49 protein-coding genes and 1 pseudogene (2 of these 50 running past the window's edge) are annotated in these 57,671 nt (G+C 36.3%); 11 read left to right on the top strand and 39 right to left on the bottom strand.

The window, feature by feature from the left end:
• Positions 1-833, top strand: the end of a protein-coding gene (locus RBQ61_RS07620; protein ID WP_308139890.1) for an S-layer homology domain-containing protein. It extends 2,668 nt beyond the left edge of the window; only the last 833 of its 3,501 coding nucleotides appear in the window; the start codon falls outside the window, past its left edge; its stop codon occupies positions 831-833.
• 148 nt (positions 834-981) lie between these two features.
• Here RBQ61_RS07620 and RBQ61_RS07615 read toward each other — a convergent pair whose 3' ends face one another.
• The 6 genes from RBQ61_RS07615 to RBQ61_RS07590 all read right to left on the bottom strand — a co-directional run bounded on the left by RBQ61_RS07615 (position 982) and on the right by RBQ61_RS07590 (position 10,717).
• Positions 982-1,614: an HAD family hydrolase gene (locus RBQ61_RS07615; RefSeq protein WP_308139889.1), complete on the bottom strand. Its 633-nt coding sequence runs from the start codon at positions 1,612-1,614 to the stop codon at positions 982-984.
• 8 nt (positions 1,615-1,622) lie between these two features.
• A complete protein-coding gene (locus RBQ61_RS07610) occupies positions 1,623-3,908 on the bottom strand; it encodes a Tex family protein (protein ID WP_308139888.1) in 2,286 nt (761 codons plus the stop codon).
• Positions 3,909-3,981: 73 nt separating this feature from the next.
• Positions 3,982-5,092, bottom strand: a protein-coding gene (prfB, locus tag RBQ61_RS07605) for a peptide chain release factor 2 (protein ID WP_308139887.1) whose coding sequence is annotated in 2 segments (ribosomal slippage) — positions 3,982-5,016 and positions 5,018-5,092 — 1,110 coding nt in all. Because the reading frame shifts where the segments join, the coding sequence is not laid out codon by codon here.
• 15 nt (positions 5,093-5,107) lie between these two features.
• Positions 5,108-7,870 (bottom strand): preprotein translocase subunit SecA, encoded by a 2,763-nt coding sequence (gene secA, locus RBQ61_RS07600; RefSeq protein ID WP_308139886.1) that lies wholly within the window; start codon positions 7,868-7,870, stop codon positions 5,108-5,110.
• Positions 7,871-7,884: 14 nt separating this feature from the next.
• Positions 7,885-9,111, bottom strand: coding sequence for an NAD(P)/FAD-dependent oxidoreductase (locus RBQ61_RS07595; protein WP_308139885.1), 1,227 nt, complete (start codon positions 9,109-9,111; stop codon positions 7,885-7,887).
• A 10-nt stretch (positions 9,112-9,121) separates the two neighbouring features.
• On the bottom strand, positions 9,122-10,717 hold the full coding sequence (locus RBQ61_RS07590) for an NAD(P)/FAD-dependent oxidoreductase (RefSeq protein WP_308139884.1): 1,596 nt from the start codon (positions 10,715-10,717) through the stop codon (positions 9,122-9,124).
• Positions 10,718-11,115: 398 nt separating this feature from the next.
• On the opposite strand from RBQ61_RS07590, the gene RBQ61_RS07585 reads away from it, so the two are divergent.
• The 3 genes from RBQ61_RS07585 to RBQ61_RS07575 all read left to right on the top strand — a co-directional run bounded on the left by RBQ61_RS07585 (position 11,116) and on the right by RBQ61_RS07575 (position 12,972).
• Complete coding sequence (locus RBQ61_RS07585; RefSeq protein WP_308139883.1) at positions 11,116-11,316, top strand: cold-shock protein; 201 nt, start codon at positions 11,116-11,118, stop codon at positions 11,314-11,316.
• 223 nt (positions 11,317-11,539) lie between these two features.
• A complete protein-coding gene (locus RBQ61_RS07580) occupies positions 11,540-11,983 on the top strand; it encodes a hypothetical protein (protein WP_308139882.1) in 444 nt (147 codons plus the stop codon).
• Between the two features lie 134 nt (positions 11,984-12,117).
• Positions 12,118-12,972 (top strand): DMT family transporter, encoded by an 855-nt coding sequence (locus tag RBQ61_RS07575; protein WP_308139881.1) that lies wholly within the window; start codon positions 12,118-12,120, stop codon positions 12,970-12,972.
• On the opposite strand, the gene RBQ61_RS07570 is transcribed toward RBQ61_RS07575, so the two are convergent.
• Positions 12,969-13,394, bottom strand: a complete 426-nt coding sequence (locus tag RBQ61_RS07570) for an Lrp/AsnC family transcriptional regulator (protein WP_213925317.1) — start codon at positions 13,392-13,394, stop codon at positions 12,969-12,971. The two genes, RBQ61_RS07575 and RBQ61_RS07570, sit on opposite strands and share 4 nt — an antisense overlap.
• Before the next feature lie 356 nt (positions 13,395-13,750).
• On the opposite strand from RBQ61_RS07570, the gene RBQ61_RS07565 reads away from it, so the two are divergent.
• On the top strand, positions 13,751-15,124 hold the full coding sequence (locus tag RBQ61_RS07565) for an oxaloacetate decarboxylase subunit alpha (protein WP_308139880.1): 1,374 nt from the start codon (positions 13,751-13,753) through the stop codon (positions 15,122-15,124).
• Positions 15,125-15,339: 215 nt separating this feature from the next.
• On the opposite strand, the gene RBQ61_RS07560 is transcribed toward RBQ61_RS07565, so the two are convergent.
• The 11 genes from RBQ61_RS07560 to radA all read right to left on the bottom strand — a co-directional run bounded on the left by RBQ61_RS07560 (position 15,340) and on the right by radA (position 30,533).
• The gene (locus RBQ61_RS07560; protein WP_308139879.1) at positions 15,340-15,612 is read right to left on the bottom strand and encodes a hypothetical protein; all 273 of its coding nucleotides are present in this window, start codon (positions 15,610-15,612) and stop codon (positions 15,340-15,342) included.
• A gap of 1 nt (position 15,613) precedes the next feature.
• Positions 15,614-15,901 carry a NifU family protein gene (locus RBQ61_RS07555; protein ID WP_308139878.1) on the bottom strand — a complete coding sequence of 96 codons (288 nt, stop codon included), beginning with the start codon at positions 15,899-15,901 and terminating at the stop codon, positions 15,614-15,616.
• Between the two features lie 123 nt (positions 15,902-16,024).
• On the bottom strand, positions 16,025-17,188 hold the full coding sequence (locus RBQ61_RS07550; protein ID WP_308139877.1) for an iron-containing alcohol dehydrogenase: 1,164 nt from the start codon (positions 17,186-17,188) through the stop codon (positions 16,025-16,027).
• Between the two features lie 151 nt (positions 17,189-17,339).
• Positions 17,340-18,497 carry a pyridoxal phosphate-dependent aminotransferase gene (locus tag RBQ61_RS07545; protein ID WP_308139876.1) on the bottom strand — a complete coding sequence of 386 codons (1,158 nt, stop codon included), beginning with the start codon at positions 18,495-18,497 and terminating at the stop codon, positions 17,340-17,342.
• Between the two features lie 40 nt (positions 18,498-18,537).
• The gene (gene nifJ, locus RBQ61_RS07540; protein WP_308139875.1) at positions 18,538-22,071 is read right to left on the bottom strand and encodes a pyruvate:ferredoxin (flavodoxin) oxidoreductase; all 3,534 of its coding nucleotides are present in this window, start codon (positions 22,069-22,071) and stop codon (positions 18,538-18,540) included.
• A gap of 30 nt (positions 22,072-22,101) precedes the next feature.
• Positions 22,102-23,553 (bottom strand): 4-hydroxyphenylacetate 3-hydroxylase family protein, encoded by a 1,452-nt coding sequence (locus tag RBQ61_RS07535; RefSeq protein WP_308139874.1) that lies wholly within the window; start codon positions 23,551-23,553, stop codon positions 22,102-22,104.
• A gap of 255 nt (positions 23,554-23,808) precedes the next feature.
• A complete protein-coding gene (locus RBQ61_RS07530) occupies positions 23,809-25,203 on the bottom strand; it encodes a sigma-54-dependent Fis family transcriptional regulator (RefSeq protein ID WP_308139873.1) in 1,395 nt (464 codons plus the stop codon).
• 48 nt (positions 25,204-25,251) lie between these two features.
• Positions 25,252-27,021 carry a hypothetical protein gene (locus tag RBQ61_RS07525; protein ID WP_308139872.1) on the bottom strand — a complete coding sequence of 590 codons (1,770 nt, stop codon included), beginning with the start codon at positions 27,019-27,021 and terminating at the stop codon, positions 25,252-25,254.
• Positions 27,002-27,919: an AAA family ATPase gene (locus RBQ61_RS07520; protein ID WP_308139871.1), complete on the bottom strand. Its 918-nt coding sequence runs from the start codon at positions 27,917-27,919 to the stop codon at positions 27,002-27,004. Before RBQ61_RS07520 ends, RBQ61_RS07525 begins: the two co-directional genes overlap by 20 nt.
• Positions 27,916-29,157, bottom strand: coding sequence for a mechanosensitive ion channel family protein (locus RBQ61_RS07515; protein ID WP_308139870.1), 1,242 nt, complete (start codon positions 29,155-29,157; stop codon positions 27,916-27,918). The genes RBQ61_RS07520 and RBQ61_RS07515 overlap by 4 nt, the downstream gene beginning before the upstream one ends.
• Positions 29,158-29,177: 20 nt before the next feature.
• Complete coding sequence (gene radA / locus RBQ61_RS07510; RefSeq protein ID WP_213925328.1) at positions 29,178-30,533, bottom strand: DNA repair protein RadA; 1,356 nt, start codon at positions 30,531-30,533, stop codon at positions 29,178-29,180.
• A gap of 277 nt (positions 30,534-30,810) precedes the next feature.
• On the opposite strand from radA, the gene RBQ61_RS07505 reads away from it, so the two are divergent.
• The 5 genes from RBQ61_RS07505 to RBQ61_RS07485 are packed head-to-tail and all read left to right on the top strand — an operon-like array spanning position 30,811 to position 35,084.
• Positions 30,811-31,347: a helix-turn-helix domain-containing protein gene (locus tag RBQ61_RS07505; RefSeq protein ID WP_308139869.1), complete on the top strand. Its 537-nt coding sequence runs from the start codon at positions 30,811-30,813 to the stop codon at positions 31,345-31,347.
• Positions 31,348-31,361: 14 nt separating this feature from the next.
• Entirely contained in the window at positions 31,362-32,402 is a 1,041-nt protein-coding gene (potA, locus tag RBQ61_RS07500) for a spermidine/putrescine ABC transporter ATP-binding protein (protein WP_308139868.1), read from the top strand.
• A 1-nt stretch (position 32,403) separates the two neighbouring features.
• A complete protein-coding gene (locus RBQ61_RS07495) occupies positions 32,404-33,246 on the top strand; it encodes an ABC transporter permease (protein ID WP_308139867.1) in 843 nt (280 codons plus the stop codon).
• Positions 33,240-34,046 carry an ABC transporter permease gene (locus RBQ61_RS07490; protein ID WP_308139866.1) on the top strand — a complete coding sequence of 269 codons (807 nt, stop codon included), beginning with the start codon at positions 33,240-33,242 and terminating at the stop codon, positions 34,044-34,046. Before RBQ61_RS07495 ends, RBQ61_RS07490 begins: the two co-directional genes overlap by 7 nt.
• The gene (locus tag RBQ61_RS07485; RefSeq protein WP_308139865.1) at positions 34,047-35,084 is read left to right on the top strand and encodes a PotD/PotF family extracellular solute-binding protein; all 1,038 of its coding nucleotides are present in this window, start codon (positions 34,047-34,049) and stop codon (positions 35,082-35,084) included. It begins immediately after the preceding gene.
• Between the two features lie 233 nt (positions 35,085-35,317).
• Here the strand turns inward: RBQ61_RS07485 and RBQ61_RS07480 are convergent, their stop codons facing one another.
• The 15 genes and pseudogenes from RBQ61_RS07480 to RBQ61_RS07410 all read right to left on the bottom strand — a co-directional run bounded on the left by RBQ61_RS07480 (position 35,318) and on the right by RBQ61_RS07410 (position 50,465).
• Positions 35,318-36,079 carry a transposase gene (locus tag RBQ61_RS07480; RefSeq protein WP_308139864.1) on the bottom strand — a complete coding sequence of 254 codons (762 nt, stop codon included), beginning with the start codon at positions 36,077-36,079 and terminating at the stop codon, positions 35,318-35,320.
• A 650-nt stretch (positions 36,080-36,729) separates the two neighbouring features.
• Positions 36,730-37,569: a sporulation protein YtxC gene (gene ytxC / locus RBQ61_RS07475; protein WP_308139863.1), complete on the bottom strand. Its 840-nt coding sequence runs from the start codon at positions 37,567-37,569 to the stop codon at positions 36,730-36,732.
• A 26-nt stretch (positions 37,570-37,595) separates the two neighbouring features.
• On the bottom strand, positions 37,596-38,330 hold the full coding sequence (locus tag RBQ61_RS07470; protein WP_308139862.1) for a DUF6873 family GME fold protein: 735 nt from the start codon (positions 38,328-38,330) through the stop codon (positions 37,596-37,598).
• Between the two features lie 633 nt (positions 38,331-38,963).
• The gene (locus RBQ61_RS07465) at positions 38,964-40,934 is read right to left on the bottom strand and encodes a TRAP transporter permease (RefSeq protein ID WP_308139861.1); all 1,971 of its coding nucleotides are present in this window, start codon (positions 40,932-40,934) and stop codon (positions 38,964-38,966) included.
• Between the two features lie 16 nt (positions 40,935-40,950).
• Positions 40,951-41,472, bottom strand: coding sequence for a DUF1850 domain-containing protein (locus tag RBQ61_RS07460; protein ID WP_308139860.1), 522 nt, complete (start codon positions 41,470-41,472; stop codon positions 40,951-40,953).
• A 23-nt stretch (positions 41,473-41,495) separates the two neighbouring features.
• Complete coding sequence (locus tag RBQ61_RS07455; protein WP_308139859.1) at positions 41,496-42,497, bottom strand: TAXI family TRAP transporter solute-binding subunit; 1,002 nt, start codon at positions 42,495-42,497, stop codon at positions 41,496-41,498.
• A 111-nt stretch (positions 42,498-42,608) separates the two neighbouring features.
• Positions 42,609-43,439 (bottom strand): DNA-binding domain-containing protein, encoded by an 831-nt coding sequence (locus tag RBQ61_RS07450; protein ID WP_308139858.1) that lies wholly within the window; start codon positions 43,437-43,439, stop codon positions 42,609-42,611.
• Positions 43,420-44,700 carry a HAMP domain-containing sensor histidine kinase gene (locus RBQ61_RS07445; protein WP_308139857.1) on the bottom strand — a complete coding sequence of 427 codons (1,281 nt, stop codon included), beginning with the start codon at positions 44,698-44,700 and terminating at the stop codon, positions 43,420-43,422. Before RBQ61_RS07445 ends, RBQ61_RS07450 begins: the two co-directional genes overlap by 20 nt.
• Before the next feature lie 218 nt (positions 44,701-44,918).
• Positions 44,919-46,094: an NADP-dependent malic enzyme gene (locus RBQ61_RS07440; RefSeq protein ID WP_308139856.1), complete on the bottom strand. Its 1,176-nt coding sequence runs from the start codon at positions 46,092-46,094 to the stop codon at positions 44,919-44,921.
• 15 nt (positions 46,095-46,109) lie between these two features.
• The gene (locus RBQ61_RS07435) at positions 46,110-46,661 is read right to left on the bottom strand and encodes a Fe-S-containing hydro-lyase (RefSeq protein ID WP_308139855.1); all 552 of its coding nucleotides are present in this window, start codon (positions 46,659-46,661) and stop codon (positions 46,110-46,112) included.
• Positions 46,662-46,671: 10 nt separating this feature from the next.
• Entirely contained in the window at positions 46,672-47,517 is an 846-nt protein-coding gene (locus RBQ61_RS07430; RefSeq protein ID WP_213925346.1) for a fumarate hydratase, read from the bottom strand.
• A gap of 126 nt (positions 47,518-47,643) precedes the next feature.
• Positions 47,644-48,684, bottom strand: a pseudogene (locus RBQ61_RS07425) (S66 peptidase family protein).
• Between the two features lie 297 nt (positions 48,685-48,981).
• Positions 48,982-49,464: a flavodoxin domain-containing protein gene (locus RBQ61_RS07420; protein WP_308139854.1), complete on the bottom strand. Its 483-nt coding sequence runs from the start codon at positions 49,462-49,464 to the stop codon at positions 48,982-48,984.
• Between the two features lie 10 nt (positions 49,465-49,474).
• Positions 49,475-49,858, bottom strand: a complete 384-nt coding sequence (locus RBQ61_RS07415; RefSeq protein WP_308139853.1) for an FMN-binding protein — start codon at positions 49,856-49,858, stop codon at positions 49,475-49,477.
• A 13-nt stretch (positions 49,859-49,871) separates the two neighbouring features.
• Positions 49,872-50,465, bottom strand: coding sequence for a TetR/AcrR family transcriptional regulator (locus RBQ61_RS07410; RefSeq protein WP_308139852.1), 594 nt, complete (start codon positions 50,463-50,465; stop codon positions 49,872-49,874).
• Positions 50,466-50,636: 171 nt separating this feature from the next.
• On the opposite strand from RBQ61_RS07410, the gene RBQ61_RS07405 reads away from it, so the two are divergent.
• Positions 50,637-51,398, top strand: coding sequence for a S9 family peptidase (locus RBQ61_RS07405; protein WP_308139851.1), 762 nt, complete (start codon positions 50,637-50,639; stop codon positions 51,396-51,398).
• A gap of 30 nt (positions 51,399-51,428) precedes the next feature.
• On the opposite strand, the gene RBQ61_RS07400 is transcribed toward RBQ61_RS07405, so the two are convergent.
• The 6 genes in view from RBQ61_RS07400 to RBQ61_RS07375 are tightly spaced (at most 11 nt apart) and all read right to left on the bottom strand, a layout consistent with a single transcriptional unit that may run on beyond the window.
• Positions 51,429-52,985: an aldehyde ferredoxin oxidoreductase N-terminal domain-containing protein gene (locus tag RBQ61_RS07400; RefSeq protein WP_308139850.1), complete on the bottom strand. Its 1,557-nt coding sequence runs from the start codon at positions 52,983-52,985 to the stop codon at positions 51,429-51,431.
• An 11-nt stretch (positions 52,986-52,996) separates the two neighbouring features.
• Positions 52,997-53,758 carry an ABC transporter ATP-binding protein gene (locus tag RBQ61_RS07395; RefSeq protein ID WP_308139849.1) on the bottom strand — a complete coding sequence of 254 codons (762 nt, stop codon included), beginning with the start codon at positions 53,756-53,758 and terminating at the stop codon, positions 52,997-52,999.
• Positions 53,755-54,381: an ATP-binding cassette domain-containing protein gene (locus RBQ61_RS07390; protein WP_308139848.1), complete on the bottom strand. Its 627-nt coding sequence runs from the start codon at positions 54,379-54,381 to the stop codon at positions 53,755-53,757. Before RBQ61_RS07390 ends, RBQ61_RS07395 begins: the two co-directional genes overlap by 4 nt.
• A gap of 10 nt (positions 54,382-54,391) precedes the next feature.
• Entirely contained in the window at positions 54,392-55,183 is a 792-nt protein-coding gene (locus RBQ61_RS07385) for an ABC transporter permease (protein ID WP_308139847.1), read from the bottom strand.
• Positions 55,184-55,188: 5 nt separating this feature from the next.
• Positions 55,189-56,145, bottom strand: coding sequence for an ABC transporter permease (locus RBQ61_RS07380; protein ID WP_308139846.1), 957 nt, complete (start codon positions 56,143-56,145; stop codon positions 55,189-55,191).
• On the bottom strand, positions 56,145-57,671 hold the 3' portion of the coding sequence (locus tag RBQ61_RS07375) for an ABC transporter substrate-binding protein (protein ID WP_308139845.1). It continues 132 nt past the right edge of the window; 1,527 of the gene's 1,659 nt are visible here — the last part of the coding sequence; its start codon lies off the right edge, out of view; its stop codon occupies positions 56,145-56,147. Before RBQ61_RS07375 ends, RBQ61_RS07380 begins: the two co-directional genes overlap by 1 nt.

The raw sequence follows: 57,671 nt of genomic DNA, 5'->3' as shown, positions 1-57,671 counted from the left end.
TCTCTGATGATGTGAAAGCCGCCATCGGCAACAGACCCCTCGTCCGGCTTACGTTGTCCATCGACGGCAGACAGACCGACTGGTCTAATCCAACTGCGCCTGTAACGGTGAGCATACCTTATACACCGACCGAAGCGGAGCTTGACAATACGGAGAACATCGTCGTATGGTACATCGACAACAGCGGTAATCCGCAATGCATTACAAACGGTCGATACGACCTTGAAACCGGCATGGTTACCTTTGATGCGACCCATTTTAGCAACTACGCCGTAGCATATAACAATGTAAGCTTCAATGATGTGGCTGAGAGTGCGTGGTATAACAATGCGGTGAGCTTCATTGCAGCAAGAGAAATTACCGGAGGTACAGGAGACGGAAATTACAGCCCCGAAGCAAGATTAACCCGCGGTGAATTCATGGTCATGATGATGAAAACCTACGGCATATCACCTGACGAGAATACCACCCACAACTTTGCAGATGCCGGCGATACCTATTACACCGGCTATCTGGCAGCAGCAAAAAGACTGGGTATCTCCGCAGGCGTAGGAAACAATATGTATGCTCCGGACAAGGAAATCACCCGTCAGGAAATGGTCGCTTTGCTGTACAATGCCCTAAAGGTCATCGATCAAATCCCCACCGGCAATTCCGGCAGAACTCTCTCTGATTTCGCCGATGCTGGACAGATTAATCCTTGGGCGCTGGACGCCATGACGCTGTTGGTTAATACCGGCACTATAGGAGGCAGCGGCGGCAATATATATCCTGCAAGCACAACCACCAGAGCAGAAATGGCGCAGGTATTGTATAATCTGCTGGGTAAATAATCTAAGAATCTAAGATAAACTATAAAAACAGAAAGTCAGTCACAAAAATTGTGGCTGACCTTCTGCTTTTCACGTTACCCCATGCCTATTACTCTCGATTAATTTATTATATCTGTGTGACACTTAAAGTTCAGAATTTTCAAATAATTTATAACATTTCTGTCAAATCCCACATTTTTTTCAGCACATGCTTAATGTTATATATTTTAGCCAATTCATCTGCTCCATGCTGCCAGCCTGCCAAAACAGGAGTCACTCCGGCATTTATTGCGCATTCCATATCAAATCTGGAATCCCCCACATACAATGTTGTCTCTGGAGAACTTCCAAGCTCTTTTATCGCCTTTATTAGAGGTTCTTTGTCCGGTTTGTGCTTCTTCACATCATCCGCAGAAACAACAGAACTGAAGTATCCGTCGATGTTGAAATTTTCCAACGCCTGTGTAGTAGAATTTTTAAGCCTTGATGTAGCGATGCCCAGTTTTATATTTTTATTTTTCAAATATTCCAAAGTTTCCTCAACTGTTTCATAAAGTGTAACCTCTTCGTTAAATCTTTCCTTTTGATAATCTCTGTAGGAAGCAATTACATCTTCAAAATTAAATTGTCCGAAATCTCTTGATAAAGTTAATGCCAGCGGCTCTCCGAATGTACTCATAACATATTCTTCGCTTAACTCTTTTTTATGAAATACCGAGTATATATGCCTAAATGAATTTAAGATCATTTGATTTGTATTGGCAAGTGTTCCGTCAAAGTCAAATATTACAGTATCTATCATGTTTTCTCCTAATTCCTTTTTGTCTTCATGCTCAAGCCTATTCTTTGTCTTTCCTTGTCAATGCTAATTATACTAACATTTACCGTATCGCCAACCTGCACTGCTTCCATTGGATTCTTAATATATTTATCGCTCATTTCAGATATGTGGACAAGTCCGTCCTGTTTTACACCTATATCTACAAAAGCTCCAAAATCCACTACGTTTCTTACGGTTCCTGTAAGCTTCATTCCAACTTCCATGTCTTCGAATTTCATTACATCGCTTCTAAAAATTACCTTAGGCATTTCATCCCTAGGGTCTCTTCCAGGTTTCCTGATTTCTTCGATTATATCGGTTAATGTTGGAACTCCTATATTCAGCTCTTCAGACAGAATTTTTATTCTTTCTTTAATTTTTTCTCTGGCCGGTTTTTTCTCTTCTTTAAATTTTATCTGAGAAAGAGCCGCCAATCCCTTCAACCTAGTGTTCTTCGAGGACATTTGAACTTTGTTGTCCTCTTTTACCTTTATTTTCATAATTCTTTCATTGATATCTCTAAGATTTCCGCTTCTCACGTCATCAACATTATATCCAAGCTTATCCAACAGATTTAATGCTATTTCATATGATTCAGGGTGCACCGCAGTTTTATCAAGGGGGTTGTCTCCGTCTGAAATTCTTAAAAACCCAGCGCATTGTTCAAATGCCTTTTCCCCCAGCATTTTAACCTTCATCAGCTCTTGCCTGTCTGTAAACTTTCCGTTTTCTTCTCTATATTTAACAACATTTTTTGCAATTGTTTTAGATACTCCCGAAACATATTGCAGCAGAGCAGTTGAAGCAGTGTTCAAATCAACTCCGACGCTGTTAACACAATCTTCTACCACTCCATCTAGTTCCTGGCCAAGCTTTGTCTGGTTAACATCATGCTGGTACTGGCCTACTCCTATACTCTTTGGATCTATTTTTACAAGTTCGGCAAGTGGATCTTGAAGCCTTCTACCTATTGAAATCGCACCTCTTATTGTAACATCAAGGTCTGGATATTCTTCCTGAGCCTGCTTTGAAGCAGAGTATACTGAAGCGCCTGCTTCACTTACTATTGTGTATGTAGTATTTTTATCAAGATTTGGAATCATATCTGCAACAACCTGTTCTGTTTCTCTTGATGCAGTTCCATTTCCTATTGTTATTACATCTACATCGTATTTATTGATAAATTCAGTCATAATTTTCTGAGATTTTTTAACCTCATTTTTCGGCTCGCTTGGATAAATAACACCCTGGTCCATAAACTTTCCTGTTCCATCAAGCACAGCCAGCTTACAGCCGGTTCTGTATCCGGGGTCTATTGCAAGTATTCTTACATCTTTAACCGGAGGCACCATAAGCAGATTTTTTGTATTTTTTCCAAACACCTTAATGGCTTCTGCTTCTGCTCTTTCCGTAAGCATATTTCTTACTTCTCTTTCAATAGAAGGAGAAATAAGTCTTTTGTATCCGTCAGAAATTGCAGACAAATAATAATCAGCCGTAATTGCCGATTCATTTTTTATTTCTTTTGATATTAAATAATTTACCGCTTTATCATCAGGAGTTTTTAATTTGACTTTCAGTTTATTTTCTTTCTCGCCTCTGTTAATGGCAAGTATTCTATGATTTGCAACTTTGTTGACTGCTTCTTCAAATTTGTAGTACATTTCATATACTGTTTTTTCTTCTTCATTTGCTGCCTCAGAAGTAATTATACCGTCTGATATATACATTTCTCTTATATGCTTTCTGTAATCCGCGTTGTCCGAAACCATTTCTGCAATTATGTCACACGCTCCACCAAATGCTTCCTTGACATTCTTAACTCCCTTTTCTGCATCTATGTAAGGTTTAGCAATTTCTTCAAGATCACCTTCCATTAAATTCTGTGCAAGTATAATCTTTGATAAAGGTTCAAGCCCTTTTTCTCTTGCCTTTGATGCACGAGTTGATTTTTTCTGCTTGTATGGTCTATATAAATCCTCTACGCGCTGCATTACATCAGCCTTTGATATTTCATTCTTTAATTCTTCAGTAAGTTTTCCCTGTTCTTCAATAAGGCGAATAACTTCTTCCTTGCGGGCTTCCAGATTTCTCAAGTAAACCAGCCTGTCATACAGGTCTCTCAAAACGACATCGTCCAGAGATCCTGTCTGCTCTTTACGGTAACGAGCTATAAACGGAATTGTATTCCCCTCATCAATTAGTTTTACAGTGTTCTCAACCTGAAAAGGCTTGATGTTAAATTCATCGCATAAAATTTTGTTAATATCTATCATACTCTCTCCCTTTAACAACAGGCGAACCATGTTCAGCTGTCTTACGCCTGCCCATATGTCCACCTATGTTTTTTTATTGTTCCAATGATTTCATTTTAAGGTATTCATTCATAAACATATCCAGATTTCCGTCCATTACCGACTGTACATTTGCTGTCTCGGCATTCGTTCGGTGATCCTTGACCATGCTGTAGGGGTGAAATACATATGATCGTATCTGACTCCCCCATGCGATTTGATTGTATTTCCCCTGAATATCCTCTATTTTTTCCTTGTTTTCCAGCTGTTTGATTTCCAAAAGCTTTGATATAAGCATTTTCATTGCCGTTTCTTTGTTGCTGTGCTGTGACCTTTGATTCTGACATGAAACCACTATGCCTGTTGGTATATGTGTTATACGTATTGCAGAATCAGTAGTATTTACATGCTGCCCGCCCGCTCCGCTTGAGCGGTAGGTATCAACACGAATATCTGATTCATTTATTTCAACGTCATTATCATCGTCCATCTCAGGCGTTACATCCACAGAAGCAAAGGACGTGTGTCGTTTCTTGGCAGTATCAAACGGAGAAATCCTCACTAAGCGGTGCACACCTTTCTCTGATTTCAGATAGCCGTACGCGTTTTCCCCTTCAACCAGAAGAGTTACGCTCTTGATGCCGGCCTCCGTATCAGGCAGTATATCCAGTACCGTAGCTGCATACCCATGTGCTTCAATCCATCTGGAATACATCCTGTAAAGCATGTCGGCCCAGTCCTGTGCCTCTGTTCCTCCGGCTCCGGCGTGAATGGAAATAATTGCGTTATTCTTATCGAATTCGCCGCTTAAAAGCGCAACAATTCTTGCATCATCCAGCATCTTTCCGACTTTTTCAATTGTTTCCTCCAGCTCCGGCAGATGAGATTCATCATCTTCCTCCCGAATCATTTCGGTCATAATCTCAAGATCCTCAACCTGCTGCTTTAAATTCAAAAAATGCTCTATTTTTGATGTGTTGTGCTTTAGCTTCTGTGATACTTTCTGAGCTTTTTCCTGGTCATTCCAAAATTCCGGCTCCTGCATTTCAGATTCAAGCAATATATTTTCTTCCTTTAACTTTTCAAAGTCAAAGTGAACCACCAACCTCTGCTAATATAGAGTTAAATTTTTTTAAACTCTCATTAATTTCATAAAAATCTATCAATTTATCAACTCCTTCTTATTCTTCATTCGCTCCGCAGCATTTCTTGTATTTCTTTCCGCTTCCGCAAGGACACGGATCATTCCTGCCTATTTTTTTCTCTCTTTTTACCACAGGCTGAGGCTTGCCTGTTCCTCCGGTATTTCCGCCGCTGGTACCTGTAATCTTGGCAACCTCTTTACGCTGCATTTTTTCCTGAGGTCTCACTCTCATAAGCATTTTAACTGTATCTTCTTGAATTGATGACGTCATTTCCTCAAACATGTCGAACCCTTCTACCTGGTATGCTCTCACAGGATCCTCGTTTCCTATTGCACGGAGGCCTATTCCCTGTCTCAGCTGATCCATAGCATCAATGTGATCCATCCATTTCATATCAACATTTTTCAAAAGTACAATTCTCTCTATTTCTCTGAAGATTTCCTCTCCGAATTCCGATTCCTGCCTTGCATAATGCCTGTCAATGGCACTCTTTGCCCTTTCTCTCATCATATCTTTTGTAATGTCTTCTTTTTTCTCGCCGTCAAAACTGATTAATAATGAAAAAGTATCTTGTATATATTTTGAATATTCTGCAATATTCCAATTATCGGAGTATCTTTCTTCGGTCGTATACATCCTGATTCCCTTATCAATAAGGTCATTAATCATATTTGAGATGTAGTCCTTTAAATTCTCTCCCATAAGAACTCTTCTTCTTTCGGTATAAATAACCTCTCTCTGCTTATTCATTACATTGTCATATTGAAGCACATGCTTTCTTATGTCAAAATTTCTGCCTTCAACTCTTGATTGCGCCGTTTCAATAGTCCTTGTCAGCATTCCTGCCTCCAGCGGCTCATCCTCGGGCATCTTAAGGGTTTCAATTATTGATTTTACCTTGTCTCCGGCAAAAAGCCTCATAAGGTCGTCTTCAAGAGAGATATAAAAACGCGTGGAACCTGGGTCTCCCTGTCTTCCGGCACGCCCTCTAAGCTGATTATCTATACGTCTGGATTCATGACGTTCAGTACCGATAATATGAAGCCCGCCTGCTTCTCTTACCTTTTCCTGCTCATCTCTGAGTTCATCTCTTGACTGCGCCAGAAGTTCTTTGTATACTCTTCTTGCCTCAGTTACTTCAGGGTCCTCTGTATCGTTAAATCCGTCTGCCTGTGCTATCAGCTCATCAGAAAATCCATTTTTTTTCATCTTGTGCTTAGCAAGGTATTCGGGATTTCCTCCCAGAACAATGTCCGTACCTCTACCGGCCATATTTGTGGCAATGGTAACAGCACCGAGACGTCCTGCCTGAGCAACAATTTCAGCTTCCTTATCATGCTGTTTTGCATTTAGTACTTCATGTTTAATGCCCTGTTTTTTTAGTATTTTGCTCAATAATTCCGATTTCTCAATAGAAATTGTACCTACTAGTACAGGCTGACCATTTTTGTTTCTTTCTATTATTTCATTTATAACTGCTTTGAATTTTCCTACTTCTCCCTTATATACAACATCTTCAAAGTCTTTTCTTGCTATCGGTTTATTTGTAGGTATTTCAATAACATCAACACCGTAAATTTCCCTGAATTCTTCTTCCTCTGTCTTAGCTGTACCCGTCATACCTGATAATTTCTTGTACATTCTGAAATAGTTTTGAAATGTAATGGTTGCAAGTGTTTTTGATTCTTTTCTGACTTCGATTCTTTCTTTTGCTTCTATTGCCTGGTGCAGACCGTTTGAATACCTTCTGCCGTACATAATACGTCCGGTAAATTCATCTACAATCAGAACTTCCCCATCTTTTACGATGTAGTCAATATCCCTTTTCATGGTGTTGTGTGCCTTCAAAGCCTGATTAATATGATGAGAAATTTCCATATTTTCCTGATCTGCAAGATTTTCAATATTGAAGAATTTCTCGGCTTTGGTTAAACCTCTGGCAGTCAGCGTAACATTCTTGCCTTTTTCATCAACTATATAATCAACGGTATCATCTTCGTCGATATCGCCCATTATATAATCCATTTTAGATTTTTTGTCTTCGGGTAATTGTACTTTTCCCTTCAAGGTTATAACAAAACTATTTGCCATTTCATAAAGACTGGTAGATTTGTCTCCTTCTCCGGATATAATCAGCGGAGTTCTGGCTTCATCTATCAGTATTGAGTCCACTTCGTCTATGATACAGTAGTTCAAATCTCTTTGAACCATCTCTTCTTTTCTTATAACCATGTTGTCTCTCAGGTAGTCAAAACCGAATTCATTATTTGTACCGTAAGTTATATCATATCTGTACGCTTTCATTCTGTCAGCTTTGGTTATTCCATGGACAATACATCCTACACTGAGTCCTAAAAAATTATGAACCTTGCCCATCCATTCACAGTCACGTTTTGCCAGATAATCATTGACTGTTATAACATGTACGCCTTTTCCTTCCAGTGCATTCAAATAAACCGGCAAAGTTGAAACCAGTGTCTTACCTTCACCTGTTCTCATTTCGGCTATACGCCCCTGATGAAGCACAATGCCTCCTATGAGCTGAACTCGGTAATGTTTTTGACCCAAAACTCTCCAAGCAGCTTCTCTGACAACTGCGAATGCCTCGGGCAGAATATCATCCTTCGTTTCTCCTTTAGCAAGTCTTTCCTTAAATTCCTGAGTTTTTGCTTTAAGCTGTGCATCGCTTAGATTTGTCATTTCACTTTCTAACGACAAAATTTTGCTCACAGTTGGCTCTAATCTTTTAACTTCTTTTTCACTATACGAACCGAAAATTTTCTCTAAAAATTTTTTCATATTGCATCCTTTCTCTATACTAAGGTTGAACTGAAATGCCCGGCTGCATATCCGGAACTCCATGCCCACTGAAGATTAAATCCTCCGCAATCGCCGTCAACATCAAGTATCTCTCCCGCTAAAAATAATCCTTTTACTTTCAATGATTCAAGAGTATTAGAATTCACTTCGGACATATCCACCCCACCGGCAGTTGCCTGAGCCTGCTGCCATGAATTGTGATCTGTCACCTCAAATTTCCAATCCTTTAATATATCTATTATTTTATATATTTCCTTCTTATTCAGCTTTCCGCACTTTTTATCGAATTTCTCAAATCCAGCCTCCGTCAAAATTACAGGTATTAACTTTTTGTTAATAAATCCTATCAATCCATCTCCGATGCTTTTGTATCCAATTTTATTAAATCTGGTATTTAATATATCATAAAGATCAAATTTCGATATTTGCGGAAACATATCAACAGAAATATAGACTCTGTGATTCTTATTCAGCTCTTCAACAATCATTCTGCTTATCTGCAGTATAGGAGGTCCCGAAATTCCGTATTCGGTAAACAGTATTTCTCCATCCTCCTCACGTATGACTTTTTTGTCTGTGAATCCTTTAACCACTCCGTCAAACCTTATTCCTGCTATTCTTTTAAAAAATTTCCCATTAAGCTTAAGTTGTACTAATGCCGGAAATGGGTTTATTATTCTATGTCCCAACGATGATGCAATTTCAAACCCTTTGCCGTCAGATCCCAACTGGGGGCTGGCTTTTCCTCCGGTGGCCAAAATTACTTTATCTGCATAATGGACACTATCCCTACCAATAATACTGAATTTGTCTTTATTTTTTCTTAATTCCAAAACTTCAAATTCTGTAACCTCTCCAACATTAAGTCTCTCGACTTCATACCTGAGCACATCCAGTACGCTTGACGCCTGCAGTGAACCCGGGTACACTTTGCCTTGATCTCCTATATAGGGATTTATCCCCAGATCCTCAAAAAAGTTTAATGTTTTCTTTAAATCAAAAAATTCTAATATATTTTCAGCTAGCTTTGTGTTTTTCCCGTGGTATTTGTCAATTGACAAATTCATATTAGTATAGTTGCACCTGCCATTACCGGTTGCCAGTATTTTCTTCCCGACTTTATTTAATTTTTCATATATTGCAACTTCGGAACCATTTCTTGCCGCAGCTATTGCCGCTGTCAGCCCGGAGGCTCCTCCGCCGATAACAGCTATTTTCATAATATCATCCTTATTTTTTCATAGGTTTATATGTTTTAATAATTTGTTCAGCAATCTTAAGCCCGTCTATTGATGCGGACATAATTCCTCCCGCATAACCTGAGCCTTCTCCGCATGGATAAATTCCCTTTATGCTGCTTTGCAAATCGTCATCTCTTGTTATTCTTAAGGGTGATGACGTCCTTGTTTCAACTCCCGTTAACAAAGCATCATCTCTGTCAAAATTATCAAGCCACTTTCCAAAAGCAGTTATTCCCTCTGCAAGGCTTTCACATACATAGTCCGGAAGGCATTCCCATAAATTTGCAAAACTTGCTCCAGGCCTGTATGTTGGATATATTTCTCCATATGATGTGGAAACTTTTTTTTCTTTAAAATCCTTGAACAATTGAACCGGAGCATGGTAATTTCCTCCCGCAATCTCAAATGCCTTCTGCTCAAATTTTCTTTGAAAATCAATTCCTGCAATTGGATTTTCCTTTCCACCGAAATCTTCCGGATCAATTGAAACCACAACCGCTGCATTAGCATTTTCCAAATCTCTGTCATGAAAGCTCATACCGTTTGTAACTACTCCTCCTTTTTCAGAAGAAGATGCCGTAACTACTCCTCCGGGACACATGCAAAACGTATAACAGCTTCTCCCGTTTTTGCACTTGTGCACAAACTTATAGTCTGCCGGACCCAGCTTTGGATTTCCTGCCATGCTGCCGTACTGAGCTTCGCTTATCATTTGCTGAGGGTGCTCTATCCTTACTCCCATAGCAAAAGGCTTCGCCTTTAGTTCAAGCTTACCATTAAGCATCTCAAATGTGTCTCTGGCACTGTGTCCTATTGCAAGCACCAGAGCATCTGTTTCAATTATATCACTTTCAGTAACTATTCTGTATATATTACCATTTTTAACATTAATATCCGTTAGGCATTCCTCAAAACGAAACGTTCCTCCCAGCTCTATGATTTTTTTTCTTATATTTACAAGACATCCTCTCAGTAAATCTGTTCCTATGTGCGGCTTATTTATATACGTGATTTCAGACGGAGCTCCTGCTTCCACAAATTCTTCCAGAACTTTTTTACCTCTTTTTGACCTGTCCTTGATGAGCGTATTAAGTTTTCCGTCAGAAAAAGTTCCCGCACCGCCTTCACCGAACTGAATGTTTGACCTTAAGTCCAAAGCACCGTCTCTCCAAAACTTATCAATGTCCTTAACCCGTTCTTTTACCTTTTTTCCTCTTTCAAGGATTATTGGGTCATATCCCTTTTCAGCCAGCAAAAGAGCGCAAAACAGCCCAGCAGGTCCGCATCCTACTATCACGGGCCTGCTATTAAGCGGCTTTTCACCTGTTGCTTCAACCTCATAAACAAACGGCTTCACAACAGAAATATTATTATTACGTTTAGGAATTTTTATTTCACGGTCAAGCTCAACATCTAAAGCATATATAAAAAGAATTTCTTCTTTCTTTCTGGCGTCTATAGATTTTCTGAATACTGACAATGATTTTATTTCTTCTTTTTTTACTTTAAGCGCTTCTGCCGCTTTTATATATAAATCCTCTTCATTGTGATCAATGGAAAGTTTAACCTGCTGTATCCTTATCATGTTACACCTCTTACGTTTTTATACTAGCATTAAAATCACCATATTTCATAGCTTTACCATTATACCATACATTTAAAAATATTCTATGTGTTTTTTTTAATTTATCAAAGTCTTGGCATGGCAAGCCTTCTTTTTTATTGCTGATATATTGATAATAAAATATAAAATCGAATAAAATGATAGTACAATGGCACCTGATAAGCATACAGCTGTGATTATTTATTAAAAAATGTTGACACATATAAATATATGTGTTATCATAAATAAGTATTGCAGATGTATTTATAGATATCACATATTTTTAGAGATCATATAACTATTTGTGTATATGGTTTGTAAAAATGTGTGATTTTTTTTAACTTACAATTGGGATATAAATAAAAAATAGGAGGTACCTAATGAATAAAGGTACGGTAAAATGGTTTAACGCAGATAAAGGATTTGGATTTATTACATCTGAAGGCGGAGATGATGTGTTTGTTCACTTTTCATCTATCCAAGAAGAAGGATTTAAATCCTTAGACGAAGGTCAGGCAGTTAGCTTTGACATTACTCAGGGAAACAGAGGAATGCAAGCTGCTAATGTAAAAAGAATATAATTAAATATTTTATTACAAGAGCATTAAAAACCGGAAATTAATTTTTTCGGTTTTTTTAATTTCAATAATATTATATGTTTCAGCAAATATTGATAAAACCTACATTTTTTGGTTTGTCCCTTTATTCACTTAAATGTATTCATAAAAAATTAACCACCTTTCTAATCATGCATACATTGAGTATTACAAGAAATCATTTAAATATTCGGAGGTTGAAAATCTTATGAATGCTAAACATTTTAATTTACACAAACCTTATAAGGTACATAATCTGTTAAATTTAATACCGATAACCGAGACAGGGTTTATTAAAGTAAAAGTAATAACAGAATTTGAAAATATCCCTTTAGAAAATTCGATCATAACAATTTATGCATCCTTGGATGAATTAATACCGATTGAAACCGTAACAACAGATGGTAATGGAGATGCCCCAGTAATAGAAATACCTGTAGCATATAATCCCAACATTGCTGAAATGAGCCCTGAATATCCTTATACAGATTACAATATAAGAGTAATGCATGAAAATTATTACCCCGTATTGATATACGACATTCAAGTATTCCCAAATATTACTACAAATTTTATTGTGCACATGAACCGCATACCAACTAATGCGCCTTATCCGCGTAAAGAAAGAACAACAATAATTCCCAGGATATAGATAAAATTCACAAAATCCAATAAAACATTCTTTGTATTTTTTGATTCTTCAGCAATCATAATAATAATATTGATTTTGAGTATATTAATTACAAATCAAAAATTTCGACTTAAAAGACTGATAAAGGTGATATAATGAATAAAAAAAATAAGTCCATACTGCTGATGTTATTTTCTGCATTTACCTTTTCATCTATGCAGATAATTGTTAAGCTCCTTCCTGACATACCTCTTATGGAGAAGGTGTTTTTCAGAAATTTTATAAGCCTGATTATATCATTTATAATTATCAAGAAAAATAATTTGAGCTGCTTTGGAAGCAAAGAGAACAGAAAATATTTGTTTTTTCGATACATATTCGGTTTCACAGGCATTATACTTTTTTTTTATGCAACTACACAAATGCTGGCAGCAGATGCTGCCATACTCAATAAACTCTCTCCGGTATTTGTAATAATACTGGCCCGTTGTTTTCTGAAAGAAAAAATTAATAAAACAAAAATAACTGTGCTGATAATATCCCTGGCAGGTGCAATGATGGTCATAAAACCGCAATTTAATTCATCGCTAATCCCTGCAGCTGCAGGCTTTATATCAGCGATTCTTTCCGGAGCTGCCTATATATTCATCACAATTATAGGAAACAGGGAAAGCATTTACACCACAGTATTCTGTTTTTCCTTATTATCATCAGCCAGCTGCCTTCCGTTTTTTGCATTCAGCTTTGCCATGCCCAACCTGTTCGAGCTTTTCCTGCTTACATTGCTGGGAGTTCTGGCAGCATCAGGACAAATAGCATTAACCTCTGCATACAAAGGGTGTGAAGCATCAGAGGTTTCGATTTATGATTATTCAAATATTATCTTTTCATCAATACTCGGATATATATTCCTGTCAGAAATACCTGATATGCTAAGCATACTGGGAGGTTTCACAATATTGTCAGCCTCCCTAATCTTATACATTAGTGCTAAAAAGGAAAAGACCTAAATTTCTTTGCCTTCTATGGGGCTTGACATAATAATATAGGTTTCAGTATTTCCGTAAAACTGTATTTTACCCACAAGCTCCTCTAAATGTGTCATTTCACGAAGATATGCCTTCATAATCATGCTGTGGGGACCTGTTACGTGGTAGCACTCAATAATTTCCTCTGCCTTTTTTGCAAATTCAAGAAAACTTTCCTGCTTTTCGGGTTTTATCGATGCGTTAATTAATACACATATAGGTTTACCAACCTTCTCGTTATTAATAACAGCCTTGTATCTTTCAATTACACCGTCATCTTCCAGTCTTTTTACCCTCTCAGCCACAGCCGGCGGACTTAAAGACACTTCTTTTCCCAATTCCTTCATGGAAATTCTTCCATCTTCCTGCAAAATGCTGATAATCTTCAAATCTGTCTGATCCATAATAATACCACCTTGTTTTATTAGCTATATTTTAAAAACATCTTTTTATATAACTGCGTTTTTAAAAAAACTCTTTTTAAAATTATGTACAAATGTACTTTTTCATGTTATTATACTATTAAAAGCCGGCCTATGCAAGACATATTATAAATAATTTCACAAAATTGTTTTATAATCAAAATATTTATAATTCAAATTATTATATACAAAAATTATTTCTTATGATATTATAGCATACATATTAAATTAGGTTCAAGATGAAGCTTAATTCAATAATAGAAGCATGTATATAGTAACAGAGAATATTTGACTTTTTAGTGACAATAATAATTAATATCTATTTGATTGGAGGAAATATGTCTAAACTAAAAATTACCGAAACATCTTTGAGAGATGGTCATCAGTCATTAATTGCAACAAGGTTAACTACTGACGAAATACTACCGATTTTAAAGAAAATGGATGACGCGGGTTTTCACTCAATGGAAGTCTGGGGCGGAGCTACATTTGACACATGCCTGAGATATCTGAATGAAGATCCATGGGAAAGACTTAGAAAGATTAGAGCCAATGTAAAAAACACAAAGCTTCAAATGCTTTCCAGAGGACAAAACATATTAGGATACAAAAATTATCCTGATGATATTGTAGAGAAATTTTTGAAAAATGCAATTTACGAAGGGATTGATATTGTAAGAATATTTGATGCTTTAAATGACATCCGTAATCTGCAAAAATCAATAAGTGTAATAAAAAAAGAAGGCGCACACTGCCAATGTGCAATATGCTACACCATAAGTCCAGTACACACCATTGAATATTATTTGAAATTAATCAAAGAATTTGAAAATGAAGGGGCAGATTCAATCTGCATAAAGGATATGTCGGGCATCCTTCTGCCGTATGAAGCTTATAATTTAGTAAAATCTATAAAGGAAACAACCAAGCTTCCAGTGGAATTTCACACTCACTGCACAAGCGGCGTGGCTCAGATGTCAATGCTTAAGGCAGTAGAAGCGGGTGTGGACATTGTTGATACAGCCATATCGCCTCTTTCATCAGGCACTTCACAGCCGGCAACAGAATCTCTGGCTTTGAGCCTTATTGGAACAGAAAGAGACCCTCAGCTTAACCTTGGCAGTCTTAATGCTGCTGCTGATTATTTTAAGGATGTTATGAAAAAATATATGGATAACGGCTCCTACAACATAAAAGTATTGATGACTGAGCCGAAAACACTTCAGTATCAAATACCCGGAGGAATGCTTTCCAATATGATAATGCAGATGACTTCGCTTAATGCATTAGATAAATATGAAGATGTACTGGCCGAGGTTCCAAGAGTACGAGAAGATTTGGGATTCCCTCCTCTGGTTACTCCAATGAGTCAAATGGTGGGAGCTCAAGCAGTGTTTAATGTAATCTCGGGCGGAAGATATAAAATTATTCCTACAGAAATTAAAAATTATGTAAAAGGAATGTACGGAAAACCTGCAGCTCCTATATCTGAAGATATACGAAAAAAAATAATAGGAGATGAGGAAATTATAACCGTACGACCTGCAGATTTGCTGCCAGATGAATATGAGAAACTAAAAGCTGAAATAGGAGAACTGGCAAGAACAGAACAGGATGTTTTATCCTATGCGCTGTTCCCACAGGTTGCAAAAGAATATTTTGAAAAAAGAAGCACCGAAATTGAAGACATATACGATGAACTATATATATAGCTCATTAAGTATATTCGTAAAGCTAAAACAAAGCAGCTCTAACCGATAAGTTGAGCTGCTTTGTTTTATGCCTCTTAATCTATGCCTCTAATTATATGCCTCTTAATCTATGCCTCTTAATCTATGCCTCTTAATATTTATATGTTTTTGAAATAATGTAGTATTTAATCGATATTTTCATAAAGAATATTTAGGATATGCGCTTGTCACCGTCATCATAAATTTTGTGATTTTATATCTTCAAAAATTTTATTTAAGAATGTGATGTCTTCAGCTTTATCCATAAAAATTTTTTTACCTGAATTAATTGATTCATGATCTGCGCAGGCGCTTTTACATCCGCTTATTATCAACACGCCGTCATAGACAGACCCTTCATTTACCGGTTCAAAATCTACGTCAGAATATTTATTGATAATTTCTTTAACCAACTTAGTTCTATCGTACGTTGGATTGCACCCGCCGCAGTACTTTATTCCAATTTTCATATTAGCCCTTTAATTTCTTGCTTAGTACTTTTTTAGCAAAGTCCAATAAATCGTCGCTGACGTTGTTTACCAATAAGACCCTGCTTACCTCTGGTATGTGTTTTTTTATTTCCGACTCGATGATGGTTTCAACCGTAATCTGCGCCGACGGGCAGTTTTTGCATTGCCCCATGAGCGAAATAACCACGACGCCGTCTTCAAAGGAAATAACCCTTACATCACCGTAATGCTGTGAAAGCTTAGGTCTGACATGTTTGTCTAACACATTTTCAATTTCATTAATAATCATGTAAACATGCTCCCCGGTGTTTTAGAGCCACGTCGGCTCTATTACAGTTAAATGTAATATGTGAACCGACAGAAGCGGATTTCTTTGCTTCCGCCGGATCTTTTGGCTTGATGCAATTATATGTTAATCATTAATAGCGATATTAAACAATTCAACATATTCTTTCTTAGTCATTGGTCTTGGATTGCTTGGTGTAGAGCCGTTTTCCTCAGACATGTGCGCAAGCTTATCTATGTCTTCTTTTTTAATTCCTATATCGCTGAGTGTCGGCAGTTTTATATCCTTAACCATCTGTTTAACTATTTCAACAGCATCTTTTGCAGCCTGTCTGTCATCTGCAGCAGTTGAACCCATTATTCTTCCTATTCTCGCATATCTTTCAACAGCGTAGTCAAGGCTGTATTCCATAACGTATGGAAGAAGAATTGCGTTGCATACTCCGTGAGCCGCATCATACAAACTTCCCATAGCTTCTGCCATGCAGTGTACCGATGCAACATCGGAGTGGCTGAAAGCTATACCTGCAAGAGTGCTTCCCATAAGCATTCCTGATCTTGCATCCATGTTTGTAGGATTGAAAACTGCTTCACGAATGCTTTCAGAAATCAGTTCGATTGCGTATAATGCACATGCATCTGATACAGGCTCTGATTCTGTGCATGAATATGCCTCAATAGCATGTGTAAGAGCATCTATACCTGTTGCTGCAGTGATTGAAGCTGGAAGAGAAACTAACAAATCTGGATCAAGCAGAGCAACCTTTGGTCCAAAATACTGGCTCTTTACTGTTTTCTTAAATTGTTCATTTGTGTCTGTAATTACTGAAGAAAAAGTAACTTCACTGCCTGAGCCCGCAGTTGTTGGAATTACTATAAATGGCTGAACAGGTCCCTTAACTTTCCATCTACCATAATAATCTTTCAAAGATCCGCCGTAAGTTATGATTGCTGAGGCTGCTTTAGCTGCATCTATAGGGCTTCCTCCACCCAGTGCAATTATACCGTCTGTTTTATTTTCTATTGCAAATTTTGCAGCTTCCTCTACATTATAGTCCTTAGGATTTGCTTCAATTTTATCAAAAACTGCGTATTCGATTCCTGCTTCTTCTAAATATACTGTAACTTTTGGAAGAAGTACTTTTCTTGTGCTTCCGCTTCCTGTAACAAACAGTGGTTTTTTAACGTTGAATTCTTTCAACAATTGAGGTAATTTTTTAATGCTTCCTTTGCCGAATTCGATTTTAGTAGGTAATTCAAAGGAAAATGGTTTTGTAACATTTGGGTTCATAAAATCCTCCATTATATTTATATATTTTATTCATTTTAGTAAGTACCCTCCATGTATTCTGCAGCATAATCTTACAAAATACATGGAGATGTTGTATGTCAATTCCAGCCGATTCGTTTTATTCGTACGGTTAGAAAATTGAAACCTTTAATTAATATGTTTTTCTCACGTACTCGCCTATTCTTTTAACTGCTTCTTTTAAATTTTCATCAGAATTTGCAAATACCGTACGCAAATATCCTTCTCCCATTGTGCCAAATGCAGACCCTGGAACAGTAACTACTCCCGCATACTTTACAAGTTCCTCAGCGAATTCTGCAGAAGTCTTGCCAAAAGCCTTGATATTAGCAAATGCATAGAAGCTTCCAGGAGATTTTTTACATGTTATACCCGGTATGTCGTTAAGCCCGTCTATAAGTATATCTCTTCTTCTCAGATAGTCATTGTACATTTTTTTGATTTCCTGGTCACTACCCTTCATTGCCTCTATAGCAGCTTTCTGCGTAAAAGTAGACACACATGAAACCAGTCCTTCCTGAAGCTTAGGCATTATGGATATTATTTCTTTTTTGCCAAGTACGAATCCTATTCTCCAGCCCGTCATAGCATGAGTTTTTGAAAAACTGTTTATAACCAGTACTCTGTCCCTTACTTCTGGAATCTGCGCAATGCTGAAATATTCCTTGTTGTCAAAAACCAGCCTGTCATAAACTTCATCTGATATTACTAATAGATCATATTTTTCAGCCAATTCTGCTATTTTGATTATCTCATCTTTGTCAAGAACCGAGCCAAGCGGATTGCTGGGCGAATTCAAAAGAATGGCTCTTGTTTTGCCTGTTATTGCTTTTTCAATGTCACCAGCCTGAATCTTAAAGTCATTTTCTTCATATATTGGAACAGATACAGGAACCGCTCCAGCCATCATAACCTGACCTACGTAGTTTGGAAAACAAGGATCCGGTATTATGACCTCTTCGCCCGGATTAACAGTTGAAAGCAGCGAAAGATAAATAGCTTCCATTCCTCCTACTGTAACCATTACATTTTCAAAACTGTAGTCCTTTGAATATTTTGCATATTCTTCTGCTATAGCCTGCCTTAATTCCTTCAATCCTGCATTAGGGCAATAGTGAGTAAATCCTTGGTCTATTGCCTGCTTTGCAGCTTCTTTTATGTTAACCGGAGTGTCAAAATTAGGCTCTCCAACTGTTAACTTTATGGCATCAGGATATTGTTCTGCTAAGTCAAACATTTTTCTGATACCTGAAGCAGGGTAGGTATTGGCAACATTAGATAAATATTTCATTTGAATCCTCCATTTTTTGATAACAATTATTCTTATAAAGCTATGCGTTTACCTTGCCGGGCATATGCGCCATTTTAAGATATCTCTCATATCTATACTCTGCATCTTCCTTTGCTTTTTCAAACAATTCATCTGCTTTGTCAGGGAAAAGTTTGTACAGTGATGCATATCTTACTTCGCTCATTAAAAATTCTTTAAAGTCAGCTGTTGGCTCTTTTGAATCAAGAACAAACGGATTTTCTCCATCATTTTCAAGCAGCGGATTGTATCTGTACAGTGTCCAATATCCTGCATCTACAGCTTCTTTTTCATGTATCTGAGATTTGCCCATGCCTGCCTTGATTCCATGATTTATACATGGTGAATAAGCGATTACAAGTGACGGTCCCGGATAGTTTTCAGCCTCAATTATTGCTTTAAGAGTTTGGTTTTTATCTGCACCCATAGCTATTTGAGCAACATATACATATCCATAGCTCATTGCCATCATTCCAAGGTCTTTCTTCCTTGTTCTCTTTCCGCTTGAAGCAAATTCTGCAATTGCTGCTGTAGGAGTTGCCTTTGATGACTGTCCTCCAGTATTTGAATATACTTCAGTATCAAATACAAGCAAGTTTACATTTTCGCCAGATGCAAGAACATGGTCCACTCCACCGTAACCTATGTCATAAGCCCATCCGTCTCCACCGAATATCCAGTGTGATCTTTTTACAAAGTAATCTCTTATATCATATAATTCATTTAAAAGCTTATCGCTTCCTTTTTCTTCTTCCAGCGCTGCTGTAAGTTTGTCAGCTCTATCTCTTGTTCCTTCTGATTTATCAAATCCGTCGATCCATTCATTTAAAGCATCTTTTAACTTTCCTTCTGCGCTTTCTACAGCTGCATCTGCTTTTAACTTAGCTGAACCTCTTATTTTCTGAACACCAAGGTACATACCGAAGCCATACTCAGCATTGTCTTCAAACAGTGAGAATCCCCATGAAGGTCCGTGTCCTTTTTCATTTGTTGTATATGATACCTGTGGTGAACCTCCCCAAACTGTTGAACAGCCTGCTGCATTTGAAATCATCATTCTGTCGCCGAACAGCTGTGTAACCAGTTTTGCGTAAGGTGTTTCACCGCATCCTGCACAAGCACCTGAAAATTCAAGCAGAGGTTTTTTAAACTGGCTTCCCTTAACAGTACGTTCAACTTTTTCCGGAATTTCTTTCTGAACTATTTCATTAGCAAAGTTCCAGTCATTAATATATTTCTCTCTGTTTTCTGCCAGAGGTTTCATTTCTATTGCATGCTCTTTAGCAGGACATATGTTTACACAGCTTCCGCATCCTGTACAATCCTGCGCAGATATAGCCAGATGATACTTCATATTTTTAAATCCAACTGCATTCACAGCTTTAAATCCTTCAGGAGCATTTTTCATTTCTTCTTCAGAAATAAGTGTCGGTCTTATAACAGCATGTGGACAAACGTAAGAACATTGGTTACATTGAATACATTTATCCGGATTCCACAATGGAACATCTATAGCTATTTCTCTCTTTTCCCAAGCAGTAACTCCCAGTGGGAATGAACCGTCTTCTCTCTCATTAAATGAACTTACCGGAAGATTGTCTCCCTCCTGTCTGTTCATAACAAATATTACGTCTTCTACGAATTCAGGAACTTCTGAATTTTTCTTTACAGCTTCATCTTCAGCTGTTTTCCATGACTCCGGAACGTTAACTCTTTTTATGCTTTCAATACCCTTGTCAATTGCAAGGTTATTCATATCAACAATGTTCTGTCCTTTGCTTCCGTAAGATTTTTCAACTTCGTTCTTCAGATATTTAACAAAATCCTCTGTAGGAATTATGTCCGCAAGTCTGAAAAATGCAGATTGCATTACCATGTTGATCTTTCCGCCAAGTCCAACTTCTTTTGCTATATCAACAGCATCTATGATATAAAACTTAACTTCGTTAGCCGCTATACTTCTTTTTAGAGCTGCAGGCAGGTATTTTTCAAGCTCTTCCTCGCTCCAGATACAGTTCAGCAGGAATGTTCCACCCTTTTTTATTCCTGAGGTCAGATTGTACTTACTAACATATGCCTGATTATGGCATGCAATAAAGTCCGCTCTGTTAATGTTATATGGTTCCTTAATAGGAGATTTTCCGAATCTTAGATGCGAAATAGTAAGTCCGCCTGACTTTTTAGCATCATATTCAAAGTACGCCTGAGCATAGAAATCAGTATTGTCTCCGATAATTTTAATTGCTGATTTATTAGCACTTACTGTTCCGTCAGAGCCGTATCCCCAGAATTTACATGCAATTGTTCCCTTAGGTGTCGGATCTATACTTTCATTGCTTACAGGCAGTGATTTAAATGTAACGTCATCAACAATGCTTACGGTAAAATCATTTTTTGGATTATCAAGCTTTAAATTTTCAAATACTGCAATTGCATCGTCCGGTTTGAAATCTTTCGAGCCCAGACCATATCTTCCTCCTACAATTATTGGAGCGTTTTCTGCATTGTAAAATGCATTTTTAACGTCAAGATACAGAGGTTCTCCGTTTGATCCCGGTTCTTTTGTTCTATCAAGCACAGCTATTTTTTTCACTGTCTTCGGAATTTGACGAAGCATAAATTCAGCATCGAACGGTCTGTAAAGATGAACCTCAACCAAACCTACCTTTTCTCCCTTTGCATTGAGATAATCAATGACCTCACTTATGGTTTCACATCCTGATCCCATAGCGATAATTATGTTTTCTGCATCCTCTGCACCGTAATAGTTGAAAAGTTTGTAATTTCTTCCTGTAAGTTTATTGATTTCATCCATGTATGACTGTACAACTCCCGGTACTGCATCATGGAATTTATTTATTGATTCTCTCAACTGAAAGAATACATCAGGATTCTGTGTTGTTCCTCTAAGCACCGGATGATTCGGGCTCAGAGCATGATTTCTGAATTCTTTGATGGCTTCATAATCAACCAGCTTAGCCAATTCATCATATTCAAGAACCTCAATTTTCTGCATTTCATGAGACGTTCTGAAGCCATCGAAAAAGTGAAGAACTGGAAGTCGCGATTTTATAGCACTTAAATGGGCAACAGCAGCTAAATCAAGAGCCTGCTGAACGCCACTCGATGCCAAAAGCGTAAAACCTGTCTGTCTCGTAGCCATAACGTCCTGATGGTCACCAAATATACTTAATGAATTTGATGCCAGTGAACGGGCGCTGACATGAAATACGGCTGGAAGCAATTCACCCGCAATTTTATACATGTTTGGTATTTTTAATAGTAAGCCCTGTGAAGCAGTATAGGTTGATGTCAGCGCCCCTGACTGTAGCGATCCGTGCAGCGTTCCTGCCGCACCGCCTTCTGACTGCATTTCCTTTACCAGGACGGTTTCACCGAAAATATTCTTTTTCCCCTGTGAAGCCCATTCATCAACATGGCCTGCCATTGGTGATGATGGTGTTATGGGATATATTGCGGCAACATCGGTAAAAGCATATGATGAATATGCTGCCGCCGTATTGCCGTCCATTGTTTGAGTTCTGCGTTTTGTCATATCTCTATCTCCTTGCAATAATATTTTACACTAATCGTCGATTCTCGCAATTTCTTTTGCAAGACTTTTCTTTGAATCAATGTTTCCTTGTCTTGCTATCATTATTCTCTGTGCCTGCGGAGATCCTGCCCCGTGCATTGATTCTGTCCTGTAGCCTACAGCTGCCGTTCCCAGCGTAATGTTTTCTATAAGTCTCAGAACCTTCAGCCTGTCCTCAACGGAAACTCCATCCACTCCCTGCAGGTATTTTTCTATATATTTTCCAAGCTTAGGATCCTTCAAATCTTTTTCAGAAGGAGCGGTAACCATTAATCCTCCCGCAATATCCTCAGCTAATCTAGCTATTTCATATGGGAATCTTGTAATATTCTGCTTACAAACATTAGCCAACAGCAGATTAATTATATAGTTTCCGGATTCTGTTTTTGATCCCTCTGCCGAACATGCGATTCCGCAGCTGTACAAGGTTTCGTTCAAATGAGTCATTTCAATTAATTTGTCCTTAATGTGAGATGCCTTCTGAGCACCGTTGTAATCGGCAATCAATGCTGCTGCACCTATCAACACATCACCTACTCCAACTTTACATCCGCCGTAGCTCTGTCTGTGATATCCTGCAAATCTCTCAACCATCATGCCGGCATATTCTGTTTCGCCGTTTAAAAACAGTCTGTCATTTGGAACAAATACATCTTCAAATATAACAAGTGCTTCCATTCCGCCGAATTGGCTGTTTCCAACATCAAGCTTTGAACCCTCAAGCTTTCTTGTATCACATGACTGTCTTCCTATAATCATCATTACGCCGTCCGCATCAACCGGAACAGAAAATGCAACCGCATAGTCTCTGTCATCAGGTCCCAGCGCTATAGTAGGCATTACAAGAACCTCGTGAGAATTACATATGCCTGTCTGATGAGCCTTGGCTCCTCTTACGACCACTCCGTCTTCTCTTCTTTCAACTACTCTCAGGTACAAATCTGGGTCCGCCTGCTTGCTCGGCGATTTGGAGCGATCACCCTTAGGGTCTGTCATTGCTCCGTCCACAGTCAAATCGTTTTGCTGAACATACTTCAGATATTCAACAAAATTGTCATAGTATTTTGTGCCATACTTCTTATCAATTTCATAAGTAGTGCTGTACACCGCATTAAATGCATCCATTCCCACACATCTTTGAAAGCATGATGCGGTTTTTTGTCCCAAAAGTCTCTGCATTTTTACTTTTTTAACCAGATCTTCCGTGTTTTGATGAATATGAGTGAATCTGTTGACTTTTTCACCCGTAAGGGATGATTTAGCAGTCATTAGGTCTTCATATTCAGGCATTTGCGCAAGATCATATGTTGCCTTTACAGAGTTAAGGGAAGGTCTGAGAATGGGATTATCAACAGAGCTTCCAATCTTTTCTCCGAACATGTATATCTGCATGTTCATCTTCTTAATACTTTCAATATACTGTTCACCAGTCATTAATGCCATGTTCTATACTCCTTTTTTAGTTCTGCATATATAGTAGCAATAAGCGTGCCAAAAAATAAAAAACGGCATAAAATTTATAGCCATTGAATTTCAGCCATTATTTAGATGCCGTAAAAATATTTATTTTTCTGTTAAGTTGCATTTGTGCAACGCTTTCATCCCCCCAAAATAAATAATTTAAAATAATGTGGTGGAACTAACAAAATATGCTTGTTGCATTTTTACAACTATCTGATGCAATTACGCAACAAGTAATTACACATTCTTTACATATTTTTTCCTTTTTCTTACAAATGTTGAAGGATCTATTCCCAGTTCCTTGGCTGCCCCTCTTACATTTCCGTATTTCTCATACGCTTTAAATATCAGATCTTTCTCTACTTTTCCTAAAGCATCTGCCAGATTTGGAATGCTGCTAGACTCAACAGTCCTGTGTCCATCTGAATTATTTATTATGTGAGAAGGCAAGCTTGATTTGGTAATATCCATATCCTTAGTCGTCACCACCAGCATTTCTATTAGATTGCGAAGCTCCCTAACATTTCCGGGCCAGCTGTATTCATAAAAATATTTAAGAGCTTCATTCGAAATCGTTTTTTCCATTCTGTATTTTTTATTATAAACTTTTAAAAAATACTCTGCCAGAGGAATTATGCTGCTTTTTCTCTCTCTCATCGGCACAACCTTGAGGGGAACAACATTCAGACGGTAGAACAAGTCCTCGCGAAACAACCCTTTTTCCACCATCTCCTCCAAGTCTCTATTCGTTGACGCAATTAATCTGACATCTACCTTAATAGTATTGTTGCTTCCAACTCTTTCAAATTGCCCATCTTGGAGAACCCTTAAAAGTTTAACCTGCATATTCAGCGGCAGCTCGCCGATTTCATCCAAGAGCAGTGTTCCATTGTTTGCAGCTTCAAAAATTCCCATCTTGCCGCCTTTTGAAGCTCCTGTAAACGATCCCTCAGCATATCCAAAGAATTCCGATTCGATAAGATTTTCAGGAATAGCTCCGCAGTTAATTTTTATAAAAGGTTTTTCTCTGCGGCTGCTATTATTATAAATATACTTGGCTAGTACTTCCTTGCCCGAACCTGTTTCGCCGTTAATAAGCACCGTGGTGTCTACCTTAGCTACTCTCTTTGCAAGCAATAAAAGGTTAAGCATGCTTTCATCTTCAGCTATTAAGTATTCATCATTTGCTATTTGAAGCTTCAACTCCTCAATAATTCCCTTGTATTTTTTGTTTTCGTCTTTTCTTTTATTTTCCTTATCCTGAAGTTCCTTTAACTCGGTGATATCTCTGACGTTGGTAACAATTATTTTTACATTTCCGCTTCTATCAAAGAAAGGAGTACTTGTTACCAGTGCACTTTTTCCAGTATTAAATGTCTGGTAAATTGTTTTAGGCTGCTTGTCTTTCAAAACGGAGAACGAAGTAACCTCGGACATTATACCTTTTTTGACCACATCTGCCATATTGTGCCCCAAAAGTTCATCTCTCTTCAGCCCTGTTATGCGTTCATAGCTTTTATTAATCATTATTGTATTAGCTTCGCTGTCGGTAACATATATGCCGTCAAAGGAAGTTTCAATTATCATCTCGAGCATCTGAATATAATTATCGCCTATAATTGTTTTTTTCATTTTCATTACTCCTGAAATATTTTCTGTAAACCACGCCTGAATCTTTCCTTACAAACTTCTTAGCTGATTCTGCAGCAACACTCCCACTATATCAGCAAACCTCTCCAAAGTGCTGATTCTTACAAAATTCCTGCCAAAGATTTTTTTTGCAGAAGCAACATCCTCATCTTCTCCCGTAAATACGCAAAGTATGGAGTTGCCCTTCATTGCTCCTTTTTTAACCTCATATGCTGTATCATTTACTCCCTTGATTCCGGAATATTCGGTCTTATGCGGAATTATTCCGGTTCCGGGATTGATTTCAATGTCATTTGGCTTGCAGTCAGACAAAAGAATGAGTATTTTATTTTCACTCTGTGCACTTTCCATCATATGCACCGCCGTTCTCACAGCAAGGCCGTCTCGATTTGATCCTGATGACCTGTAGTCAAATATTTTATCGTTTTTTTTCGTCTCCTCGTAATCTCTGAATACATTTATAATTGTATATCCTCTTAAACTGCAGTAAGAATACACCTTGACCGGAATCTCACATCTAGTCAAGCTTTCAGCTATTATATAACCCTGAGCAGCTATAATTTCCTGGCGCTCACATTGTGATGCTGAGCTGTCAAGGAGTATGTCAACAGTTATATTTCCTATATCGTTCTTTAACTCTCTGCTAAATACCTTACTGTCATTTACATGAATACTTCTCCATATTCTGTTTGCGTCGATTCTGCCGGTTTTTGATTTAACCACGGTGGATTCAAAATTAACAAGCATTGTATTTCGAATTCTGTTTGTTAGATTTGCAATGCTGTTGCTGTGCCTTGAATAGCTGCCATAATAAAAATCAACATTGGATTTTCTCTGTTCCTTTGCCAGCTTTCTCACATATCGTGCATCCGCATCTGAATCTGTAGAATTATCAAATTCCCCTCGCGTAAAGTGAAGCCTTGATCTTTTATGGTTCCCAGTGCACAGTATTTTTTCCATTGCAGCAATTCTATGTTCAGGTAAAATTGAACTGCCGTAATACTTTTGTATATAGCTTCTATCTGCACTTATCCTCGGTATATTAATTTTTCGAAGATCCAAATTCTTAACCTTCAAATCCTCATCCTGCTCAAAGAAAAAATCTCTCGTAGTTTCGGCAGATTCAATTACCATGTCCTTCATTAAAGCATTGCCCGGATTCTCCGAGTCATCATCACTATCTCTTGAGTGTTCCAAAGCATTGGGCATTTTCTTTTCCCTGTATTTATCCGATGAAATCTCATAGCTTCCAGCCTGAAATTTAAAATATTTTTTTATGATTTCATTCATTCTGCCTATTATTTCTTCAGTGCTCATGTGAACATCAAACTCAAGCTCTTCCAAAATCCTGATAATGCGGGGCTCAGTATCTGCATCAAGCCCCAGCACTCTTTTAAAATGCACTTTTCTTACTTCATCCAATATAGCCCTTTCATACTTAGGAATATCTCCATTGAGAACCTTTTTTGCATGTTCGTGCCTTAAATGGGCTAGAATCGGGCGCTCTTTTTTTGCTGCAAGATACGTACTGTTTTCCAGCCCTATCCAAAACAGCTTCTCAAAAAAATCATGATCTGAATCTGTTCTCAAAAAAGCGAAATATTTTTTTAAAAGCGCATAATCGTAATATTTATAAACAGCACCTGCTATAAAGTTACCATATAGATCTGCTTTTCCGTTTTCATCAAAGACCTCCAATTCCGGACTGAGCGAATAATTATCTGAAGCATTCCATATTATATTAAGCGCTCGTTTTTCTTCATGTTCCAGCCTTTTCATATTAGTCAATAAATATTTCATTCCTTTCAAGTTTTTTGGGAATTCTTAAGCTTATTACATCTCGAACAAGCTTTCTTTCGAATTCATCGAATGACTTGTTTATAATGCCCATTTCAAGCGCCTTGTTTGCTTCAAGACCTTTATCAATCAAATGCATTGCAGAAATCAGCCCTCTCAGGTCAACCGACTTGGTTGAAATTTCAGAATTATCACTTTTAAGTCTCAAATCCCGGAACAGCCCTGTGAACTGATTCAGATAATCTTCCTTTATATTTGGAAATTCAGTTAAAAGGAGCTTCTTCAAATTTTCCGATGAAATAACAGGCATATTTATAACCATGAAACGCGAAGCCAGCGCCTCGTTAAGTTCTCTTGTTCCTGCGTAGCCATAGTTCATTGTAGCGATAAACCTTACCGCATCATCAAGCTCAATTTTATCGTATCCCGGCACATCTATTATTCTTCTGTAGTCAAGGGTTGCGTGAAGCACTGCCATAGAATCATTCTTTGCCATATTTATTTCATCCAGGACTCCGAATCCTCCACATACCGCACATTCATAAACAGGTCCCTTTCTGAACACAACATTTCCATTCTCAAATGTATCAGTTCCTATCAGCGTTGACGAATCAGTGTTGATATGAAATGATATGTCCCATTTCGGCCTTCCGAATGCAAGCGAAAGATTTTCCGCCAAAACATTTTTACCCGTCGCCTTTGAACCTACCAGCAATATATTCTCTCCACAGAGAAGGGCTGTTATTGCCTGCTCCCATATATCTCTGCCGTAGTAGTTATACTTTGGCTTTGGAATCCTGTACTTCGCCTGGTGATTTACATTGTACTGCTTTCTAAATTTTTCTATCTCTATAATCAGCTTCTCGCTGACTCCTTCTTCTCTTAAAAAATCTAGTATCATATTTTCCTCTCATTTAATATTGCATTATTAAAATCATAACTTGAGGGCTTTTGAAAAATTCGTAATTCAAAAAACTCAGCCACCGCAAACAAGTGATCAAAAATATCTGATTGTATATTTTCATAATTGACCCAATCTATATCATTTATAAATGCATAAATTTCTAACGGAAGACCATTATCGCCTGGAACCAACTGCCTAACCATAAGTGTCATTCCATTATGAATCTTAGGATGATTGCTTATATAATTTTGAACGTAAATTCTGAACACTCCCACATTAGTTAAATTTCTGCCATTAATAAGCAAATCCATATTTTCTGTTTTTTCGTTAGAATCTTTTAATTCTATTTCTTTGTTTTTAATATAATCTTTTAAGATATTAATTTTTTTATACTTGTCAAGCATTTCATTCGTGCAAAATTTAATACTTGTAATATCAATATTAATGGAGCGCTTAATACGTCTTGCCCCCATTTCCTGCATCCCTCTCCAATTTTTAAAAGAATCGGAAATCAAAGCATATGTAGGTATTGTAACTATTGTTTTATCAAAGTTCTGAATTTTCACCGTGTTTAATGTTATATCTATCACGTCGCCGTCTGCACCATACTTTGGCATTTCAATCCAATCTCCTATTCTAAGCATATCATTCCATGTCAACTGCATACCTGCAACAAACCCAACTATGGAGTCCTTAAATATTAAAGTAGTCAGTGCAGTCAACGCTCCGATTCCGCTTATTAGTGCAACCGGGCTTTTATCTACCATTATAGAAATAATCATTATAATTAATACTATATACAGTATAATCTCAATTACCTGCAAAAATCCCTTAATAGGTCTATCTTTCGATATGGAAAATTGTCTGTAAATATCTTCAACAGATTTTATCAAAGCTCTTCCCATTAAAATTACTGTAAATAAAATATATATCATTGAAAGCTTTGAAACTACAACTGAAAATTCATCAAAAAACACCGCACTGTTATATGTGGTTATACCCGGAATAATCATTACGATTTTATGAAACACTCTATTTTTAAATAATATATCATCCCAATTATATTTATTGTTTTTAATGCGCTTAAACAAAAACTTTAATACAACTTTGTAAATAATTAAAGTTATTGTAATTGATACGGCCAAAATTACAACCATCAATATAAAATAATTCAAATACTTTGCAGCAACTTCGTTTAATCCGTAATCAATAAGCGTTGCATATACGGAGTCCATTTAATCACTTCCTTCAAAATCTAAAATAGTAAATCCATTACTTGTCTGATATTGTTAACAGGAATTAATTCCATGTTTTTTATATCCTTGATTGTATCATTGGATTCTGCGATTACGGCTCTTTCAAATCCCATTTTCTGCGCCTCAATCAAGCGTTTTTCAATGGAATTTACTCCCCTAATTTCTCCCGTAAGGCCTACTTCTCCTATTAAAATTGTTTTAAAATCTACAGGAACTTCCTTGAAACTTGAGGCAATAGCACAAAGTATCGCCAGATCGGCTGCCGGCTCTCTGAGCTGCAAGCCGCCTGTTACATTTATAAATGTATCAGAACTCTGAATTGCCAGTCCTGCTTTCTTCTCCAGCACCGCAATCAGCATTGCCGCCCTGTTCTTATCAATACCCGTGGTGACTCTGTTTGCAAAACCAGCCGGTGAATACGTAACAAGAGCCTGAATCTCTATAAGCACGGGGCGGGTTCCCTCCATTGCCGCAGTAACCACCGTTCCGTATGCATCAACAGGCCTGCCCTTTAAGAAAACCTCCGATGGATTTTCCACCTCAACAAGTCCCTTTTCTCTCATTTCAAAAATACCTATTTCGTTTGTTGAGCCAAAACGATTTTTAACAGATCTTAATATACGGTAGGCAAAATGCCTTTCACCCTCAAAATATAGAACAGTATCCACCATATGTTCCAAAACCCTGGGTCCGGCTATGGCACCTGATTTAGTAACATGCCCTACAATAAAAGTAGCCATGTTCCTTATCTTGGTCATTCGCATAACCATGGCGGTAACCTCTCTTACCTGGCTCACGCTTCCCGGCGCAGATACCGTATCTGGCGAATAAATGGTCTGTATGGAATCAAGTATCAAAAGGTCAGGCTCCTCTTTTTCCACTAATTCTTTTATAACATCAATGTTGGTCTCAGACAGCACGTAAAGCTCCCCGTCACACACTCCCAGCCTATCTGCTCTTATTTTTATCTGTTCTCCTGATTCTTCACCAGAAACATAAAGAACCTTCAGCTTCTGACTTGAGACATAGTCCGCAACCTGCAAAAGCAGTGTTGACTTACCTATGCCCGGATCACCGCCAACAAGTATAAGTGAGCTTCTTATTATTCCGCCGCCAAGCACTCTGTCCATCTCACGACTGCCGGTGGAATACCTTTCTTTTTTTGTTGAGGTTATATTCTGAATTCTTTCAACCTTTCCCTTGCTTATGCCCCTTTGATTTTTAGCACTGTTTTCTTTTGATTCCACTTCTTCTACAAAGGTGTTCCACTGTCCGCATGACGGACACTTGCCCAGCCATTTGGCAGTTTCGTAGCCGCATTCCTGGCAAACAAACTTTGTTTTTATTCTGGCCATACTTCACCTGCTTTCTTCTGTTATTAATAATATATCTCAAGGGATGTATCATGTCAATATATGAAGAAAATTTGCAGAATAATAATAATTTTTACTAAAATGTTTAGCATTTTTAAACTTTAAATCAAGCTATGTGCTTTCTTTTTTTGTAAAAATCACGATTTTGGATAATTTAATATTGACATTACAATTACAGGTATGTATAATAAAAATCGATTTAAAAGTTTAATAACTTTAAACTTTGTGTTTAATAATATAAACAAATAATGAGGTTTTTATGGATATCGGTGAAAATTTAAAAAGATTAAGAACTGCCAGTTCTCTAACTCAGCAGGAACTGGCCGACAGATGCGAGCTTACGAAGGGATACATATCTCAAATTGAAAGAGATTTGACATCACCCTCCATAGCAACACTGACAGATATACTTGAATGCCTGGGAACCGATTTAGGAAGCTTTTTTAACGAGGCGGTAGATCGGAAGATAGTATTTAAGGAAGAGGACATATTTGTCAAGGAGTCTGATAACAATTATAAAATTAACTGGATTATTCCCAATGCTCAGAAAAATAAAATGGAACCCATTCTTGTAGAGCTTGGAAGCCATTCAAAAACCAAGCCGGACGAACCGCATGAAGGAGAAGAATTCGGCTATGTTCTTTCAGGGAGCATAATGCTGAATTATGGAAATAAGACCTACAAGGTTAAGAAAGGCGAATCATTTTATATAAAGACAAACAAGACACATTTTATAGAAAACACGAGTAAAAACCCGGCGCGAATAATATGGGTTTGCACTCCGCCTAATTTTTAAATCAGGAGAAAAATATGGACAACGCTATTATCGAATTGAATAATATTACTAAAAAATATGATGGTGAGATAGTTCTTGATGATATTAACCTATCCGTTAAGAAAAATGAATTTGTAACCTTATTGGGTCCCAGCGGCTGCGGGAAAACCACAACTCTGAGAATTATAGGAGGTTTTGAAACACCTGATGAAGGTGATGTATTTTTTGACGGCCATCTGATTAACGACGTTCCTCCCTTTAAGAGGCAGCTGAACACCGTATTTCAGAAATACGCCTTATTTCCTCATCTGAATGTTTTTGAAAATATAGCTTTCGGCCTTAGAATAAAGAAAATGGATGAAAGACTTATAAACAGCAAAGTGGAAAAAATGCTGGGGTTATTTAATCTGAAGAATTACGGCAAAAGAAGAATCGATCAGCTGAGCGGAGGCCAGCAACAGCGTATTGCAATTGCCAGAGCTCTGGTTAACGAACCTAAGGTTCTTCTTCTTGATGAGCCTCTCGGTGCTCTTGATTTAAAGCTAAGAAAGGAAATGCAGCACGAACTAAAGGCTATGCAGAAACAAATAGGAATAACCTTTATTTATGTAACGCATGATCAGGAGGAAGCGCTGACAATGTCAGATACCATAGTTGTTATGAATGATGGCATAATACAACAGATGGGATCTCCCATAGACATCTATAACGAACCGGAGAATGCATTTGTGGCAGCCTTCATAGGAGAAAGCAACATAATTAGCGGAGTCATGCATGACGATTATCTTGTGGAGTTTTTAGGCAAAAAATTTGATTGCCTCGATTCAGGTTTCGGCAGAGGTGAAGAAGTTGACGTTGTAATCCGTCCCGAAGATTTAGACCTTACTCTCGAAGACAAAGGCAAACTTAACGGTACCGTCAACTCAGTCACATTCAAAGGTGTCCACTATGAAATGCGCATTATGGTTCAAGGTTACGAATTTCTGGTTCACTCCACAGATATGGCTCCGGCAGGTTCCACAGTTGGGCTGACCCTTACGCCAGACGATATTCACATAATGGAAAAGGGAGACTGATATGAAAAATAGGACAAAGTACTTTTCATACCCTTACCAGCTTTGGATGATAATATTTATAGTGTTCCCTAGCTTTTTGGTTCTGTTATACAGCATTACAACCAAGCAGTCAAACGGTCTTACAACCATACAGTTTACAGCAGAGAATTTCAGGAAATTTTTTGACCCCCTGTATATAAATATATTGTGGGACTCAATTTTTCTGGCCGCAGTTTCTACAGTCATATGTCTGTTGTTGGGATATCCAGCCGCATATATAATTTCAAGAGCTGATTTGTCCAAGAGAAGCACCCTATTGTTTCTCTGCATACTTCCAATGTGGATGAACATGCTTTTAAGAACCTATGCGTGGATGACCATACTTGGAAATAACGGAATTCTCAATAATTTTTTTGAACTCATAGGCCTACCTAGGGTAAACATGCTTTACACAAGAGGTGCAACCGTAATGGGCATGGTTTACAATTTTCTTCCATTTATGATACTTCCCGTATACACGGCGCTGAGCAAAATGGATTCCGGGATACTGGAAGCAGCAGATGACCTGGGAGCAAACAAGTATATAAAATTCAGAAAAGTTATATTTCCATTGAGCATGCCGGGAGTGATTTCGGGAATCGTAATGGTATTCATGCCTGCCGTAAGCACCTTTATTATACCGCAGCTGCTTGGAGGCAACAAAAACATGATGATTGGAAATCTTATAGAAAAACTGTTCATACTGAACGGTGACTGGAATTTTGGCTCCGCCATATCAATTGTAATGATGTTGATAATACTTATTTCCATGTCAATAATGAACAGATTTGATGTTGATAAGGAAGGGGGAGCAAGACTTTGGTAAAAAAATATTTGTCAAAAATCTATATGGGACTGATATTTTTGTTCCTTTACGCACCTATTATAGTGCTTGCCGTCTTTTCATTTAATGAATCTAAATCAAGAGGAAACTGGACAGGATTTTCACTAAAATGGTACGTTGAACTGTTTTATGACAAGGATATACGATCAGCGTTTTATTACACGATAACAATAGCGATAATTTCAGCTGTCATATCTACAATTCTGGGTGCAATAGCAGCAATCGGAATTAACGCCATAAACGGAAAGCTTAAATCATTGCTTCTGAACGTTAACTATCTTCCCGTTGTGAACCCGGACATAGTAACAGGTATATCGCTGATGATACTGTATATATCATTTAACATAAATTTCGGCTTTAATACCATGTTGATTTCACATATAGTATTCAGCACCCCATACGTAATTCTGTCAATACTTCCTAAGCTCAGGCAATTGGATGTGCACATGACAGAAGCAGCAATGGATTTGGGAGCAACCCCCATGTACGCTCTCAGAAAGGTTATAATTCCTGAAATAAAACCTGGAATTGTAGCAGGGTTTTTGATGGCATTCACACTGTCCATAGATGATTTTATAATAAGCTACTTTACAAAAGGAGAAGGCGTTACTAATCTTTCCATAGTAATTTACTCTATGGCAAGAAGAGGCGTCCGCCCAACAATTAATGCATTGTCCACAATAATGCTGGCAGTTGTATTACTGCTGATGATATTAATAAACAAAAAGTCCAACGGAGTAGAAAAATCCAAAAAACTACAAAAAGCGAGGTATAAGAGCTAAATGAAAAAAAGATTACTTCTAATTGCTTCGGTGCTGTGCTTGGTATTGATTGCCGCAGGATGCAGTTCCGAGAAAAAAGAAACATTGAATGTACTGAACTATGACATCTATATTGACAAAAACCTGCTGACTGAATTCGAAAAAGCTAACAACGTAAAAGTTGCATACGACACATATTCAACTCCCGAAGAAATGTATATAAAAGCAAAAGCAGGAGCATCAAACTATGACCTTATAATTTCAAGCGAATATATGATTGAGCGAATGATTAACGAAGGAATGGTTAATAAGCTGAATTTTGATAATATCCCCAATTCAAAATATATAAACGAAGCATTTAAAAACCAGCCCTACGATCCAAGCAACGAATATGCAGTCCCATACTTCTGGGGTACCCTTGGCATACTATACAACAAAAATACCGTAGATGCCTCTTCCGACAGCTGGGCAATGCTTTGGGACGAAAGCCACGAGCACCGAATCATAATGATGGATTCTCAAAGAGACGCCTTTGCAGCAGCATTGAAGCTACTGGGATATTCTCTGAATACTGTGGACGAAAAAGAGCTGGATGAAGCCAAAGAATTATTACTGAAGCAAAGGCCGCTTGTTATGACATACATAACAGACGGTGCCCCTGATATTATGATAAATGAAGAAGCTGATATGGCTTTGGTATGGTCCGGAGAAGCTGTTTCTGCAATGGCTGAAAATGAAAATCTTGACTTTGTAATTCCAAAGGAAGGAAGCAACATCTGGATTGATGCTATGTTCGTTCCGTCAACAGCAAAAAATCAGCCACTGGCAGAAAAATTCATTGACTTTTTATGTTCTACGGATGCTACGCTTAAAAACATCGACGAAGTATGGTACTCTACAGTCCATACTGAAGCAATAAAGCAGGTGGATCAAGAGTTGCTTGACAACCCGGCATTCAACATTCCTCAGGAAGATATAGAAAAAATGGAAATGTTCAGAGACCCTCAAGATTTTATAGAACTTTATACTGAAAGATGGACTGAACTGATGGCAGAATAACAGGCCATAAAATAAAATGAACACTTAAGAAATTTACCGATAATTCTTAAGTGTTTTTTTATTATTTAACAAATTATTGTTTCAAAAATGGACCTTTTATTTATTCCCACTTATTTAGACGATAAAATTCAGAAAAGGTTTTGAAATGTAAATATAAGGATATATTTACATATGGACGCGGGTATGGACGCGGGGACGTTTCATTCGTCTTTTTTTATGGACGCGGGGACGTTTCATTCGTCTTTTTTTAGCACCTTTTCAACAATTGACTTCCCCATGCCAAAAACTCTGCTTAATTGCCGAATACTTGTATTCTCCATGATATAAATATCCTTAATAATTGCTTTTTTCTTGTCAAAAGGCAATTCCGGCAAATTTATAACCTTATATTTATCAGTTATTATTTTTGTCAGCTTGTTATCCGTATTATGCTTTACTGTCTTTGCTTCAAGGCACTCATCATCATTGACTGTATTCATATATCTGCTGAATTCCTCAAATGTCCCAAAATAATTTTCAATTAATGTTCCATCTATTATTGTTTTTTGTCCATTGTAAAATAAATAATAAAATCCGTAACTGCTCCATTTATAATCTTTCACAGATGTTACAATTCTTGCCTTTACCGGATTTTGATGAATGTATCTTAATACCGTCACCAAGTACTCTTCAGTATTTACAGGCTCACTCATATATCTGTTCTGAAATAAATGACCTGTTCTATCGTGCTTTTTATTGTGCCATCCAACATAGCCTACCGTTATACGCTTAATGCTTGTTCCAATCTCCTCATATTCTTTCAGCAGCATATGAACATGGTTATCCATTAAGCAAAATCCAAGCACATTAAACTTACCCTTTTCCTTAGCTTTTTCAATGCTTTCCAGAAACTTTAACTTATCCTCATTATCTAAAAATATATCTCGTTTGTCAATTCCTCTCAGCATAATATGGTATATTCCGGTAATGCTTTTTACCCTTGCTTGTCTGGGCATACGGCACCTCTTTTTATTATATATATTTTTATTTATTATGCTTAATTCTTCATTATAGTTTAATACTATTATAGCATTTATTATTACAGGGTCAATTAATAATTTCCATAAAAAACCAAGACATATAAAACGTCCCCATGTCTGCCCATTTACAACACAAAGTATGGATGGATACCTTATAAAATGCCACAAATAGAAGTTTTTTATTAATTTTAAAATTACACATATAAAAAAATCACATGACAATCATGTGATTTTTTTGCGATTATTAAATCATCTATACTTTGCTGACTGAGACTAAATCTCAATTCGCTTATACTTACTGTTCGTTGCTTACTTCTGATTCTTTTATATTTAACAAGTGAATTGCGGTTGTTGCGGTAACTGTAATTAATGCTGCCAATACTAAAAATGCCATATGTACTTCCTCCCTTTCATGTACTCATTATATATATTCCCTTTTATATAATTCTAAAACATAAACCTTTTGATTTCCTTAATATTTTAAAATAATATTACATTTTCTCACTATAATAACTTCTCTGACCTGTCCTGCAAGCCACCGTACGGCAGGCAATAGAACTTGGCTGTCTGAACGGCAGCAAAACAGGCAGGCCTTATAAAACCTTAAATGTCACAATACGCTTATACTAAAACAAATCACAGTATTTGCAACCCTTGCATATTTCAATTTTGCCTTCAAAAATTTTCTTTATAATTTCCAATGTATTAAGCGCTTCTTTATCCTTTTTATCTATCTTTGATTCGTGTATTATTATCTTCTTAGGAGACACGCTTAACAATAAATTTATTACCGTCTCGTCGTATGTCATCTTGCTGTCAAGCTCCGCAGAAAATTCCGCATTATTATCAAAATATGTTATTTTTTTCATATTTTTATCGTAGATCTGAAGTTTTTGGTCACTGAAGATTACATTAGCCACATCATATTCTCCCTCTTCCGCATCGGATATGAGTTTTATGATGCTTATAAAGTCCATGTATTCTTTTTTCATAAGGTAGCTGTCAATACATCTTTCAACTACCTGCGCGGCATATAGCTTAATAAATTTCAGCCTAAAGTTAATGAATCCGTTCAAATTTATTATGTTTGATCTTTCAAGTATTTCTTTAAACTTATTTTTTACGATGAGCTGAATTTTAATATCGTTGTGAATTTCATCCTCAATATCAGCAATAATGGCTGATACTTCTTCTTCATCAAAATAAAAATAACTTTCCTTTAAAAGATTTATACTTTCGAGCTTTGTATACTCAATCAACAGCTTCGTTACTCTTCCAGTTATTTTTTCAATGTAATTCTTTTTACTAGCTTTGTTATCCGTGAAATATCTTATTCTTATATTTCCCTCATCTGTAGATGATATTTCTATATTTATATCACTTTCATCCAAATTTGTGATAATCTTAATATTATTAAACACTTCATGATTTTCATTTTCATTTAACTCTAATGATAAAAGCTCCACTCAGTCACTCCTCTCTTCAAGGGAGGTTAAATTATTGGTATCAGAGATCCCAAATCTATTATTTGCCCATTTGAAGCTTCATCATATACATATCCTGCTGACTGGATAAATTTTTTTAATGTGATTAAAATATTCTTATCAGGAATTTTACCTGTTAATAAGAAAATCTTTTCATTAATTAAACCTGCACAGCCTCCTATAAATCCGTGATTATAGCCCTCAAGAAGAACCAGCTCAGGGTTTATATACATACAGTCTATATTATATGATTTGAGTTTTTCATGTATCAGTATGTCTGATGTCAAAGCTTTGGTGTCACTTACTGCTGAAGTCGAACATTTTGTGTATCCCTGATTAACATGAATGAATTCAATGTCTGCTTCTTCCAAATAATACTTTAATACCTGGTCTGTATGCTTAGTGTTGTGCACAGCATATCTCCCTATTCTTGCTACATTATATGCGATATCCTCGGGATAGTTTCTACATAGAGTTTTTCCACCTTTAATAACTTTTATTCCTTTGTCCTTTAAAACATTTCTGTAATAGTCGTAAACGTTGGGAGCAATCACAAAAGTTTCATAATCCACAGGATGAATTACCATGTCGGGATGTCCGTTCACAGGTTCCTGTAAATCATCACATTTTAGTGTCTTGATAGGTTCTATCTTCAATTTTTTTAAATAATTAATTATTTCATCCCCTGCTCTGTAGTCAATAAGCACATAGCGAGGCTTTTTATTAGGAATAAATGGATTCATAAAAGCTCCTGTATATAAATTTGTAAGCAATTATACCATTTTGCAATTATCAACTCAACTTTCAGGATAAAAAATATTGAAGCTATGGTTATGATACCTTATTTTTTTAAAAAAAATTCAGGAAATGATAAATAGAAAGATGTGCCCTATGTCTCACACGCACTTATTAACAGAAATCTTGAAATGTTATTCATTAATTAGTATAAACTTTAGTTCAAGCTCTTAAATTGTAAACCGCTTATTTTCAATAAAAAATCGTATCTATTTTTTTGTGAATCCTGAAATTTTTCATCTCGTGTATGTAAAGTGATAGTTTTTGAAAATTAGTTTCTTTATTTTTTGTATAATAATACATATTTTATCAGTGCAATTATTATTTATTTCAACAGTCTGCGCACAGCATACTATGTACCTGTAATATTTTTGTTACGGCTTTTCTTTAAACTGAGGGAATTACTGCATTTTGCAGCTGAACGTAATAGATGCCTGCAAGTCACAATCTTTTTTAATTTCTGTTGTTTGAAATAAAATAAAGCCGCTGAAAAATCAGAAGCTTTATCAATTAAAATTTTAATTAAATATTTTTCAATTATCTGCATTAAAAAAATATACTTGAGTCACGAACAGATTCTATTAGGTCGTACTTTTTGAAATTTTTTGTTCCTTTCTTTTTTGCAGCATATATACCAGAGCTATAAGCACTATCCCTATAGCAACAAAATGAACCTTAGTCAACACTAAAAACAGACCTCCTGCTGCAAATAAAACTTTTTCAATAATTGACATACGAGTTTTGAAAAAACCAGTTAAGGCAATTGCTATACATGTAATTCCCACAAGTGCCGTAGCTATATCGAATATAAGCAATAATGGTGTCGTATTTATCATAAGCAAACGAGGGCTGTGAACAAATATATACGGTATCAGGAATGCGGCTATAGCTAGACGCGTTGCCTGTACGCCCGTACTCATTGGTTCGGATTTCGCAATACCTGACGCTGCAACTGCTGCCAGACAAACAGGAGGAGTAACGTCTGCTATAATTCCGAAATAGAATACAAACATATGTGCCGGTATAACATCAACGCCCAGCAGAAGTAATGCGGGAGCCGCTATAGTGGATGTAATAACATAGTTCGCAGTAGTTGGAACACCAATTCCCAGAATCAGTGAAGTTATCATTGTAAAAAACAGTGTCATAAATAAATTTCCCTTTGCCAGACCTACAATTACCGATCCCATTTTAAGCCCAAGCCCCGTTTGTGTTACAACACCTATTATTATTCCGGCGCATGCACATGCCGCCACAACTGTAAGTGCACTTTTCGCACCTTTTATCAACCCTTCTACAATATCCTTAAAGGACATTCTTGTGTCCTTCGTAAACGATGAACATATAAGCGTGGAAACAATTGCTCCTAGAGCAGCTCTTATAGGAGAGAAGCCCTGTATTAACAGGTACATAACTACAATTATAGGAATTATCAGATGGCCTCTTGTTTTCATTACGTGACCGATTTTTGGAATCTGGTCTTTTGGCAATCCCATCAAATTTAATTTTTTTGCTTCAAAATGCACTCCTGCCCACACGCCAAAGTAATACAGAAGCGCAGGTATGGCAGCAGCCTTTATTATAGTAAAATATGGCGTGTTTGTTATTTCCGCCATAAGAAATGCAGCCGCACCCATAATCGGAGGCATCAACTGTCCCCCTGTTGATGCTGTAGCTTCAACAGCTCCGGAAAACTCGTTTCTGTATCCAAGCCTTTTCATCATAGGTATGGTGAAGCTCCCCGTTCCTACAACATTTGCAACCGAACTTCCAGATAAAGTTCCCATGCAGCCACTGGATATTACTGCCACTTTTGCAGGCCCCCCGGGAGAGCTCCCTGAAACAGAGTTTGCCAAATTTATAAAAAATTCTCCCATTCCGGTCTTTTCAAGATATGCTCCAAAAAGCAAAAACATAAAAATAAATGTAGAAGAAACACCTATTGGAAGTCCCATGATACCTTCTGTCGTAAAAAATATATGCTGGGCAAAATTATTCAGACTGACTCCTCTATGTGCAAGTTTGCCTGGGATATACGGTCCTAAAAATGCATATATGATAAATAAAACAGAGATAATAACCATTGGAAGCCCTATTACCCTTCGGGCAGCTTCCAACACCAAAAATACCGCCATAAGCCCTATTATCATATCTGTATCAGTAATCCTACCGGCCCTGTAAACCAAATCTTTATAAAACACAACAACATAGAAGCATACAATAACTACAACTACAGCAGTAATAATGTCCATAGGATGAAGTTTATCCTTGGGCCATTTCTTGCTTGCCGGATAAAGTAAAAATATTAATGATAATCCAAAAGCAAGATGAATTGATCTCAATATCATAGGTTCCATGCCCAGAAAAATTGCTGTATACAATTGAAAAAGAGAAAAGCCCAAAAGCATCATTGAAATAATTTTATTTGCATTTCCCGACAGAACTCTAAAATCTGATCCCTTATCGTACTTCCTGAGAATCTGATCGACTTCTTCCTGGCTTACTTCTTCATCTATGTCTTTAACAATATCATTGCCTATTTTTTCAGTCACATTTTTTCCTCCTTTACTAGTATGGATTGCTTAATAACGACATTAAATATTTCATTACTGAATCATCATGCGAATAAATAGTAATTGAGCAGTTTTTTTCTTTTAATATATTTGTTAACTCATACTTCATATCGCCTATTTGGAGCCAATGCTCCGGAATAGGCGATATAATCATGTTTATTTCTTTAAAAACAGAGTCTGTATAAAGAATGAATTTATCATCTTTAATTTCAAAATCGTTCTTGTCTGCTAAAAATGGCAGGCCAACACCAAAAGATTCGTATACTGTTTTTTCCAGCACAATTTCATTATCCGCATTTACACGGAAGAATTCTTCAGCAGGAGTCTTCATAACAGAATGCATGTATCCTAAGGAGAAGCTATCGTCCTTCAGATAAAATTCTGTCTTTTCTCCTGTTGTATTGTTCTGAATAACCAGCAGTTTGTTTTTGCCCACACCAAGTATGCTTATAATGCACAAAAAAGCTACTGCAAGCAGCAATCCAACAATTACAAATCCACTCTTTGTTTTTTTCAAACTGACTCATTCCCTGCTATAATTTATTTTATACCTTGCTCATCAAAGTATTTTTGAGCTCCAGGATGTAAGGTTATTCCTATTCCGTCCAGAGCTGTATCCATAGTTATGTCTTTTCCTACATTATGTGCCGCAGTAATTCTGTCACCGTTTTCATATATGGATTTAACCATGCCGTATGCCAATTCATCATCCAGGTTAGCATTTACTGCAAGCATTGCTCTTACAGACAGTGATTGAACGTCATCAGCCTGACCCTTGTATGTTCCTGCAGGAATTATAAATTCAGTGTAGAACGGGTATGTCTCCATAAGATTTTTAGCTACTTCTCCGTCTATGGGAACAACAAATACATCATTCTGAGTTGATAAATCAACTATTGCTGCTGTTGGTACTCCGGCAACCAAGAATGCTGCATCTAGCTGTTTATCCTTGAGTCCGGTTGAAGCTTCAGAGAAGGACAGGAATTTCGGATCAAAATCTTCTTCAAAGTCAAGCCCAGCTGCTGCTATGATTTGTCTTGCATTCGCTTCAACACCACTTCCTATCGCTCCAACAGCTACTCTCTTACCCTTTAAATCAGCAACTGTTTTTATACTTTCGTCAGTTGTTACCAATTGCAGGGGTTCGCTGTACAATGTACATAAACCTCTTATGTCGGGATAAGGTTCCCCTTCAAATAAAACTGTGCCTGTTTCAGCATAAGAAGCAATGTCATTTTGTATTATTACTACTTCAACATTTCCTTCTTTCAGTAAGTTAACGTTTGCTACAGATGCGCCGGTACTTGTTGCCGTTGCATTGATGCCTGCTATGTCTTTATTCCAGATTTCAGCGAATGCACCGCCGAGAGGGAAGTATGTACCTGCCGTACCGCCTGTTCCGATATTTATGAATGTCTGCTTAGCCGATGTTGAAGGTTCTTCCCCGGTATCAGAATTAGTATCTGTTCCACATCCGGTTAAACCTGCAATTAAAAAAACTACTAACAATAGACTTAAGAAAACTGTTGTTCTTTTTTTCATTGTACTCTCCTCCATATATTTTTAAGCATTTAGCTTTAGAGTATTATAAAGACAAACATCAAAAAAATACAAAAATAACTACGAAAAATACAAACCTTTTCCCAAATTGAACTAGCTATTTATTAACAGGCCATCTATAAATTTTTTAATATTTATTTTACCTCCGAATTTATTTTTTCCTCTTATCATATCCATCTGTGTTTTTACATCCTCAAAATTAAAAAGACTGTTGGAGTACATTATAAATATATCATTCATATAGTCTTCTATTCCAAGGTAGGCTATATTTGTCAAACCTTTAGATACTGCACGTCTGATTCTTTGCTCCATGTTTTTTGAATTAGGGCTCAGTATTTTGCATAAATCCTTAATGTTTAAATCAGACATAGTTTTATCATTTACAATAAGGTAATTGCAGATTGCCAATATTTCTTTTTCCCCTTTTTCTCCGGTCATTCCCAATCTGTTTAATATAAGCTGTATTTTTTTTATTCTAGTGTCCGCAGGTATTTTTACCGCGTTTGAACTGCCGTCCTTGTATATTAAACTTTGAATATTATTAAGCGTCTTCTTATAATTAATTTTTTCCACAATATTCCTTATAACATTACTTACTTCTATCACATTTATGGGTTTATTGATAAAAAAGTCTATACCTTCCGAGTATGCCTTGCTGATCATACTTTTAGAAGATACTTGAGATATCATTATAAATGCAGGTCTTTCACTTTTATCCTTAAATTCTTTTGCAAGAGATATTCCGTCTTTTTCCGGCATTAGTAAATCAGCCAAAACAATATCCGGCTCAAGAGCAGTAATTTCCGACAGTCCCTTATTTCCATCGAGGGCATAACCGCACACAATGCCCAAATCGTTATCCTCTATAATATTTCCAAGCATTTTTACAACTGTAATATCATCATCAATAATGTATATTCTCATTGCTTACCTCCATATTGGCCAATGGTATTTTAATTGTAAATTCTGTTCCTGAATTAATTTTGGATGTCACATCTATGGTACCTTTGAAGTAGCTTTCTACTAAGTTTTTTACGTGGTAAAGACCTATCCCCCTGTTGACATCTCCTGTATTATAATCGAATTTTGTAGAAAACCCCGGATTATAAATATATTTCAAATTCTCGGGAGATATTCCCTCACCGCTGTCACCTACAGTAAAAATATGATTTTTTTTATCTGATTTATGATAAATCTTAATAAAATTATTTTTTTTCGAAAAGTCAATTGATTCCATTGAATTGTTAACAAGATTTCTTAATATCGACATCAATTGAAAATGGTTTTTAGTTGAAAAATTGGCTTCGTACTTAAAATCAAGATATAAATTGTCATTTTCATTCAATCTGCACACGCTTTCCTTAAGTATATAGAAAATATCCTTAATGCTCATTTCGGAAAGCTGAAACTCTTCGATAAGAGTATTTTCTAATCCCTTTATCACTCTAATATAATCTTTCTTTATTTCATGAATATCCTTCGTAATATTTAAGGAAAGGTCTTTAATATAATCATCATGTTCAGGCTGTAAAACCTTTTCATACAAAATATAAGAGTTGCTCATAATATGCTCTATGGCCTCAGAGTTTTTTTTCATAAGATAAATTTCGCTTTTCAAATCAGAAGTAAGCAAAATCAAATTTTGATACCTTATTTCGTGCTCCTCCCTGGTTAGCAATATTTTGTAATTTCTTATAATTGCCAAAATCACCATAGCTAGAAAGGCCCTTGTCACTGCTATAAAAAATAATATAATTAAATTCCTGTGATTGACAACATTGTTTGATATACTCATTCTCAAAAACACTTCAATAATGTTGGAAAAAAAATCACATGTCAATATCAAAAAAAACATTTTTGGCAGTGAATTGTTTGGTATCCGTTTGTTTAAGCTAAACATTATTCCGTAGATTATATAAAAAAGAGAACCCGGAAATACGATAAATGCAGCCTGTACTAACTCCATCCCGCTAACTAAAAGCACAAAAATTCTGACGATGAACACTATTAAAGCTGTTAACAGGGATGCATGAATGCTGCTTATGTCGTCATAAGTAATAAGGAAAACCGGAAAGATTATAACTGCCGTCGATATTCTGAACCCATCAATGGCAAAGTTTAAGTAGAATTGCGAAGTAGCTGTAATAACAATTGCAAAAACCAGCATTCTTTGTCTTTTTTTCATTAGCTCCCCCCTAAGCTTTACAATAGTTTATAACATTATATAATAATATAGGGCTGTTAACAAATATTTTTTATATATTAATGATGTTTTATGAATAATTTATTTACAAACAAAATGGATTTGCACCAATTTGGTTTTGGTACAAATCCTATTATTTTTTTATATTATTAAGAATACTTTCTGAATCACAATTCCTTTTAAATGGAATTTTGTTTATATTAAAGCATAGCTACTCCTGTATCTCTTGCTGCTTGCGCAACTGCCTTTGCAACTGCCGGCCTTACTCTCTTATCAAATGGCATGGGTATAATATAGTCTTCCCTAAGTTCATCGTCTGTAATAAGTTCTGAAAGGGCTTTGGCAGCTGCCAATTTCATTTCTTCATTTATAGTTGTTGCTCGAACGTCAAATGTTCCTCTGAATATTCCCGGGAATGCAAGCACGTTATTTATCTGATTTGGATAATCGCTTCTTCCGGTTCCCACGACTCTAGCCCCGGCTTTTTTAGCCAAGTCAGGATCTATTTCAGGTACTGGGTTTGCCATTGCAAATATAATTGCATCCTTCTTCATACTTTTAACCATTTCTTCTGTAACGATATTTGCCTGTGATACGCCTATAAATACATCGGCGCTATTTAATGCAGCAGCTAGATCACCCTGTCTTTTATCCTTGTTAGTAATCTCTGCCAGTTCTTCCTTCGCCCAATTCATTCCTTTTTCTCTGCCCTTGAAAATTATACCTGATCTGTCTACCAAGAGCATATCCTTGACTCCAACATTAAGTATTATTTTTGCTATGGCAATGCCGGCTGCTCCTGAACCGTTAATTACCACTGTCAGGTCTTCCATTTTCTTGCCTGTCAGCCTTAGAGCATTCATCAGCCCTGCCAGCACTATTATTGCTGTGCCGTGCTGATCGTCATGGAATACCGGAATTGACAATCTGTCTTTCAGCTTATTTTCTATTTCAAAGCACCTTGGTGCAGAAATATCCTCTAAATTGATTCCGCCGAATACAGGTTCAATCATTTCCACTATTTTTACTATTTCATCAGGCTCCTTAGTTTTAACGCAAATTGGGAATGAATCTACTCCGCCGAATTCTTTAAAAAGCACTGATTTACCCTCCATAACAGGTATAGCTGCATATGGACCTATATCACCCAACCCGAGAACTGCTGTACCGTCTGAAACTACAGCAACCAAGTTTCCTTTTGAAGTGTAGTCATAAACACTATCAATATCCTCAGCTATTTCCTTGCAGGGCTCAGCAACGCCTGGAGTATATGCTAAGCTTAAAGAAACCTTGTCAGTGACAGGCACCTTGCTCATTATATTTAACTTACCTTGATTGTCCTTATGCAATTTTAATGCATCATCTCTTAATGACATAATTTAATTCCTTTCTTATATTTTTTTATATTTTTCTTTTCCAATTTTATATAAATCATTACCTTTATTATCAATTATTACTGTAACCGGAAAATTCTCGACTTTTAATTTATAAATTGCTTCGGCTCCCAAATCGGGAAATGCTATTACCTCAGCTTCCTTAATAGCCTCAGCAAGAAGTGCTCCTGCACCGCCTATAGCAGCAAAGTAAACACAGTTGTTCTTTATTATAGAATCAATAACCTGCTGGTTTCTGAGACCTTTTCCTATCATTCCTTTTAACCCATGCTCCATCAACAACGGTGCATATGCGTCCATTCTGCCGCTAGTTGTAGGCCCTGCAGAACCAATTGCCTGTCCTGGCTTTGCAGGGCATGGACCTACGTAATAAATGGTCTGGTTTTTAATATCCATAGGAAGCTTTTCTCCCTTGTTTATCAACTCAGCCAGTCTTTTATGCGCAGCATCACGGCCTGTATATATAATTCCGTTCAATAAAACTCTATCGCCTGCTTTTAAATCATTTACCACTTCATCTGTTAGCGGAGTATTTACTATTTTAGACATGCTCAACCTCCTATAAAATCGCTTCTTGATGCCTTGCCACATGACACTGAATGTTAATAGCCACAGGCATGCTGGCTATGTGAGCAGGAAACGTTTCAATATGTACAGCAAGTGCTGTGCTTCTTCCACCGAACCCCTGCGGGCCAATACCCAGATTGTTGATTTCTTCAAGCAATTCTTCCTCCAATTTTGCCACCTGAGGATTTGAATTGTGTTCGCCTACGGTTCTCAATAGAGCTTGCTTAGCAATTAATGTAGTCTTCTCTATCGTTCCGCCTATTCCTATGCCCACTATAATAGGAGGGCATGGATTTGAACCAGCTTTTTCAACAGAATCAATAACGAATTTCTTAATTCCTTTTACTCCGTCTGAAGGCTTAAGCATTGCCAGTGCACTCATGTTCTCACTTCCGCCGCCCTTGGGCGCAAGTATAATTTTAACCTTTTCCCCTGGAACTATTTTGGTATGCACTATTGCAGGTGTATTGTCACCTGTATTTTTTCTTACCATAAAAGGATCGTTAACGGCTGACTTTCTTAAAAAGCCGTTTTTGTATCCTCTTCTTACTCCTTCATCAATAGCCTCGCTTAAATCTCCACCAACCAGCCTTACTTCCTGACCAAGCTCCAAAAAAATTACTGCAAGTCCTGTGTCCTGACAAATTGGAACATTATTTGTTCTTGCAATCTCCTGATTTTTCAATATATCCTTCAAAATATCCATTGCCAGCGGAGACTCTTCCTTATCCAGCGCATGCTCTAAAGCCTTCTTAACATCCTGCGGAAGATAATAATTTGATTCTATACACAGCCTTTCAACCAGTTTGGTTATTTCTTCAACATTGATTTCTCTCATCTTGCACTTCCTTCCGGTTATAATATTGTAATATTACAACTCTCCTGTACTTATTGTCAATAATACAGGAGAGAAATATATAAATACTTACTAATATGCTAACGCAGGTTCTTTAACATCCCAAAATTAAACCACACTGTTTTCAAGTATGGAAAAACTTTTCGTATCGCAGTCTATCTCGGCCATTGCTCCGTAAGGGAGTACCATCATCGGTTGAGTATGCCCGAAGTTCATGTTGTACATCACTGGAAGATCATTTAGCTCAGATTCATTCAGCACCTTTTGTATTGACGCCTTGTATTCTTCGTAATATTTATTATCGTACGGCTTACCCCATATAATACCTTTAATCTTGCTTAGCACACCCTGAGCTGCGTAGTTCCTCAGCCAGTATTCTATATATTTCGGCTCTGGCATTTCCTCTGATGTTTCAATAAACAAAATAGCATCATCCCAAAAGTTATTTTCCGGCCAGACAGATGTCTGCTTAGCCATTTCCAGCACTTCAATGCATCCTCCTATTAACCTGCCTTTTACTGTACCCCTGCCCTGAAGCAGTTCATAGCCGGTATTGCTGCTAAGTTTTCTTGCAGTAAACCTGTTTTCCTCAATCCACGGCAAATACTCACTAGTCCAATACTCAGAGCTTTCAATTTCTCCGATTCTATCATTGCTGAATAACACTTTATTGATATATTTTACGGTGTAATCATGCATATTAATATTTTCAGCAAATTCGTTCAATACGGAAGCTCCATAAAAAGATGACAGTCCTGCTTTCAGGCATATTAGATGAGTTATGGTAGTATCAGAATACCCCATGAAAATTTTTGGGTTGCTTCTTATTATTTCAAAATCAATATATGGCAGCATTCGTATACTGTCATTTCCGCCTATACATGAAAATATTGCCTTAATTGAATCATCTGCAAAAGCGTTCATCAAATCCTCTGCTCTCTTTTGAGGATTATTATATATAAACTCTGACCCTTTTAGAGTGTTCGGCATTTCAATAACTTTCAATCCGAATAAAGTCTCCAACCGTTCCTTTCCCTGATTGTATCTCCATAAAGTCTCCTCGTCACCTGCTCATCCCCAAGAGAGACTCAACGTTGCTACCTTATCGCCCTTATTAAGCTTCCTTGGTTTGATTAAACTTAAGCTCATTTTGCTTTACCTCCTGCAGTTTATTTATAAACCAATTATGTTTTGCACAATCCTTGTTATTAATTTTCTCCATTTTATTATTTTGGTAAACCCTACTTGACAAAAATTCTGTTAATTGCTGCCATTTTCTGTATTATACTTTATAGCACAGCATATTTCAATCTGAAATACTATTGTAAGCATACAAAAAAAAGCCCGCTAAAAAGCGAGCTTCCTTAAAACTATATTCATTTGTGCACCGTATATTCTTTTGTTAAATTTCTCTTTTAATTATGTGTTTTTATATATATGCCATTTCTAATATTGGCTGTTAAAACCCTCCGCAAACTTTTTAATATTACTATGCTGTATGTCTGACTTATCGGAGGTTATCTTGGAAACCTTCTTAACGATTACTTTCTCCATAAAGTTCATTTTATTAAAAATAAATTCTCCACCGAAATGCTTTACTGTTTTTGATTTGTTAATGAGCTCAGAAGGAAAGTTTTCTTTTATTTCCTTTTCAAGCATATCACCTTCTTGCATACCACAGATAAATAATCCTGTTTCTTTGCTCAACAGTACATCAAGATTCCTGTTAATAAAATCTGTTACTTCTTTTTGGATTCTTCCCATGTAGACGGAGCCTCCTATTATGACTCTGTCAAATTTTGAAAGATCAACACTGGTTTTTTCTTTTAAATTTACGATTTCAATTTTGCCTTTCAGCTCATTTGATAATTCCAATGCACATTTTTGTGCACAGCCGTACTTTGTTGCATAAGCTATTAAAGTATTCATATTCCCTCCATTATTTATTTAATGCATCCTCTATGGATTTTAGATATGCTTTGCTGGTTACCGTTCCTCCAGACACTGTATCAACGGTTGTATTTTGTTTTTCGATGACCCTTTGAAACAGCAGTCTGCTTACTTCTTCATTTGCAAATTTTACATCTTCTTCTATCTCTATTTTTGTAATTTTGCGATTTTCTACAGTTACATTCAATTCATTGCACCATCTTCCGAAATCAAAACTTCCTTTATAAACTCCGTCCTCTGCTTCAGACAAATCCACAGAATTAATGCTTACATTCAGCACTTCCTCCAAACCGCGGCTTAAATAAAAAACACCTGCCATACCGACAATAACAATCAAAAGAATTGTAAATCCTAAGATTTTGAATGCCTTCATTTGCTTCTCCCCTCTAAATTTTAATTACAACATCTTCTATAAAGCAATCTATCAGTCTCTGTTTTTGGTTATCATCTATATCCTTTTCAATTATTAATTTGCAAATCAGTCCAATGGCAGAAGACACAATAACTTGTGCTTTTAACTCCGCTTGTTCATCATCTATATCATGAACTTCCTTTAAGCTTTTGCAAAGAACCATCAGTGCATTCTTTTCTTTTGAAGCTCCCCTATACATATAGGATGTGTGCTTGGTAACCTGCGAAGATTGATCCATATGTGCTGCTAAAAATTCATCGGACATTTTCAATGCTTCTTCTATGTAATTTTTCATCATTTTTTTCAACTTTTCTATGGGAGTTAAATTTTCATTATACGTTTTAGAAACAGCATTGACTATTTTCGTATAGCCGCTTTTCATAACATTGTTCAATATTTCATCTTTATCTTTAAAATAGTGGTATATAATTGACGGTGAATATTCTATTTTCCCCGCAATCTTACGAATTGAAAGCTTGTCAAAGCCTTCTTCCGCAATAATATCTTTGGCAGTTGAAATTATTAATTCCTTCATTGCCTCAATTTCTCTTTCTCTTCTTGTATACATTCTAGCTCCTTTTGAACAGCGTTATATTTTCGAACACTGTTCAATAAAAGATTATCATTATTATAACCGTTTGTCAATTGTTTTTCTGTATGCTTTATAATATTTTTAAATCCATGGTAGCAATTTTCCCAAATTTTATGTATAGTAAGATAGAAAGAGGTGAATGACTTAATGAAGTTTAATAATATAATTGAGAGAAATACATTTATAAAAGATATACCCGTCATACTGCTCACTCCAAAAGACGGATTAAAGAAGCATCCCACAGTATTGTTTTATCATGGCTGGAGTTCAGATGCAGAAAAACAAAAGTTTAGAGGGTTTATTCTATGCAGCCTTGGATATCAGGTTATAATCCCATGTTCCATTTACCATGGAACACGAAATCCAATAGATTATAATAATGCACCTAATGCAATAAATTATTTTTGGAATGTTATACTAAAAAATCTTGAGGAATTTGACATTATAATCGATGAAGCAATAAAGAATTTTGAAGCCGATCCTGACAGAATAGGATTAATAGGAAATTCAATGGGCGGCTTTACGTCAGCAGGAATATTTTCAAAAAATAAGAACATAAAAGCTGCTGTTATTCTTAATGGCTCATGCAGCTGGAATTATTACAACGAAATGTTTCTTGAACGCTTTAAAAGCAAAGATTGGCACATCGGAGCCAAAGAGCAAGAAAAAATAGATGCTCTCGACCCTTTAAATAATATAGATAATATTAAAGATAGACCAATGCTTTTATTGCACGGAGATAGTGACACCATCGTTTTCGTAGAAACGCAAAAAGAATTCTATAAAAAAGCTCTTCCTCTATATAATGACAAAGAAAAGTTGAATTTTATCGAATATCATAATCTAAATCATTTTGTAACCACAAACATGATGGAAGAAGCAGGTTCATGGTTCGATAAATATTTGTAATACATAAAAGCGCTAAGTGTTTAGGCCTGTTTAGCTGAAATACCTATACAGCACTTTAGTAAATTCGGGGATATTTTTCTGTATTGATTGCATTGCATTGTTTCTTTCGTTTTCAATTTCCCGGGTAATGCATTCACCGGAATAATTGAGCATTTCAACCGCTGTCTTCTTTATTCCTGTTTTGTAATAAAACATGTCAGCTATTATGTTTAATGCCTCCTTGTTATTAATTAATGCAAAGGATGTAAAAATACAGAACCCCATATTTTCAAGCAAAAATATTTGTCTGTACATCAATTCTAAATCATCCACATCCTTAAATTCCTCGAAAAATTTATCAACAGAAATATTAAACTTCTTTTCCTCACTTATTACCGGCTTAGTTACCAATAACTTTAGAGCCGGATTTTCTTTATATAGATTATATATACCAATTGTCTTAGAGCCTATTATTTTCCCAAGAATTGAGTTCTCTTCAATTTCATGCAATAAATTGTATATCTCGCTTTTCGAGGGCTTCATATTAGTTGCTTTAAAATATATGTTAGTACTGAATACAAATTCTGTTGAATCTATCCCTAATTCAAAAGCTTTAGTGTTTATTTTTTTAGCAAATGAAATATCCTCCATATCATAACAGTGCTGTAAAGCCGCACTCACTTCGCTCTCAGCAGGAGCAGAAAATGCTTCTTCATTATTCCTGCAATGTCTGTTCAGGCATCCAACCACACACAGGGGCGAGCAGGTCTTATTTATTTTTTTGTAGCTTGATTTGTTTGTTTTTACCCCAGATGAAGCAGCACTTTCTTTAACTTCGGGTATATTATTCTTATTCTTTAATAATTTGATTAATGTTATTGAACCATTTCCCGGCAAAGCCTGGCCGCAAATTGGATTATCAATTATTATCCTGGATAATTTTTTACTTTCTATTGAAAATTTATGTTTGTCAAAACATTTGTTTTCAAAATATTTATCATTATTAATCACCACAGCCTTTAAATTTTTGCTGCCCCAAATGTCTCCAAATCCATTTCTGGAACAATAATACTGAGGATAGCCTTCAGGGTATGTACCAAACAGTGTAGATATAGGCATCATAACATCTGCTGCAGGGCCTGTACCTATAATGGCACAGTCATTTCCGAAGCTAGATTTTATTTTAGATATTATATTTGAAACATAGCTTTCATCAGCATTGATATTTCTTATTTCTACCTTATCCTTTTCTATATAAATTACTGTGTTATTATCTTTCGCCTTTCCTTTAATGACCAGACACTCAATACCGGCTGAAGCAAGTTTTTGTGGAAAATCTCCTGTCATATTCATTACTTGCAGACCTAGTCCCTTACCTTTGCGTGTTGCCAAGGTTATTCTTCCGGAACTTGGAGCTGTTGTTCCGGTAAACAGCCCTACAGTAAACACTATTACATTGTCATCATCAAATCTGTCTGTTAAAGGCGCGGTATGTTTATTGGTCAAATATGCAGCAAGCCCTCTTCCATGGTGTTTTATTTCATTGATGTTATACTCTTCGTAAGAAATACTTTTATCGGTTAAGTCTACATAGCAGATTCTACTCATATTTAGCTCCTTTATTTGTTTTTGAAATATTTATAAGCTTCTATCAACCTCAAACTGTATTCATTTTCGGCTGTTTCATAAAAGCCATTAAATTCTTTATTCTCTAATAGATTTCCATCCTTAATTACTGCAATTTTGTCCCAATATCCCTTATAGAAGTCTATTTCGTGCAATATGGAAATTAAAATAATTTTCTTATCTTCTTTAATTTTGTTGAGCAGCTCATATATTTCTTCACTGCTTTTTTCGTCCAGCATTGATGTGCATTCATCGGCTATTATAATATCCGGATTTGTAATCAAAGAACGAGCTATACAAAGCTTTTGTCTTTGGCCTCCGCTGAGTACTTCAACCTTATCATCCAAATAATTTAACAGATTTTTATCTACGTACGTGAGAGCTTCTTCTATGGATATATGCTCATATTTATTTCTTTTGCAAATAGCCGTTGTTTCTTTTAGTGTTTTTAATATTGTATAATTGCTTTCTAAAGCACTGTACGGATCCTGAAATATATATTGAATTTTTGCACATTGGCTAAATGGTCTATGCTTTAATTCTTTAAGTTCTTTATTGTTTAACAGAATCTGTCCGCTATCTTGCTTTTCTAATCCTGTAATAATCTTTGCCAGTGTAGTTTTTCCGCTGCCGCTTTCTCCTATTATCGCAGTACTTTCGCCAAAGGAAAAATTCATGCTGATATTATTTAAAACTTGTTTGTTTACATATTTTTTATTTAAATTTATAACCTTAAGCATTTTATCACTTCTCATAGTTTTATTACTCTGTCGCAGAGCTTCATCAGGAAATCATAATTGTGCGAAACCATTAAAATTGAAGTTTGACTTCTGATTTTATTCAAAAATTCAGTTATTATCTTTGTAGTAATTAAATCCAGTGCCGAAGAAGGCTCATCTAACACCAGCAGCTTTGGCTTTTTTAACAGGCAAAGTATTATTGCAGATCTTTGCTTTTGCCCTCCGCTCATCATATAAGGATAATATTTTAGTAAACTCCTTTCTAATGAAAGATCTTCCAGCATTCTATGTATTTCATCTTCTTCATAGCGAATATTATTGCTGCTTAATACCAGCTGTATGTGATTCTTTAAAGTTATTTTAGGGTTTAATGCATCTTGGCAGAACTGAGGGCAATAGCTTAAATAATTATATTTTTCCTCTCCGATGCTTTTTAAATCCTTATGAAACAATTCAGCCTTTGCATAGGATATTTTACCGGCAAACCCTATTCCAAACAATGAATCCAGCAAGGAGGTCTTGCCACAGCCGCTGTTTCCGCTTAAACCTACAAATTCCTTATCTCTAATTTCTATATTTTTATATGTAATAACTTTGTTGCCATTATAAGCAATACTATAATCCTTTAGTTCTAACATCAATATTCCTCTATTCTTCAAAAGTCAACAGCGAAAGTGACAGCACATAAACAAAAACGCACAGTATAGCAGGAATCAGATACCATAATATAGCATCATCATAGAATAAATTTTCATAATTTATCGCCGCTTTTATCAGCTTGCCCCATGTTTTAGATAATGGATCACCTATTCCAAAAAAAGATAAAGTAGTTTCGTACATAACAGCCTTATTGCATTGCAATATAAAGCATGTGACCGCAACCGGATATAAATCAAAATATAATTTCTTAAATAAATCCACAACATTACCCTTAATAAGCATTGTGTACTTAACCTTATTCTTTTCCATGTAGCCCATTAATTTTGACCGCACTATTTTATAAACCTTTGACCAGGAAAAAAATACTATTGAAAGTATTGTATTGAGCATATCGGGTTTAGAAAAAACTGCAAAAAACATTATTATTATTATTTCCGGAACTATGAGAAACAAATTAGATAAGTGAAAAATTACACCATCTATTTTTCCTTTATATAAGCATGACATAAAAGCCAAGATTATACCAATTAATGTACTTAAAAGCCCCGACATCAATGAAATAAATATTGTTGATTTAAATCCGTTTATCAGCATAGAAAATATATCGCGCCCCATTTCATCAGTGCCGAGCAAATGACTTTTCGATGGTCTTAATAGCGCATCATGGCTAAAATCATCCGTCTCATAAGGCATTATAAAATTACTTGCCATTGCTATAATTAAATATAAAATTAATATTATCATACATACTTTTTTAGTTGATGTTAATTTCGCTGTCATAGGCCTTAGTATTTCTCCGTGTTATTTTTAAGAATTATTTCAAATATCAAGTTTATAGCTAAGCCATACAAACATGTTATTATTAATATTCCTTGCATTAAAGGATAATCTCTGCTGGAAGTGGCTGTTTTTAATAACAATCCTATACCCGGATATGAAAAAATAGCTTCAATAAAAATTGAACCGGTAATTGCATAAATGAATTGGACATTAATTTTCCCCAATAATTCAGGAATAATATTTTTCGATATAAACTTAGATCGAATTTGTTTTTCATCAATATTTAAGTAATTTGCAAATGTTACGTAGTTTTCCTTCTTTATTTTTTGAGTGCTGTTATATGCCAAAATGTATATACCTGGTATTTCGCAGATTATTAACGTACAAAACGGCAAAATAAAGTGCAACAAAATATCTTTGTAAAATTCAGGGGTAAAGAATTCTATTCCCGGTGTATATGCACCCCACGCAGGAAAAATCCTAAGTCTGTAGCCAACTATGCCTTGTATAAGGACTGCAACTAAAAATGAAGGCATTGATTGAATACCTATCATAAGCATCATTTTCAGCTTGCCTGATTTCCCCGTTAATGATGTTTTTATTCCCAGGGCTATCCCTGTTATTGCTGAAATAATTAATGATGAAAATGACAATAGCAATGTCCATGGTAATCTGCCCTTTACTAAACTTATAACCGGCATTCGATAATAAAAAGAATAACCTAAATCAAAGCTGCTCAAATGATTTAAATAAAGAATAAATTGTTCATAAATAGTTTTGTCCGGTGCATAATATTCCTTAAATGCATTGAAAGTTTCTTCCGGCAATGACTGATTTAAAATGTAGGTATCATACTGAGCATATGATAAAGGACTCCCGGGAATTATCCTCGGGAGTATAAAGCTAATGAATAATATTAAGAAAATATAAGCAGAATACTTAGCAAATATCTTAAATCTCATTATTTATTCCACTGTCCCCTTACAAAAGCTAACTTATTATGTATTGTGGGAACTGCTAAAGCAACTCCATCCTTAGTATAGAACCAACCGTCAAACACTTCCAGATTATAAGCACTGCATGTTTTATTATAATAAAGTGTAAGTGTCGGCAATTCTTCAGCAATTATTTTTTGAAGCTTTGCTACTGATTCATATCTGGCGTTCTTATCAAGCTCAACCAGCTGTTGATTAAATGTTTCATTGAATTCCTTGTTGTACCAGCTCTGACCTCCCTGTGTTGTTACCTGTGGAGTAGAAGCTTGAGTCTCTTCAGATACAAACCCCTTTAACAATACAGGATCTCCGCCAAACGAACCATGTCCATTAAATGCAAGGGTAAATTTACCTTCTTTTATTAATGAAGCCACAGAATTTTGATCCATTGCCTTAACTTCAATGCTTATGCCAATATCTTCAAAATACTTTTTCAATAGTTCTGCAACAGGTACATACTCTTCAGGGACAATAAATTCATAAACTAATTCATTCCCATTATATTCTACAATTCCATCATCATTTGAGTCCGTTATGTTCACAGATTCTAACAATGCTTTAGCTTCATTCACATCATAATCATACTCCTTAACATCTGATGAATACCATTCTGATGTTGGATGTATATGACCTGGGTTTCCAGGGTCAGCTGCTCCTTTACGGGCTTTTTCAACCAATTCATCTCTGTTAATTGCATAATACATAGCCTGTCTTACTTCTTTTATGTTTAATTCTTCAACACCAAAGTTAAAATACATTCTTCCAACCCACAATCCAGGTCCTTCTATTACTTTATACTTGCTGTTTTCTTCTTTAAGTTTCATTGCTTCGCCATATTTTATATTAGCCGCTACATCTATTTCATCCGCCATCAAAGCTTCCTTAGTATTTTCAATAGATGACATTATCAGCTTATCGATTTGAACTTCTCCAAGAAAGTAATCCTTATTTGCATTAAATATATAAATCCCGGATTCTTTGTCATAACTTTCAAGAATTAATGGCCCTGAGCCAACAACGGCTTCTGTTGTATTAAACTTTTCAGGTTCGTCTACATTCTCCCAAATATGCTTTGGCATAATCGGAACATTTCCTGCCACATCTGTTAAAAACGGAACAAATATATCTTTTAAAACAATTTCAACCGTAGTCTCATCAATAACTGTTACCGTTTCTACAGGATCTACAGTCACCCACTGGTATGGATGCTCTTTTAAGTAATCAAATGAAAACTTAACATCTTCTGCATTTAAAGGTTGTCCATCTGTAAATTTTACATTATCATTTAAGTAAAACGTATATGTTTTGTTATCATCTGAAACTTTCCATTCCTTTGCAAGCAATGGAATAGTGCCTGTCTCATCCTTCCAAACCAAAGTATCAAATGTAAAACTTACTAACAAATATCCTCTTCCCTTAGGCGATGACGTATATATAGAAGGGTACCCTAAGTTGCTCCCATCCATCCTTAATACTCTTTCTTCTCTTGGTGT

This window comes from Sedimentibacter sp. MB35-C1, from assembly GCF_030913635.1.
Lineage (GTDB): Bacteria > Bacillota > Clostridia > Tissierellales > Sedimentibacteraceae > Sedimentibacter.
Note: the sequence above shows the minus strand (reverse complement) of the source record. Positions and strands in the feature narration are given on the sequence as shown.

Bases quoted from the DNA above. Each gene is read 5' to 3' on its own strand.
- RBQ61_RS07400 (WP_308139850.1), bottom strand. From the start codon at position 52,985: ATGAGTAGAATCTGCTATGTAGACTTAACCGATAAAAGTATTTCTTAC.
- RBQ61_RS07435 (WP_308139855.1), bottom strand. From the start codon at position 46,661: ATGTCTAAAATAGTAAATACTCCGCTAACAGATGAAGTGGTAAATGAT.
- RBQ61_RS07395 (WP_308139849.1), bottom strand. From the start codon at position 53,758: ATGAGAAGTGATAAAATGCTTAAGGTTATAAATTTAAATAAAAAATAT.
- RBQ61_RS07380 (WP_308139846.1), bottom strand. From the start codon at position 56,145: ATGAGATTTAAGATATTTGCTAAGTATTCTGCTTATATTTTCTTAATA.
- RBQ61_RS07420 (WP_308139854.1), bottom strand. From the start codon at position 49,464: ATGAATACTTTAATAGCTTATGCAACAAAGTACGGCTGTGCACAAAAA.
- RBQ61_RS07615 (WP_308139889.1), bottom strand. From the start codon at position 1,614: ATGATAGATACTGTAATATTTGACTTTGACGGAACACTTGCCAATACA.
- RBQ61_RS07390 (WP_308139848.1), bottom strand. From the start codon at position 54,381: ATGTTAGAACTAAAGGATTATAGTATTGCTTATAATGGCAACAAAGTT.
- RBQ61_RS07410 (WP_308139852.1), bottom strand. From the start codon at position 50,465: ATGTATACAAGAAGAGAAAGAGAAATTGAGGCAATGAAGGAATTAATA.
- RBQ61_RS07580 (WP_308139882.1), top strand. From the start codon at position 11,540: ATGAATGCTAAACATTTTAATTTACACAAACCTTATAAGGTACATAAT.
- RBQ61_RS07585 (WP_308139883.1), top strand. From the start codon at position 11,116: ATGAATAAAGGTACGGTAAAATGGTTTAACGCAGATAAAGGATTTGGA.
- RBQ61_RS07470 (WP_308139862.1), bottom strand. From the start codon at position 38,330: ATGAATCCATTTATTCCTAATAAAAAGCCTCGCTATGTGCTTATTGAC.
- RBQ61_RS07545 (WP_308139876.1), bottom strand. From the start codon at position 18,497: ATGAAATATTTATCTAATGTTGCCAATACCTACCCTGCTTCAGGTATC.
- RBQ61_RS07595 (WP_308139885.1), bottom strand. From the start codon at position 9,111: ATGAAAATAGCTGTTATCGGCGGAGGAGCCTCCGGGCTGACAGCGGCA.
- RBQ61_RS07415 (WP_308139853.1), bottom strand. From the start codon at position 49,858: ATGAAGGCATTCAAAATCTTAGGATTTACAATTCTTTTGATTGTTATT.
- RBQ61_RS07450 (WP_308139858.1), bottom strand. From the start codon at position 43,439: ATGAGAATATACATTATTGATGATGATATTACAGTTGTAAAAATGCTT.
- RBQ61_RS07530 (WP_308139873.1), bottom strand. From the start codon at position 25,203: ATGAAAAAAACAATTATAGGCGATAATTATATTCAGATGCTCGAGATG.
- RBQ61_RS07455 (WP_308139859.1), bottom strand. From the start codon at position 42,497: ATGAAAAAAAGAACAACAGTTTTCTTAAGTCTATTGTTAGTAGTTTTT.
- RBQ61_RS07515 (WP_308139870.1), bottom strand. From the start codon at position 29,157: ATGGACTCCGTATATGCAACGCTTATTGATTACGGATTAAACGAAGTT.
- radA (WP_213925328.1), bottom strand. From the start codon at position 30,533: ATGGCCAGAATAAAAACAAAGTTTGTTTGCCAGGAATGCGGCTACGAA.
- RBQ61_RS07505 (WP_308139869.1), top strand. From the start codon at position 30,811: ATGGATATCGGTGAAAATTTAAAAAGATTAAGAACTGCCAGTTCTCTA.
- RBQ61_RS07590 (WP_308139884.1), bottom strand. From the start codon at position 10,717: ATGATAAGGATACAGCAGGTTAAACTTTCCATTGATCACAATGAAGAG.
- RBQ61_RS07570 (WP_213925317.1), bottom strand. From the start codon at position 13,394: ATGGATCAGACAGATTTGAAGATTATCAGCATTTTGCAGGAAGATGGA.
- RBQ61_RS07575 (WP_308139881.1), top strand. From the start codon at position 12,118: ATGAATAAAAAAAATAAGTCCATACTGCTGATGTTATTTTCTGCATTT.
- RBQ61_RS07485 (WP_308139865.1), top strand. From the start codon at position 34,047: ATGAAAAAAAGATTACTTCTAATTGCTTCGGTGCTGTGCTTGGTATTG.
- nifJ (WP_308139875.1), bottom strand. From the start codon at position 22,071: ATGACAAAACGCAGAACTCAAACAATGGACGGCAATACGGCGGCAGCA.
- RBQ61_RS07385 (WP_308139847.1), bottom strand. From the start codon at position 55,183: ATGACAGCGAAATTAACATCAACTAAAAAAGTATGTATGATAATATTA.
- RBQ61_RS07550 (WP_308139877.1), bottom strand. From the start codon at position 17,188: ATGAACCCAAATGTTACAAAACCATTTTCCTTTGAATTACCTACTAAA.
- RBQ61_RS07555 (WP_308139878.1), bottom strand. From the start codon at position 15,901: ATGATTATTAATGAAATTGAAAATGTGTTAGACAAACATGTCAGACCT.
- RBQ61_RS07430 (WP_213925346.1), bottom strand. From the start codon at position 47,517: ATGAGAGAAATCAATGTTGAAGAAATAACCAAACTGGTTGAAAGGCTG.
- RBQ61_RS07535 (WP_308139874.1), bottom strand. From the start codon at position 23,553: ATGGCATTAATGACTGGTGAACAGTATATTGAAAGTATTAAGAAGATG.
- RBQ61_RS07440 (WP_308139856.1), bottom strand. From the start codon at position 46,094: ATGTCATTAAGAGATGATGCATTAAAATTGCATAAGGACAATCAAGGT.
- RBQ61_RS07520 (WP_308139871.1), bottom strand. From the start codon at position 27,919: ATGATACTAGATTTTTTAAGAGAAGAAGGAGTCAGCGAGAAGCTGATT.
- RBQ61_RS07565 (WP_308139880.1), top strand. From the start codon at position 13,751: ATGTCTAAACTAAAAATTACCGAAACATCTTTGAGAGATGGTCATCAG.
- RBQ61_RS07480 (WP_308139864.1), bottom strand. From the start codon at position 36,079: ATGCCCAGACAAGCAAGGGTAAAAAGCATTACCGGAATATACCATATT.
- RBQ61_RS07495 (WP_308139867.1), top strand. From the start codon at position 32,404: ATGAAAAATAGGACAAAGTACTTTTCATACCCTTACCAGCTTTGGATG.
- RBQ61_RS07405 (WP_308139851.1), top strand. From the start codon at position 50,637: ATGAAGTTTAATAATATAATTGAGAGAAATACATTTATAAAAGATATA.
- RBQ61_RS07525 (WP_308139872.1), bottom strand. From the start codon at position 27,021: ATGAAATATTTATTGACTAATATGAAAAGGCTGGAACATGAAGAAAAA.
- RBQ61_RS07560 (WP_308139879.1), bottom strand. From the start codon at position 15,612: ATGAAAATTGGAATAAAGTACTGCGGCGGGTGCAATCCAACGTACGAT.
- secA (WP_308139886.1), bottom strand. From the start codon at position 7,870: ATGAAAAAATTTTTAGAGAAAATTTTCGGTTCGTATAGTGAAAAAGAA.
- RBQ61_RS07445 (WP_308139857.1), bottom strand. From the start codon at position 44,700: ATGAAAAAAAGACAAAGAATGCTGGTTTTTGCAATTGTTATTACAGCT.
- RBQ61_RS07610 (WP_308139888.1), bottom strand. From the start codon at position 3,908: ATGATAGATATTAACAAAATTTTATGCGATGAATTTAACATCAAGCCT.
- potA (WP_308139868.1), top strand. From the start codon at position 31,362: ATGGACAACGCTATTATCGAATTGAATAATATTACTAAAAAATATGAT.